The sequence below is a fragment of the Paenibacillus pasadenensis DSM 19293 genome (assembly GCF_000422485.1).
GTDB classification, from domain to species: domain Bacteria; phylum Bacillota; class Bacilli; order Paenibacillales; family Paenibacillaceae; genus Paenibacillus_O; species Paenibacillus_O pasadenensis.
Window position 1 is genome coordinate 343922 of the sequence record NZ_AULW01000001.1, and the last position, 57671, is coordinate 401592.

General features: G+C 64.3%; 51 protein-coding genes and 1 pseudogene (2 of these 52 running past the window's edge). 10 read left to right on the forward strand and 42 right to left on the reverse strand.

The genetic code is table 11. From position 1 onward, the window contains the following. The 8 genes from H582_RS25490 to H582_RS0101560 all read right to left on the reverse strand — a co-directional run. Positions 1-281 carry the 5' end (the start) of a type III PLP-dependent enzyme gene (locus H582_RS25490; RefSeq protein WP_084136460.1) on the reverse strand. 1027 nt of this gene lie to the left of the window's left edge, so the window shows 281 of its 1308 coding nt (coding positions 1-281); its start codon is at positions 279-281; the stop codon falls past the left edge of the window. Further along, positions 278-1057: an HpcH/HpaI aldolase family protein gene (locus H582_RS0101530; protein WP_028597079.1), complete on the reverse strand. Its 780-nt coding sequence runs from the start codon at positions 1055-1057 to the stop codon at positions 278-280. The genes H582_RS25490 and H582_RS0101530 overlap by 4 nt, the downstream gene beginning before the upstream one ends. Further along, positions 1054-2814: an IucA/IucC family protein gene (locus H582_RS0101535; protein ID WP_228551568.1), complete on the reverse strand. Its 1761-nt coding sequence runs from the start codon at positions 2812-2814 to the stop codon at positions 1054-1056. Before H582_RS0101535 ends, H582_RS0101530 begins: the two co-directional genes overlap by 4 nt. After that, positions 2807-4411, reverse strand: a complete 1605-nt coding sequence (locus H582_RS0101540; RefSeq protein WP_228551570.1) for an IucA/IucC family protein — start codon at positions 4409-4411, stop codon at positions 2807-2809. Before H582_RS0101540 ends, H582_RS0101535 begins: the two co-directional genes overlap by 8 nt. Before the next feature lie 122 nt (positions 4412-4533). After that, positions 4534-5889 carry a diaminobutyrate--2-oxoglutarate transaminase gene (locus H582_RS0101545; protein WP_028597082.1) on the reverse strand — a complete coding sequence of 452 codons (1356 nt, stop codon included), beginning with the start codon at positions 5887-5889 and terminating at the stop codon, positions 4534-4536. An 11-nt stretch (positions 5890-5900) separates the two neighbouring features. Then, entirely contained in the window at positions 5901-6836 is a 936-nt protein-coding gene (locus H582_RS0101550; RefSeq protein ID WP_164820145.1) for an ATP-grasp domain-containing protein, read from the reverse strand. Positions 6837-7070: 234 nt separating this feature from the next. After that, positions 7071-7853 carry an IucA/IucC family C-terminal-domain containing protein gene (locus H582_RS0101555; protein WP_028597084.1) on the reverse strand — a complete coding sequence of 261 codons (783 nt, stop codon included), beginning with the start codon at positions 7851-7853 and terminating at the stop codon, positions 7071-7073. A 21-nt stretch (positions 7854-7874) separates the two neighbouring features. Further along, the gene (locus tag H582_RS0101560; protein ID WP_028597085.1) at positions 7875-8672 is read right to left on the reverse strand and encodes an ABC transporter ATP-binding protein; all 798 of its coding nucleotides are present in this window, start codon (positions 8670-8672) and stop codon (positions 7875-7877) included. 165 nt (positions 8673-8837) lie between these two features. Here H582_RS0101560 and H582_RS29680 point away from each other — a divergent pair, with 165 nt between their 5' ends. The 4 genes from H582_RS29680 to H582_RS0101580 all read left to right on the forward strand — a co-directional run bounded on the left by H582_RS29680 (position 8838) and on the right by H582_RS0101580 (position 13126). Then, a complete protein-coding gene (locus tag H582_RS29680; protein ID WP_127464469.1) occupies positions 8838-9566 on the forward strand; it encodes a hypothetical protein in 729 nt (242 codons plus the stop codon). Between the two features lie 144 nt (positions 9567-9710). After that, positions 9711-10985 carry a stalk domain-containing protein gene (locus tag H582_RS25500; protein WP_052332859.1) on the forward strand — a complete coding sequence of 425 codons (1275 nt, stop codon included), beginning with the start codon at positions 9711-9713 and terminating at the stop codon, positions 10983-10985. A gap of 96 nt (positions 10986-11081) precedes the next feature. Beyond that, complete coding sequence (locus H582_RS0101575) at positions 11082-12089, forward strand: FecCD family ABC transporter permease (RefSeq protein ID WP_028597087.1); 1008 nt, start codon at positions 11082-11084, stop codon at positions 12087-12089. Beyond that, positions 12086-13126: a FecCD family ABC transporter permease gene (locus tag H582_RS0101580; protein ID WP_028597088.1), complete on the forward strand. Its 1041-nt coding sequence runs from the start codon at positions 12086-12088 to the stop codon at positions 13124-13126. The genes H582_RS0101575 and H582_RS0101580 overlap by 4 nt, the downstream gene beginning before the upstream one ends. A gap of 47 nt (positions 13127-13173) precedes the next feature. Here the strand turns inward: H582_RS0101580 and rbsK are convergent, their stop codons facing one another. The 15 genes from rbsK to H582_RS0101655 form a co-directional block, all read right to left on the reverse strand. Continuing rightward, complete coding sequence (rbsK, locus tag H582_RS0101585) at positions 13174-14121, reverse strand: ribokinase (protein ID WP_028597089.1); 948 nt, start codon at positions 14119-14121, stop codon at positions 13174-13176. After that, a complete protein-coding gene (locus H582_RS0101590; RefSeq protein ID WP_028597090.1) occupies positions 14118-16244 on the reverse strand; it encodes an ADP-ribosylglycohydrolase family protein in 2127 nt (708 codons plus the stop codon). Before H582_RS0101590 ends, rbsK begins: the two co-directional genes overlap by 4 nt. Next, on the reverse strand, positions 16241-17425 hold the full coding sequence (locus tag H582_RS25505) for an ADP-ribosylglycohydrolase family protein (protein WP_052332860.1): 1185 nt from the start codon (positions 17423-17425) through the stop codon (positions 16241-16243). Before H582_RS25505 ends, H582_RS0101590 begins: the two co-directional genes overlap by 4 nt. Before the next feature lie 12 nt (positions 17426-17437). Next, the gene (locus H582_RS0101600; protein ID WP_028597091.1) at positions 17438-18928 is read right to left on the reverse strand and encodes an extracellular solute-binding protein; all 1491 of its coding nucleotides are present in this window, start codon (positions 18926-18928) and stop codon (positions 17438-17440) included. 86 nt (positions 18929-19014) lie between these two features. Next, positions 19015-19887, reverse strand: coding sequence for a carbohydrate ABC transporter permease (locus H582_RS0101605; RefSeq protein ID WP_028597092.1), 873 nt, complete (start codon positions 19885-19887; stop codon positions 19015-19017). Between the two features lie 16 nt (positions 19888-19903). After that, complete coding sequence (locus H582_RS0101610) at positions 19904-20797, reverse strand: ABC transporter permease (RefSeq protein ID WP_028597093.1); 894 nt, start codon at positions 20795-20797, stop codon at positions 19904-19906. 4 nt (positions 20798-20801) lie between these two features. Further along, positions 20802-21128 (reverse strand): DUF4387 domain-containing protein, encoded by a 327-nt coding sequence (locus H582_RS0101615; RefSeq protein WP_028597094.1) that lies wholly within the window; start codon positions 21126-21128, stop codon positions 20802-20804. Then, positions 21125-22492 carry an acyclic terpene utilization AtuA family protein gene (locus tag H582_RS0101620; RefSeq protein ID WP_043110739.1) on the reverse strand — a complete coding sequence of 456 codons (1368 nt, stop codon included), beginning with the start codon at positions 22490-22492 and terminating at the stop codon, positions 21125-21127. Before H582_RS0101620 ends, H582_RS0101615 begins: the two co-directional genes overlap by 4 nt. 177 nt (positions 22493-22669) lie before the next feature. Then, positions 22670-23365 carry a FadR/GntR family transcriptional regulator gene (locus H582_RS0101625; RefSeq protein WP_028597096.1) on the reverse strand — a complete coding sequence of 232 codons (696 nt, stop codon included), beginning with the start codon at positions 23363-23365 and terminating at the stop codon, positions 22670-22672. Positions 23366-23537: 172 nt separating this feature from the next. Continuing rightward, complete coding sequence (gene dnaJ, locus H582_RS0101630; protein WP_028597097.1) at positions 23538-24674, reverse strand: molecular chaperone DnaJ; 1137 nt, start codon at positions 24672-24674, stop codon at positions 23538-23540. A gap of 139 nt (positions 24675-24813) precedes the next feature. Next, on the reverse strand, positions 24814-26658 hold the full coding sequence (gene dnaK, locus H582_RS0101635; protein WP_028597098.1) for a molecular chaperone DnaK: 1845 nt from the start codon (positions 26656-26658) through the stop codon (positions 24814-24816). Between the two features lie 92 nt (positions 26659-26750). Continuing rightward, the gene (grpE, locus tag H582_RS0101640) at positions 26751-27359 is read right to left on the reverse strand and encodes a nucleotide exchange factor GrpE (RefSeq protein WP_028597099.1); all 609 of its coding nucleotides are present in this window, start codon (positions 27357-27359) and stop codon (positions 26751-26753) included. A gap of 102 nt (positions 27360-27461) precedes the next feature. Next, positions 27462-28481 carry a heat-inducible transcriptional repressor HrcA gene (hrcA, locus tag H582_RS0101645; RefSeq protein ID WP_028597100.1) on the reverse strand — a complete coding sequence of 340 codons (1020 nt, stop codon included), beginning with the start codon at positions 28479-28481 and terminating at the stop codon, positions 27462-27464. 206 nt (positions 28482-28687) lie between these two features. Continuing rightward, positions 28688-29959, reverse strand: coding sequence for an RICIN domain-containing protein (locus tag H582_RS0101650; protein ID WP_028597101.1), 1272 nt, complete (start codon positions 29957-29959; stop codon positions 28688-28690). 218 nt (positions 29960-30177) lie between these two features. Then, positions 30178-30645 (reverse strand): N-acetyltransferase, encoded by a 468-nt coding sequence (locus H582_RS0101655; RefSeq protein WP_028597102.1) that lies wholly within the window; start codon positions 30643-30645, stop codon positions 30178-30180. A 126-nt stretch (positions 30646-30771) separates the two neighbouring features. On the opposite strand from H582_RS0101655, the gene H582_RS25510 reads away from it, so the two are divergent. Next, positions 30772-31347 (forward strand): DUF1572 family protein, encoded by a 576-nt coding sequence (locus H582_RS25510; RefSeq protein WP_052332861.1) that lies wholly within the window; start codon positions 30772-30774, stop codon positions 31345-31347. Further along, positions 31334-31633 carry a hypothetical protein gene (locus H582_RS0101665; RefSeq protein ID WP_127464470.1) on the forward strand — a complete coding sequence of 100 codons (300 nt, stop codon included), beginning with the start codon at positions 31334-31336 and terminating at the stop codon, positions 31631-31633. The genes H582_RS25510 and H582_RS0101665 overlap by 14 nt, the downstream gene beginning before the upstream one ends. A 92-nt stretch (positions 31634-31725) precedes the next feature. Here H582_RS0101665 and H582_RS0101670 read toward each other — a convergent pair whose 3' ends face one another. The 7 genes from H582_RS0101670 to H582_RS0101700 all read right to left on the reverse strand — a co-directional run bounded on the left by H582_RS0101670 (position 31726) and on the right by H582_RS0101700 (position 40068). Then, positions 31726-33300, reverse strand: a complete 1575-nt coding sequence (locus tag H582_RS0101670; RefSeq protein WP_052332897.1) for an alkaline phosphatase — start codon at positions 33298-33300, stop codon at positions 31726-31728. 327 nt (positions 33301-33627) lie between these two features. Further along, entirely contained in the window at positions 33628-34095 is a 468-nt protein-coding gene (locus H582_RS0101675; protein WP_240478899.1) for a HEAT repeat domain-containing protein, read from the reverse strand. Positions 34096-34116: 21 nt separating this feature from the next. Then, complete coding sequence (hemW, locus tag H582_RS0101680) at positions 34117-35334, reverse strand: radical SAM family heme chaperone HemW (protein WP_028597106.1); 1218 nt, start codon at positions 35332-35334, stop codon at positions 34117-34119. Between the two features lie 153 nt (positions 35335-35487). Then, complete coding sequence (gene lepA, locus H582_RS0101685; protein ID WP_028597107.1) at positions 35488-37305, reverse strand: translation elongation factor 4; 1818 nt, start codon at positions 37303-37305, stop codon at positions 35488-35490. Positions 37306-37399: 94 nt separating this feature from the next. After that, positions 37400-37891, reverse strand: a complete 492-nt coding sequence (locus tag H582_RS0101690) for a hypothetical protein (protein WP_028597108.1) — start codon at positions 37889-37891, stop codon at positions 37400-37402. A gap of 38 nt (positions 37892-37929) precedes the next feature. Continuing rightward, on the reverse strand, positions 37930-39129 hold the full coding sequence (locus H582_RS0101695) for a stage II sporulation protein P (RefSeq protein WP_052332862.1): 1200 nt from the start codon (positions 39127-39129) through the stop codon (positions 37930-37932). Positions 39130-39303: 174 nt separating this feature from the next. Continuing rightward, a complete protein-coding gene (locus tag H582_RS0101700) occupies positions 39304-40068 on the reverse strand; it encodes an SDR family NAD(P)-dependent oxidoreductase (RefSeq protein ID WP_028597110.1) in 765 nt (254 codons plus the stop codon). A gap of 277 nt (positions 40069-40345) precedes the next feature. Between H582_RS0101700 and H582_RS0101705 the strand changes: the two genes are divergently transcribed. Continuing rightward, positions 40346-40948 carry a TetR/AcrR family transcriptional regulator gene (locus H582_RS0101705; protein ID WP_028597111.1) on the forward strand — a complete coding sequence of 201 codons (603 nt, stop codon included), beginning with the start codon at positions 40346-40348 and terminating at the stop codon, positions 40946-40948. Between the two features lie 20 nt (positions 40949-40968). On the opposite strand, the gene gpr is transcribed toward H582_RS0101705, so the two are convergent. Beyond that, positions 40969-41973, reverse strand: coding sequence for a GPR endopeptidase (gpr, locus tag H582_RS0101710; protein ID WP_028597112.1), 1005 nt, complete (start codon positions 41971-41973; stop codon positions 40969-40971). A 174-nt stretch (positions 41974-42147) separates the two neighbouring features. Between gpr and rpsT the strand changes: the two genes are divergently transcribed. Beyond that, complete coding sequence (gene rpsT, locus H582_RS0101715) at positions 42148-42420, forward strand: 30S ribosomal protein S20 (RefSeq protein ID WP_028597113.1); 273 nt, start codon at positions 42148-42150, stop codon at positions 42418-42420. 90 nt (positions 42421-42510) lie between these two features. Here rpsT and holA read toward each other — a convergent pair whose 3' ends face one another. The 7 genes from holA to H582_RS0101750 all read right to left on the reverse strand — a co-directional run bounded on the left by holA (position 42511) and on the right by H582_RS0101750 (position 51942). Next, positions 42511-43557: a DNA polymerase III subunit delta gene (holA, locus tag H582_RS0101720; RefSeq protein WP_028597114.1), complete on the reverse strand. Its 1047-nt coding sequence runs from the start codon at positions 43555-43557 to the stop codon at positions 42511-42513. Between the two features lie 261 nt (positions 43558-43818). After that, positions 43819-44898: an anti-sigma factor family protein gene (locus tag H582_RS0101725; protein WP_084136465.1), complete on the reverse strand. Its 1080-nt coding sequence runs from the start codon at positions 44896-44898 to the stop codon at positions 43819-43821. Continuing rightward, positions 44895-45443, reverse strand: coding sequence for an RNA polymerase sigma factor (locus tag H582_RS0101730; protein WP_028597116.1), 549 nt, complete (start codon positions 45441-45443; stop codon positions 44895-44897). Before H582_RS0101730 ends, H582_RS0101725 begins: the two co-directional genes overlap by 4 nt. 309 nt (positions 45444-45752) lie before the next feature. Next, positions 45753-47351 (reverse strand): helix-turn-helix domain-containing protein, encoded by a 1599-nt coding sequence (locus H582_RS0101735; RefSeq protein ID WP_028597117.1) that lies wholly within the window; start codon positions 47349-47351, stop codon positions 45753-45755. Then, a complete protein-coding gene (locus H582_RS0101740) occupies positions 47348-49198 on the reverse strand; it encodes a sensor histidine kinase (RefSeq protein ID WP_028597118.1) in 1851 nt (616 codons plus the stop codon). Before H582_RS0101740 ends, H582_RS0101735 begins: the two co-directional genes overlap by 4 nt. Continuing rightward, entirely contained in the window at positions 49198-50781 is a 1584-nt protein-coding gene (locus tag H582_RS25515) for an ABC transporter substrate-binding protein (protein WP_052332863.1), read from the reverse strand. The genes H582_RS0101740 and H582_RS25515 overlap by 1 nt, the downstream gene beginning before the upstream one ends. A 324-nt stretch (positions 50782-51105) precedes the next feature. Continuing rightward, a complete protein-coding gene (locus H582_RS0101750; protein WP_028597119.1) occupies positions 51106-51942 on the reverse strand; it encodes an AraC family transcriptional regulator in 837 nt (278 codons plus the stop codon). Positions 51943-52058: 116 nt separating this feature from the next. Between H582_RS0101750 and H582_RS25520 the strand changes: the two genes are divergently transcribed. Continuing rightward, a complete protein-coding gene (locus tag H582_RS25520; protein WP_084136467.1) occupies positions 52059-53129 on the forward strand; it encodes a Gfo/Idh/MocA family protein in 1071 nt (356 codons plus the stop codon). A 2-nt stretch (positions 53130-53131) separates the two neighbouring features. Continuing rightward, entirely contained in the window at positions 53132-54070 is a 939-nt protein-coding gene (locus H582_RS0101760) for an aldo/keto reductase (RefSeq protein ID WP_028597120.1), read from the forward strand. A 456-nt stretch (positions 54071-54526) separates the two neighbouring features. Here the strand turns inward: H582_RS0101760 and H582_RS25525 are convergent, their stop codons facing one another. The 4 genes and pseudogenes from H582_RS25525 to H582_RS0101780 all read right to left on the reverse strand — a co-directional run. Further along, positions 54527-55111, reverse strand: coding sequence for a VanZ family protein (locus H582_RS25525; RefSeq protein ID WP_052332864.1), 585 nt, complete (start codon positions 55109-55111; stop codon positions 54527-54529). Positions 55112-55329: 218 nt separating this feature from the next. After that, positions 55330-56193: pseudogene (locus tag H582_RS25530) on the reverse strand (M15 family metallopeptidase); the annotation flags it as partial. 74 nt (positions 56194-56267) lie between these two features. Continuing rightward, positions 56268-57401, reverse strand: a complete 1134-nt coding sequence (locus H582_RS25535; protein WP_052332866.1) for a sensor histidine kinase — start codon at positions 57399-57401, stop codon at positions 56268-56270. Continuing rightward, positions 57394-57671 carry the final stretch of a response regulator transcription factor gene (locus H582_RS0101780; protein WP_043110741.1) on the reverse strand. Its footprint extends 415 nt past the window's final position, so the window shows 278 of its 693 coding nt (coding positions 416-693); its start codon lies off the right edge, out of view; its stop codon occupies positions 57394-57396. The genes H582_RS25535 and H582_RS0101780 overlap by 8 nt, the downstream gene beginning before the upstream one ends.

The following is a 57671-nucleotide window of genomic DNA, read 5'->3' on the forward strand; positions in this document are numbered from 1 at the left end:
CCGCCGAACAGGATGCGCGCCTCTGCGGACACCTCCCGCACTCGCCGCAGCTCCCCGATCGAAGCGACCTCGAAGCCGGCGACGACCGGCAGCAGCGCCTCGATCAGGCGCGGATCGGGATTCGCCTTGATCGCGTAGAACAGCTTGCCTTGACGCGGCAAGCCGGGCAGCAGGGACGAGGCATGCCGCCGGATGCCTTCGAGATCGTACACATAGGCGCAGACCGGATCGCTCTTCTGCCGCTGCCATTGCTGGATCAGCGCCTCCACTTGCCGCTTCATGAGCTCATCTCCGTTCCTGCCGCATAGTCCGCCTTCTTTTGCGCGTAGGCCCGAAACGCGGTGTTGCGGTCGTCGCCGAGCACGAAAATGCGCACGCCGCGCTCGCTCCACCGCCGATGGCCGTCCTTGCCACGCAGTACGGCCGCATAAGGGACGCCGCAAGCGACGGCGGCGGCATGCAGCTGGTCCAGCGCCGCCGCGACCGCCGGATGCTCGGTCTGCCACGGCACCCCGAGCGACTGCGAAAGGTCCGCCGCCCCCTCCAGCACAAAATCGACATGCGGAGCGCTCAAGATGTCCATGCTGCGGCGGACGCCCTCCGCGCTCTCGATCATCGGCACGATCATCAGCTCCTCGTTCGCCCGGACGATATAGTCGGTCAGCGGGTATTTGGCGAAATCGCCTGGACGGCCGCTGTTCAGGCTGCGCCTGCCGACCGGATGATAAAAGGCGTGCCGAACCGCCTCCTCCAGCTGCTCCGGCGCTTCCACGGCCGGGATGACGATTCCTTGGGCGCCGCAGTCGAGCGCCTTGAGGATCTCGATCCGATCCACCGCGGATATGCGGACGAGCGGCGTCAGATCGTGCAGCTCCGCCGCCCTCACCATATCCTCGACGGTCTCCCAATTCGTCGAGGCATGCTCCAGGTCGATGATGACGAAGTCGTAGTCCGCGCGACCGATCAGCTCCACGACGATCGGATGGGGAATCGAGACGAACAGTCCGCATGCCTGCTGCCCTTCCCGCAGCTTGGCCTTCAGCCGGTTCGGCCTCATGTCCCGAGCTCTTCTCTCGCCTGGCGAAGCGGGTTCGGAGCGGCGCGGAAGTACAGCTCGCCGTCGCCGTAAATGCGACGCTTCGTCATTTCCTCGATCCGCGCGTCATCTCCGAACAGGTCGAACATCCGGTATCGCTCCGCATGCTCCGGATGCCGGCGCTGATAGTCGGCGATCGCTTGCGCGACGCTTCTCCAAAACTCGCTCTCGCTCAGGCCGAATTCCTCCAGCGCCCAGCAGAGATCGGTCATGCAGATGAAAAAGAACGCATCATAGGCGTAATCGCGCACATCCTCCGCCGTCTGCGCCTGCAGGAACGAATAGCGGTTGAACTTGCGATGCGTCTCCGGCTCGGGATGCAGCGCCGGCTGCCAATCCGGCCGCAGCAGCTTGTCCGGGACGTAGCGCACCCCGTCATGCAGATCCTTTACGATGATCCGCTTGGGCAGCAGATCCTCCACGACGAGGATGATGTTCTGCGCATGGGATTCGAGAGCGATGCCATGGGCATACAGCAGATGCGCGATCGGCACGACGGCCGCCGCGATGAGCCGGCGGCTCCACCGCTCCACGCCGTGGCGCTCGATCGCTTCCCGGAGAAACGGCTCGCCGTTCTTCTGGCGCAGCAGCGCTGCGTTGAGCGGCCAGGCCTCCTCGCCCGGCTGCAGATGCTGTGACACATTTTGCCGAAAGATCGCTCCAAGCGTGCCGTAGGCGGTCCGATACTGCAGCGGCGGAAGCGCGTCGTAGCGGAACGATACGCCTCCCTCCTCCTTCAGCAGCCCGAACCCGGCGGCCTGCAGCACTTCGTCGCTGCTCGCGATGCGCTCCAGCCAGGCGCTGACGAGCGGAGCGTTCTGCGTCGTATGATGGGCCAGGATGCGGCTCGTCGACGTATTCGTCAGGCTCAGCGAAAGCTTGACATAGGAGGCATCCGTCCGCTCCCGGCTCGCCAGCGTGCGGATCGACTGCTGCGCCCGATAGCGGCCCTCCGCCGCGCCGAGCGGAACGATGTCGCCGCTTGCCAGCTGCTCGGCGAATACGTTCGGCAGCATGTTCTCGAGCTGCCAGGGATGGACGGGCACAAACGCGTAGCTCTTGTCCGAAGCGCCGCGCTCGCTCAGCGCGAGGGCGAACCGGCTCCTGTCGCCGGCCGTCAGATGCCGATCGTACAGCTCCTCCAGGGAGCGTCCCGGATAAAGCGCCGCATCGAGCAAGGCGGCGTTGACGGCGACCCATTGCAGCTGGATCGGCCGGTCGAATTCGGGTCCGTACTTCTCGTTGTCCTCCAGGCTGAAGCCAAGCCGCGACTTGTAGCTCGGATGATACGGATGCCCGTCCGCCATATGGCTCTCCAGCGCTTCATAGCGCCGCTCCGCGGCCGGAATTCGCTCGGCCTGCGCCGCTCTCGACTGGCTGTCCTTGACAAACGTCTCCGTCAGCTCGTGGAGGAAGCCGCTCAACCGGGATCCTTCCAGCCGATGCTGCAGCACCTCCTCCAGAAAGAGGTACAGGCTGAAGTCCGCCGCTCCTTCGCGGCGGATCGAGTTCGGGACGAGCCGGATCCGCCCGAAGCTCCGCTTCACATCCGCTTCGAACGAGTACCGGACCGCCGAGCCGTCCTCCTTGCGCCCGAGCAGCGTCCACTCTCTCCCGTCCCGCTGCGCCTGCAGCACTCCTTCGAACAAAAGAGCCTGCAGCGTCTGGCGCATCACTCTGTCCGCCACCTCGCCGGCGACGATCTCTGCTCTAGACAAGCTGCTTGTCTGCCGCATCCGCTACACTCCTTATCCGTCTCATTAAATTGTCTACCGGCACATAAGCCGGCGTCTCGCTCGTTCCGGCCAGGCAGCTCGCCATGTTCCGCTTGGCGAGGAACGTGTCCGCCGTCAGCAGATGCCGGACGAACGGCAGCTCGCCGCCCTTTCGCTCCAGCTCCCGCTCGAGAACGTCGCGGACGATTGCCCAGAACGATTTCTCGCTGCTGCACGTCGACGCGGACAGGGCGTGGATGAAGGAGCCGAGATGATTGACGATGAAATAATAGCTCGTGCGCGCCCAGGCGTCTTTTGTCTCATAAAAGAGCGGCCCTTGCGCGCCGGGGGCGGCGAGGCCGCGATCGACGCTCACGCCCTCCAGATCCCGGATCACGAACGAGCGGGGCATTCCGTCGCGGATGGAAAGCAGCGTATTTTGCAGATGGGCCTCGAAATGGATGCCCTTCTCCTCCGCGGCGCGCACGATCGGCAGCAGCGAGAGGTCCAAATACCGGCGGAACCACGCCTCCGCCTGCCCGCTGTCGATCAGCGAGGCCAGCAGCGGCTTGTCATCCCCGGCCTTCGTCTCGATCAGGCTGGACATGACGAACGTGCAGGAGGGATCGAACTCGATCGGGCGGTACGCGACCGCGAGCAGCGCGGTCAGCTCCTCCCGCGGCATCCGGCAGGCCGCGATTCCTTCCTCGTACGCCACCTGCGTATGAGGCTCTTGCTCGAAGCAGCCGCTTTGCAGCAAGTAGGACGCGGCATCCATCGTCCGTCGCATCTGCTCCCTCGTATTGACCCTCTTCATATTGGTGATCTGGACATCCAGCGCCAGCTTGATGTTGCAGCGCATCTCCGGCACATAGACAGTCCGCACCGACGAGGTCGGATGACAGAGCGGGCCGCACGGACCGAGAGGCACGATCTGGCGCTCCCGCACATACTCGCCCGTTTCCTCCAGCGACAGCACATGCTCGTACTGCCACGGATGGACCGGCAGCAGCCGGTAAAGCGAGGCCGATGCTCCAAGCTCCAGCGAAGCTTGCTCGACCGCTTGGAGCGGATCTGCGATGCGGGGCTTGCCCCCGATCCATTCCTCCTCGAACTTGTCGCTGCGCACCGCCATGTAGCACAGCCGGAACGAAGCCTTCAGCTCCGGACTGTAGCGCCGGACATCCGCCTCGCTAAAGCCGAGCACGCTTTTGGGAAACGGATGGAACGGATGTCCGTGCAGCAGCGACTGTTCGGAGGTGAGATAGCCGTCGGGCAGCGCCGACTCCGGCTGGCTCATGAACAGCGCCAGCGTCTGCCGGCTGCCCGCGACTTGCTGCAGGAACCGCTCCTGCAGGCGTCGATCGAGCGATGGAGCTTCCGCCGCCATCTCCTGCGCGATCCATCGCGCCAGCTCGGCGCTGTCGAGCGGCCGTCCGTCGTGCAGGAAGCTTTTGTACCGGTGCTCGCCGATGGCCGACCGGCGGACGAGCTTGCCGGCGAGCGTAATGCCGCTGGCCGGAAACGTTACCGAGTAGTCCAGCTCCGGCGTGACGAAAAACCGGGATGCTTGGCCGAACTCCCGGATATAACAGTTCAACAAGGTTCTGCATGTATGCCGGTTTGCCTCATTCTGGGCGTCATGCTGCCGATTCCCGAGCAATGACATCGACCTTCTTTCTTAGAATCGTCCGCAGCAGGGCGAATCGCCGGTTCGCGCCCCTAGACGGCCACTCGGCTCGCTTCAACGGCTTCGACGACCGACTTCTCGAAAATCTCCAGCACCGCGGCCGTCTCCTCCTCGGTAATCGTAAGCGGCGGCAGGAAGCGGAGCACGGCGGAACGCCTGCCGCCGGACTCGACGATCAAACCGTTCTGGAAGCATCGTTCCTGGATGCGCTCAGCGAGCTCCCCGCTCGGCGGATGATGGCCCAGCCCGTCCTTGGGCAGGCTCGGATCGACCATCTCCACGCCGATCATCAGCCCTCTCCCGCGGACGTCTCCGATCTCCTCGTACCGTGCCTTCAACCGTTCGAGCGCCTCAAAAAACTGCTTGCTGCGCTCGTTCACCTGATCCAGCACCCGGTGCTCCCGCATGTAGGCCAGCGTCGCCAGGCCCGCCGCCATGCCGAGCTGGTTGCCGCGGAACGTTCCGGTGTGGGCTCCCGCCTGCCAGCAGTCCAGCTCTTCCTTGTAGATGACGACCGACATCGGCAGGCTGCCGCCGATCGCTTTGGAACAGACGATCACATCGGGCACGATGCCGGCATGCTCGAATGAGAACATCTTGCCGGTCCGGCCGATGCCGGTCTGCACCTCGTCGATGATGAGCGGGATGCCCCGTTCGGCTGTCATGCGGCGCAGCTGCCGGAGCCACTCCAGATCGGCCGGGATCGATCCCCCTTCTCCCTGGACCGTTTCGACGATCACCCCGCACGGATCGGCGATGCCGCTCTCGCAGTCGTCCAGCAGATGCTCGATATAGTGGGCGCTGATGCGCGCCGTCATTCCGTTGCCGACGCCGAACGGGCAGCGGTACTCGTACGGGAAGGGAAGGAAGTGCACGTCGGGCAGCAGGCTGCGGAGCCTGCTTTTTTTGCTCAGGTTGCCGCTCATCGCCATCGTCCCTTGAGTCGATCCATGATAGCCCCCTTGAAAGGCCAGGATCGCTCCTCCGCCCGTCGCATGCTTGACCAGCTTGATGGCCGCTTCGACCGCATCCGCTCCCGTCGGCCCGCAAAACTGGATTTTGGCCGTATCCCGCATCTCCTCCGGCAGCAGCAGGAAAAGCTCGCTCATGAAGCGGACTTTGAGCGGAGTCGCCAGGTCCAGCGCATGCAGCGGAATCTGCTCGTCGAGCGCGCTGCGGATCGCTTCGACGACGACATCGGGATTATGGCCGAGAGCGAGCGTTCCTGCGCCCGCCAGGCAGTCGTAATAGGTTTTGCCTTCCAAGTCGGTGAGCAGGACGCCCTTTGCTTTCTGAATGACGAGCGGGAAGCGGCGAGGGTAGGATCTCGCCTGCGACTCCCGGTCGGCTTGCAGCCGCAAGTATTGTTGCTGCGTGCGGTCGGACATGAAGATCCCTCCTATTCTTCGAATAAATAGTCCAGGTAGATTCGGAATACGTCGATCGAATCGCCCGTCAGGAAAAGATGCGGATCAATCAGATCCGGCAGCGCGTTGACTTCTAGAATCCCTCCGTTTTCCGCCTCCAGCGGCGATGCAATGTCCTTGCAGCGAATATCGATGCCGGCGACGTCGAGCTCCAAAGCGCTCGCGGCCCGGGCGGCCGCCTCCGCTAGATGCGGATGGCAGTCGGCGGAGCGGTCCAGCACGATTTCGCGGATCGAATCCGCAGCGAGAGTCGAGTCCGGATAAAGCTCCAGCCTCTCCTCCTGGCCGAGCACGCTTGCCGGCCCGAGACCGCAGGCCCGCAGCCGCTCCATCACCGGCGCCGAGCCGAGATCGACCGGCTGGTAGGAGCCCTCTTGCCGATCGCCGGTCCGCGCCAGCTGAGCTTCATTCAGACGGCTCACGAGCTGCTCGATCGTCGCTTCTCCGTCGCCGATCAGGAAGGCCGGCACGTATTCCAGCACGCCGACGACGCGTCCTCCGATGACGACGATGCGGACGTCGGTGCCTTCCACATATTTCTGCAGCATCGCTTTGCCGCTATGCCGGAGCGCGCTCGCGACCGCTTCCTCGAGCTGAGCCCCGTCGGCGACGCGAAGCGTCACGCCGACGCTGTTGCTCGCATCCAGCGGCTTCACGACGATCGGACGATTTTCCGCCAGGAAGCGGGCGGCCTCTTCGCCATGGCCGGATACGACGACATAGTTCGGCACGGCAAGCCCATGGCGCCTGAGCAGCAGATTGGACGCCTCTTTGTTTTTCGCCAGCAGGCCCGCCATCAGCTTCATGCGATGCGATCGGGTCCGGTTCACGATCCGTTTTTTGCCCTGGCGCTCCAGCTCCAGAAATTCCTCGCTTCCTTCGAGAAGCGGCCGGCATGCTATGCCCATCTCCAATGCTTTCTGGTGAATGAAGCGATTTTGCGCGTTTTGATAACAGATATCCATCAAGCCCGCTCCTTCCCCATCGGCTGCATCTTATTGATAATGATTGATAATGATTTTCAATATCAAAAGACATAATCAGCATAAATCCGACCTCTGAAATTGTCAATATAGGAATAAAATACTAAAAAACGCCCTGCTGGTGAAAAAAGCAGGACGTTTTTCATAGTTGCCGGGTGCTTACATCACGCCGGAAGGCTGATGGTTGATTTTAGGACAGGTGGGGCAATAATCCTCGGGGTCATCGGAAGCCAGGTAATAGAAGCAGCATGTCTTGCGGATGCGGATCGGCTCCTCCGATGCGACCGTCGCCACCTTAGGACCATAATAGCGTCCGAGCGGGTTTTTTTTCTCTCCGAACAGATGCGGCGGGGCTTCGACCAGATAGGCCAGGTCGCTGCGGACGATCGCTTGCCGCTCCTCGTCGAGGCCTTCCAGGAAACGGTTTTCATAAAGCCAGAACACATAGATCGCGGCATTTTCCCAAAGCACCGCCTTGGATACCGGGACATAGGCGGAAATGGCGTTCCAGGCCCGGCTGATGTTATCCGCAAAAACAGAGGCGACGATCCGCTCTCGCCAAGCCTCTCTCTTCCCGGCCTCCGGCCGGTTCGCTTCCCATTTTTCGAGACGGATCCGAGGCAGCCAGGCGCTGCCTCTCCATACGGATTCGATATGGGCGTTCTCGATGGAATAGTCCAGTCCCTTGTCCATGGCGCTCATCGCGTACAAGCTGGAGGCGATCGTCAGGTAGCTGTATCGCTTGGCGAACAAGGAAGCGTTGGCCGCGATCGTCTGCCCTTCGAACACCTCCCCCGCCCGGCCGATATAGCCCAGGCACTTGTCGCGATCCAGCAGATCGAGCGCCGGCATGGAGAGACGCCTGTCCTCCGACGGCTCCAGCGCCAGACGGAATTCCTCCGTCAGCAGATCGATCTCATGCCGTTCATAATCGAAGCCCATCATCGCCCTCCTGACCAAATGTCATGCGCCGAGCCTCCGGCCCTTGCCATGGGGCACGCATAGCGGCGTGCCGTACAGCGGATCTTCGATCACATCCGCCTGCAGGTTGAATACCGCTTGAATCATGTCCGACGTCACGACGTCCTCCGGCTTGCCCTGCACATAGACGGCCTGATCGCGAAGCGCGACCAGATGATGGGCATAACGGCAAGCCAGATTCAGATCATGCAGCACCGCGACGATCGTGCGCCCCTCCTCGACGTTCAGCCGGTAGAGCAGATCGAGCACCTCGATCTGATGCGTGACGTCCAAATAAGTGGTCGGCTCGTCCAAAAGGACGATGTCGGTGCCTTGAGCCAGCACCATCGCGATCCAGGCGCGCTGCCGCTGTCCGCCCGACAAGGAATCGACCGCGCGGTTGGCCAAGCCCGCCAGGCCGGTCGTCTCCAGCGCCCGGCTGACCTCACGCTCGTCTTCCTTGGACCATTGCTGCAGCCAAGACTGATACGGATAGCGGCCTTGCTTGACCAGCTGCAGCACGGTCAGCCCCTCGGGCGCGGTCGGCCCTTGCGGCAGCAGCGCCATCCGCTGCGCGACGGCTTTGGTCGGCAGCCGGGCGATGCTGGCTCCTTCCAGCAAGACGGTCCCCTGATAAGGCTTCAGCAAGCGGGCCATCGTGCGCAGCAGAGTGGACTTGCCGCAGCCGTTGCTGCCGATGAGGGCGGTGAACTTGCCCTTGTCGATCGTCAGGTTCATATCGGCAAAAATGGAGGTGTCTCCGTAGCGGACGGACAGTCCTTGCGTTTCCAGAGCATGCATGCGGCTCAGCTCCCCGCCCTTTATTTACCATTCACTTTAAGCGAGCTCCCCCTCCTTGTCAATGAGAATGATTATCAAAAAAAACATTGCGAACCTGTTCCGTCTCGCCTAAAATGGATTCGGATGCCAGTTCGACCATTGATTTCATCTCAAGGAGGAACCCCATTGCTTTCCCGAATTCGATTGCTCATCCTAACCGCGGTCCTCGCGGCAGCATCGCTCCTGGCCAGCTGCAGCGCTTCGTCGGACCGCTATATCGACTCCCCCGCGTCTCCTGCTCCTGCGAGCTCGGAGCCGGCGGAGCCGCAGCCGAGCGAGCCGGCCGACGCGTCGGCAAGCGACAAGCCCGCGCCATCGGCGAGCCCTGCAGCGAGTCCCGCCGCGGATTCGACCGCATCCACGGAGCCGGCGCCCTCACCTTCCGCTTCTGCTTCTCCTTCCGCTTCTCCGTCGCCGGCTCCCGTCAAGAAGAAGGCCGAGCCTCCAAAAGCGGCGACGTCTAAAAAAGACAACGAGTCCGTCAACAAGGCCGCCGCCGGCTCCATCCTGAACAAAAGCGACAGCTCCGCCGCTGACGCCTCCGCCGGCTCCGCCGAGCTGAGCAAGTCTGTCGAGGAGGCGCGCGCTCAGGTCAAGCAGCTGAAGCAGGATGTCGAGGAGCAGGACGACGCCAAGATCCGTTCGACGGCCGCCAAGCTAAAAGCCGCCTGGACGAGCGTCGAGCCGGACGCGCGTGCAAGCTACGCCGAGGCCGCCGCCCTGATCCAGGAGAAGATGGACGGGCTGGATGAGCTGATCGGCGCCGACACGCTCGATTACGACTCCCTGCTGCGGCTGGACTACGAGCTGTACCAGACGTTCCGCCAGCTGGCCGATCAAGCCGCTCCGCGCTAGCCTGACGCGGAGCTTGCCGCCCCATATGGAAGCAGCTTAGTCATTTTTCCATTTTATCCTTGACAAGTTTATCCACTGGCTCGATAATGATAATCGTTATCAATATAGGTCCAGCAACCAACCGAAAGGCAGGTCTTGTTTTCCATGATAAAGCTTCGTTTTCGCTCCATCGCTTTAGCGCTTTCCCTCTTTGTCGCGGCCGTTTCCATTCCCGCGACCGGCACGGCCGCAGCCGCCCCGATCCAGGTCAAAGTGGACGGCTCCACGCTTCGCTTCGACGTCCCTCCCCAAATCATCAACGGAACGACGATGGTCCCTTACAGCGCGATCGTCTCCAAGATCGGCGCCAAGCTGAGCCTCGACTCGCAGACCAAAACGCTTAAAGTCAGCCGCGGCGCGAAGTCCGTCCAGCTGAAGCTCGGCAGCAGCCAGGCTGCGGTGGACGGAAAAACCGTGACGCTCGGCGCCAAGGTCGTCGAGAAGGACGGCCGCACGCTCGTCCCTCTCCGCTTCCTGGGCGAAGCCTTCGGCCTCTGGGTGAACTGGAACGGCAGCTCCAAGACGGCATCGATCGAGACGAAGCGGACGATCCAGCATGCCATGGGCGAAACGACGTTGACTTCCGTTCCGAAACGCGTCGTCGTGCTGTTCAACGGAATGGTCGACATCTCGCTCACCCTCGGCGTGAAGCCTGTCGGAGCGGTCGAATCGTGGGTCCAGCAGCCGTGGTACCACTATCTGAGATCCGACATGAGCGGGGTCAAAAGCCTCGGCACCGAGCTCCAGCCGAACCTGGAGGCGATCGTCGCCCTGAAGCCCGACCTGATCATCGGAGCCAAGACGCGGCATGAGAAGATCTACGGCCAGCTCAGCAAGATCGCCCCGACCGTATTCGCGGACCAGCTGTTCGAGTGGAAGTCCAACATGGAATTCGTGTCGAAAGCGCTGAACAAAGAAAGCGTCTATGACGCGTTCATGAGCGACTGGAACAAAAAGGTCGCCACCTTCAAAGCCAAAGTCGGCAGCGCCAGCAAGAACGAGGTGTCCATCGTCCGCTTCTACGACGACAACAGCGCCCGCATCTACAATACCGGCTTCGCCGGCGACATCCTGAAGGAGCTCGGCCTGAGCCGTCCGAAAGTCCAGACGGAAAGCGGAAAGGTGTTCCTGGACGTCGCTTCGCAGGAGCAGATTCCGCTCATGGACGGCGACATCATCTTCGACATCACCTCCAGCAATCACGGCGGAGAAGAATTCAAGACGCAGGAAGAATGGCAGAAAAACGCTCTGTGGACCAATCTGAGAGCAGTGAAAAACAACAAGTACTACAAGGTCAACGATATTACATGGAATATGTCCGGCGGCGCCACCGCCGCAAAAATGATGCTCGACGACTTGTACTTCTACTATGACATTTAACCGGATTCAACTCCTGCTCGAGAAAAAGCAGCGATACTCAAAAGAATGGGCGAATCCGCCCATTCTTTTGCATGTCGCGGAACTGGGGCCGCTGCCATGAACCTCTCCTCCAACCGGTCGAAAGCGGCCGGACTCGCGCTCGGAGCGCTCCTTCTCCTGGGCTGCCTGCTGCTGAGCCTGGCCTACGGATTCACGGCGATTCCCGTCAAGGACGTCGTGCGTTCGTTCCTTCACTTCGACGAAAGCTCGAACGCCCATATCATCGTGCAGACCTCGCGCGTCCCGCGGGCGCTGACGGCCGCCGCAGTCGGAGCATGCCTCGCGGTCAGCGGCACGCTCATCCAGGGCCTGACGAGGAATCCGCTCGCCGACGCGAGCATACTCGGCATCAATTATGGCGCGTCCTTCGCCATCGTGCTGGCCGTGACGCTGCTGTCGGTCTCTTCCTTGCCGCTGCTGACGCTGCTCTCCTTCTCCGGAGCGGCCATCGCCGCTGCCGCCGTCTACGCGCTCGGATCGCTCGGCAAGGACGGGCTGACGCCGCTCAAGATCATTCTCGCCGGCGCCGCGCTCGGCGCGTTGTTCTCGTCGTTTACCCAAGGCATGCTCGTGCTGGACGAGCAAGGACTGAACGAGGTCATCTTCTGGCTGACCGGCTCGGTCGCCGGGCGCTCCTTCGACATGCTGAAGGCGGTCCTGCCGGTCATGGGCTGCGGCTGGGCAGGCTCGCTGCTGCTCGCGCGCCATATGAACGTGCTGACGATGGGCGACGATGCCGCGCAAGGCCTCGGCCAGCGGACGGCGTTCGTGAAGCTCGGCACCGGCCTCGTCATCGTCGCGCTCGCCGGAAGCTCGGTCGCGGTCGCTGGGCCGATCGGCTTCATCGGACTCGTCATTCCCGTCATCGCCCGCTTCTTCTCCGGCAACGACTATCGCTGGATGGTGCCTTACAGCGCCGTGCTGGGAGCGATCCTCGTCGTCGCGGCGGATGTGGCCGGGCGCTTCATCATCCAGCCGGAAGAGCTCCCCGTCGGCGTCATGACCGCCATGATCGGCATCCCCGCCTTCATCGCCATTGCAAGGAAAGGGGGAATCGAACGATGAAGCCGCTCAAGCCCGTTCGCTTCGAACGGCTCCCGATCTCGTTTTTCCTCGACCCGAAAGCATTGGTCTTGACGGTCGGGCTCGCCGTCGCCTGCGTCGCCGCGATGCTGCTTTCCGCCGGACTCGGCGACATGCGCCTGCATCCGCTGGAGGTGATCCGGGCGCTGTTCGGATTCGGCACGGAGGAGCATCGGCTGGTCGTGCAGGAGCTCCGGCTGCCCCGCATCGCGGCGGCCTTTCTCGTCGGGGCGTCGCTGGCTGTCGCGGGCGCGATCCTGCAGGGCATCATCCGCAATCCGCTCGCCTCGCCCGACATCATCGGCATTACGAGCGGGGCGACGCTTGCGGCTGTCCTTTTCATCAGCGTCCTCAGCAGCACCGTCAGCATCGTCTGGCTGCCGCTTGCGGCTATGCTTGGAGCAGGCTGCACGTCCCTGCTCGTTTATTTTCTCGCCTGGAAGCAAGGCGTGACGCCGATCCGTCTCGTGCTCGTCGGGATCGGAATCAACTTTCTGCTCGGCTCGACGACCAAGGTCATCCTGCTCAAAAGTCCGATGTATACCTCTTCCCAGGCATTCGTCTGGATTACAGGCTCGGTGTACGGCTCCGATTGGGGCATCGTCCTGCTCATCCTGCCCTGGGCGGCGGCGTTCATCCCGCTGGCCTTCGTTTATTCGCGGCAGGTCAACATCCTCCAGCTCGGCGACGACATGGCGGCGGGAGCCGGCAGCCGGGTCGGCCGCCAGCGCTTCCTCCTGCTGATGCTGAGCGTGGCGCTTGCGGGAGCCGCCGTATCGGTCGGAGGCGCGATCTCCTTCATCGGCTTGATCGCTCCCCATATGGCGCGCAAGCTCGTCGGCTCCTCCTTCGGCAGCATGATGCCGATCTCCGCGTTGATCGGCGGCTTGATCGTCGTCGCCAGCGACACGATCGCCCGCACGCTGTTCCTTCCCTACGACATTCCGGTCGGCGTGTTCACTGCCGGCGTCGGAGCGCCTTTTTTCATTTATTTGCTGTATCGCAGCCGAAATGCCTGATCAGAAAAGGAGATGCCCCAAGCCGCGCTTGGGGCATCTCCTTTGATTTACAACGAAGCTCGCTCCCGCGCCAGGAACGCCTCGATCTCGTCCCTGGACGGGATCGAGCCTTGCGCTCCCGGCCGCGTGACGGCGATCGCCGCCGCAGCGGCGGCGAACCGCAGCGCCGCCTCCGTATCGGTCCCGGCGGCGGAAGCGGCGGCGAATGCGCCGATGAACGTATCCCCCGCCGCCGTCGTATCGACCGCCTCCACCGCATAGGCGGGCACGGACAGCCGCTCCCCGGCCGCATCCGCGCACAAGCAGCCCTGCTCGCCGAGCGTGACGACGACGCGGCGAGCGCCGCGTGCCAGCAGCGCGGCCGCGGCCGCCTCGGCCCCGGCCCGGTCCGGCACCGGCAGCCCGCTGACGGCGGCCGCCTCCGTCTCGTTGACGATGATCGTATCGAGCAGCGGCAGCAGCTCGGCCGAAACCTCCCGCGCCGGAGCCGGGTTCAGCCAGACGCGCACGCCGGCCTCGCCGGCCGACCGGATGAGCGCTTCGTTCGTCTCCCACGGAATCTCGTTCTGGAGCAGCACGGCGTAGACGCCGCGCCAGTCCGCCTCGGCGAGCGCATCCTCGGCCGTCAGCAGGCCGTTTGCTCCAGCCGACAGCACGATATGGTTCTCTCCGCCCTCGTTGACGGTGATGATCGCCAGTCCCGACGTCCCGTCCTTGGTCAGCACCGACTGCACGCCGACGCCGGCATCCTCCAGCGAGGCGACGAGCGCGTCGCCGAACGGATCGCCGCCGACCGCTCCGAGCATCGAGCAGGCCGCTCCCGCCTTGGCTGCCGCCGCGGCTTGGTTGGCGCCCTTGCCGCCCGCATGATACGACGTGCCGCGTCCGGAGATCGTCTCGCCCGGCTCGGGAAATCGAGCGACGCGGCTGACGATATCCATGTTGATGCTGCCGGCGACGAGGATCCGGCTCCCGCCGGACGCCTGCCGGCTCAAGGCCGCCCCTTGGCAGACCCCGTCCGCACCGACACGCGGCTGATCGCCCGCTCGCCGCCATCGAGGCAGGCGAAGCCGAACATGCCGTAGCCGAACGAGTCGTCGCGGCATTCCAGCACCGTTTTGCCGTCGATCTCGAGCTTGAACGCATCCTGCTCGGCGACCAGCCTCATCCGGTACTCGCGGCCGAGCTCCCAGTCGAACTTCGCCGTGATGAGCCGGCTCGTCCCGAAGTCCTGCTTGATGAACGACACGGTGTTCGGCCCGTCGAAGCCGGCCAAATAGTGGCGCTTGACGCCCTGGGCCCGGACAGCCAGCAGATGGCTCGTTCCTTCCAGCGGCTGCACCGTCGCCTCCACCGAGAGGTCGCGCTCGTAATAGTTGCCCGAGAACGAAGCCGCGTCGCTCTGTGCCCGGCCGATCATGCGCCCGCCCTCCAGCCTCCACTCGCCCCGATGATGCGCGAACGGCGTAATCGAGCCGAACTCCTTGGCCTGCTTGGCGAAGTCGATCTCATAGGCCGCCGCTCCGGCGACTCCGAAGCGCCCGATGAACAGGCTGCCGAGCGCCCGATCCGTGAGCGGCGACGGACTTTCCAGCACCCAGCCGATCTCGTCGATGAGCGCTCCGTCCGTATCGGGCAGGACGAACGACAGCTCGTTCCAGGCCCCGTTCTCCAGCGGGCGCGGCTCCAGCAGCAGCTCCTCTTTCGTGGCCGAATTCCGCACATAAGGCGTCAGGATGATCGGCTCTCCTTCCCACTGATCGACATAAACGGAGGCGGACGCCGTCTGCCCGCTGACCGCCAGCGGAGCGAACGTCGGCTTGTACTTCTCGTCGTTGAACTCCTCCCGGCGATAGAACGGCTTCCAATAAATATGGCTGCGGTCCCCGGCGACGAGACGGTCGAAGACGATTTCCAGCGAGCCTCCACCAGGCTGCAGCGCCTGGCGGACGGAGTGGCGGACGACCGGCGTCTTGAACGGATTGGAGGTGCGGAAGCCGTGCGTCGAGCCCGGCAAGCCGAAGTCGAACTGCACGTCGCCCGGCCTGAAGCTGTCGGCCAGCTGCTGCGGAGCCTCTTCTCCGTTCAGCCGATAGCCAAGCAGCGCCAGCTCCTTGGCGAACGTCGGGAAATCGACGACATTGAGGTAGCCCGACACGCTGGAGGCGACGATGAAATCGTTGATCGGGGCGCGGTAATGCGCCGGTATGCCGTCGAGGCCGGCGAATGCGCCGAGGATGGAGCCGACGTTGCCGGCGTTGCAATCCGTATCCCAGCCGCACATCGAGGCGATCTCCACGGTGCGAGCGAAGTCGCCGCAGCCGTAGAGCAGCGCGAGCGCGCATACGCCGGCGTTGGGGATGATATGGCAGACCCCGCCATACTTGTCGTAGCCCCAGCGGTCCTCGAGATGCTGGCGGCATGCCGCCCAGTCGTCCGGATGGTCGCGGTGGAAGTCCAGCACGGCATGGACGACGCGCGCATAGGTCGACTCCGCCGGTATTTGCCGCAATCCGGCGGCGACGATGTCCGCGATTGAAGCCGCTCCGAACGCCGCCGCGATCGCGGCCGCCATGAAGCGGGCTCCGTAAAGGCCGTTGCCGTCATGCGAGACGCTCGCGGCCTTCTCCGCGTAGTCCGCCGCCCGCTCCGGATCGCCGGGAAAAAGCAGTCCCCAAGAGTCGATGAAGATCTGGCCGCCGATCTGCTCGGCCATCTCCAGCCCGTTCGTCTCGATGGAGCCCGACGCCGGCGCGGCCATGCCTTTGCTCAGGTTGACATACGCCCGATGCTCGGTGCTGATGTCCTCGCCGCCCCACCAGAACATGCCGATGCCCTCGCGCGCATAATTGAGCCAGGCGCGGCCGACATCCTCGGCCGTCAGCTCTCTGCCCTTGGCGTCGTCGTACAGCGCCCGGATGAAAAACACCGGGCCGTTGGCGTCGTCGTCCGCCGCGAACGTCCGATATGGCTTGACGTAGCCGCGGATATCTCCGTATACGTCCCGGATGCGCTCGTACGTCCAGGCGACCGGCTCGATCGGGGCGCCGAGGCGGATGCCGACGTTCATGCCGATGAAGCTGGCGTACACCGTTTCCAGATAGCGGTTCGGAATCATCGCCGCGCCTCCTCTCCGAGGCAGCCGATGCCGGCCAGCAGCCGCCGCCGCGTCGCGGCCGCCTCCATGTCCTGCCGGATGATGGCCGCGGCCGTCTCGGCGAACCGGTCGGCGATATCCAGCAGGTCGAGCCGGTTGACCCGGTCGAGCTGCTCGATGTCTCCTGGCTCGATGACCTCCGCGCCGTGCATCGCGCCGAGGATGACGCCGGCCATGACGCCGATGGAGTCGGTATCCCGGCCCGAGTTGATGCCGTCGAGGATCGAGCGGTAATAGTCGCCCTCGTTCAGCACGATATAGGCGAGCGCGAGCGGCAGCTCCTCGATCGAGCGCAGCCGGCTCGGCGTGTAGTGGTCGCTCGGCACGCCGACCTTGTCGATATGCCGGCTGACGTCGTCGCCCATCGGCGAGTACTTGGCGATGATGCGGTGGAACACGGCGACGACGGCATCGCGGTCGTCCCGCTGGGCGCGCAGGCTGCGCGCCGCGGCCGCCAGCTCCTCGATCGCCGCTCTCGTCCCGTCCTTGGCCAAAGACAGCGCCGTGCCGACGATGTCGTCGACCGTCGCCCCCGGCTCGAACGCCTTGGCGACGCAGGCCGCCAGCACGCCGGCCGCCTCCAGGCCGTAGCTGCTCTGATGGCCCATGGCGAACAGGATCGCCTCGTCATAAGCGCCTTTGGGATTGCCGGCGTTGACGACGCCGATCGGGGCGATGTACATCGCCGCCCCGCAGTTCACCATGTTGCCGAGGCCGCCTTCGCGCGGCTCGGCGTTCGCCAGCACATGGCGCAGGAAGATTTGCTTTTCCGGGTAGAACAAGCGGTCCATGATGAACGCCTCGCGGTCCAGCTCCGGCACAAATGTCTTGCGGAAAGCGATCTCCTTGACGAACTCGCGGCCCATGTCATAGGCGTCCAGATGCCGTCCCTCGGCCTGATACGTCCGGATCAGCGCGTTCGTCATCAGCGTATCGTCGGTGACGATGCCGTCGCCGCGCACCCGGCCGAGCCGCATGTCCTCGGGCAGGTCCATCTTATGCCATCTCGTCATCAGCGACTCGACCCGGCCGTATCTCGACTTGATCTCCCCGTACGTCAGCTTCTCGACCGGAGCGCCCATGGCGTCTCCGAGAGCGGTCGAGACGACCACTCCTCTTACCCGACTGCGAAATGAAGTCATGGCTGCAGCTCCTTACTGGATGGTTTCGTTCGCGTAGGCGGTGATCTCGGCTCCTCCGGCGGCATTCCAGGCGTCGACAAATGCCCCGAACTGGCTCAGATCCTTCTTGCCGGTAATGAAGTCCGTCGAGTATTCCTTGTACAGATTGTTCATCGCATCCCAGTTCGCGACGAACTGCTCGGGGATGATGAAGGCGTTGTCCTCGGTGTAGAACGTCGACGCCAGCTCCAGCGACTTCGCTCCCGGCTCGCCGAGCAGCGGCGTCTGCAGCGGAATCTCCGACTTGATGTCGACCGGCTCCCAGAAGCGGGCGTACCAGTTGTTGTAGTAGTTCTCGTTCAGCTCGATCTTGATGTCGACGACGGCGTAGTTCTCGCCCTCGTAGCCGAGGCGGTCGAGCATCTGTCCTTTCGGGCTCGCCAGATAATCGAATACCTGGAACGCCGCATCCTTATGGCTGGACTGCGAGGAGATCGCCAGGCCGCGGGATTCCTTGGTCACGTCCGTAGCTCCGAAGCCTTGGCCGACGCCTTTGGCCGGCGGCAGCACGACGAGCTTGGCGCTCTCGCCGCCGAGATCCTGCATGCGGCCGTTGTACAGGTCGATGATCTTGCCCGCCGTGCCGGTGATGACGCCCGCTTCGCCCTTGTAGAAGGCGTCCTCCTTCGTATCCCACTGCTTGGTGATGAACTGCGGATCGAGCAGCCCTTCCTGGTACAGCTTGTGGTAGAAGGCCAGCTTCTCCTTCTCGCCCTCGGAAATCCGGGCGTATTCGAACGTGCCGTCGTCCTTCTTGATCCACGTCTGGTCGAGGCCGAACGCCGCGTTGAAGATCGTATTGATCTCCGCGATGTCGCCTGCCGCCGTCAGCGCGTAATTCGGCTTGCCAGAGGCCGGCTTCTTCTCGACCAGCTCCTTGAAGAAGGCGTAGTAGTTGTCGACGGTCGGATTGTCCGTCAGCGCCTTGGAGCTGTCCAGCGCCTCGAACCAGTCGGCCCGCACGACCGGCACCTTCGGCGCCAGCGGCTTGATCCAGAGCAGGTACGGATAGCTGTCCATGCGCGTCTTGTTGTGCGGCTCCATGATGGCTTTGACATGCTCCGACTTTTCGATGTACGGGGTCAGGTCCTCGAGCAGGCCTTGGTCGGCCATCTGCTGGTCGCCGCCCTGGAAGTAGATGATGTCCGGGATCGTGCCGCCGAGCAGCAGCAGGTTCAGGTTCTCCGCGTAGCTGCCTTGGGCGAGGTCGACGAGCTCGAACTTGACGTTCAGCCCCTCGTCCTTGGCCAGCGCCTTTTCCAGCTCTCCGAAAAACTTGACCGAGGCCGCGTTCGCCGTGCCTTCGTCCTTGTAGACGATCTTGAGCGTGACCGGCTGCCCGCTGCCGTCCGGCGCGGCGCCGGCATTCCCTTCGTTGGCAGCGGGGCTGCCGGAGTTGGATGAGCAAGCCGTTACGGCGACAGCCAGCGCGGCCGTCCATGCGATCGTAGTCCATTTTTTCATGTGCGTGATCTCCCCTTATGGATGATGGCGTACGTCTTGCGGCGGGCAGCCTCCCTGCCTCGCCTGGCGGCCGGAGCTCTCCGGCTTCAGTCCTTGACCCCCCCTTCCAGAGCTCCCTTGGCGTAGTACTTGAGGATGAACGGATAGAGCACCAGCAGCGGCACGATGGCGATGATGATGGTGCCTGCCTGCAGGGAGGCGAAGTCGAACGGAATCGAGCTGTCGAACAGATTCTGGCTGCCGATCAGCGACGTGTTGTCCTTGCGGACGACGAACTGCCTCAGCACGACCTGCAGCGGCCACTTGGACGGCTCCGAAATATAAAGCGTCGCGCGGAAGTACTCGTTCCAGTGGTAGACGCCGTAGAACAGGCCGAGCGTCGCCAGTCCCGGCTTGGACAGCGGCATCATGATCCGGGAGTACATGCGGAAATGCCCCGCGCCGTCGATCCGCGCCGCCTCCAGGATCTCTTCCGGGATGTCCTGGAAGAAGCGCATGAGGATGAACAGATAGTACACGTTGACGGCCTTGTACAGAATCAGGGAGGTCAGCGTATTCATCAGGCCGAGATCCTTGACCAGCAGGTATTCGGGAATCATGCCCGGCTCGAACACCATGATGACGATCAGGAAGAACAGCACGGCCTTCTTCCCGACGAACTCGTTGCGGGCGAGCACATAGGCGGCCATCGACGTCAGCGCCAGATTAAGCGCCGTGCCCGCTATTGTGATCCAGACCGAGTTGAGGATGCCGCCCGTGATGAGCGGGTTCGAGAAGAGCAGCTCGTAGTTGATCGTAGAGAACCCTTTCGGGATCAGGTCCAGCCCGCTCATCAGATGCGCCTTGCCCGGCGCCGTGAAGGAGAGGGCAAGCAGGTTGAGCAGCGGCACGAGCACCGTCAAGGTGAAGGCGAACAGCAGCAGATAGATGGCCAGCTTGGATGTTTCCAGTCGTCTCACGCAGTTTCCCCCTCCTTTACCAGACGCCTTTGCCCGAGACGCGCTTCGAGACGAAGTGCGTGCCCAGGATGAGCACGATGCCGATGACTCCCTTGAACAGGCTGGCCGCCGTCGCGTAGGCGAACTGGCCGTTTCCGATGCCGATCCGGTAGACGTACGTGTCCAGGATGTCCACGACGCTGATGACCGACGCGTTCATGAAGTTGAACACCTGGTCGAAGCCGGCGTTCATGAAGAAGCCGAGGTTGAGGATGAAGACGGTTACAACAGTGCTGTAGAGATGGGGCAGCGTGATGAACCGCATCTGCTGCAGCCTTGTCGCTCCGTCGATCTTGGCCGCCTCGTACAGCCCCGGGCTGATCTTCATGATCGCGGCCAGATAGATGATGGAGTCCCAGCCCGCGCTGCGCCAGATTTCCGAGAAGACGAGCACCCAGCGGATATGCTCCTTGCTCGTCATGTAGTCGATGGACGGCAGCTGGAAAAAGCTCGCGAGCTGGTTCACCCCGCCGGTCGCCGGATTCAGCAGGCTGATCCAGATGCCGGCGATGACGACCCAGGACAGGAAATGCGGCAAGTACAGGACGGACTGCACGTACTTGCGGTACCTGGAGCTGCGCACTTCATTGATGAAGAGCGACAGCACGATCGGGATCGGAAAGACGAAGACGATCTTCATCAAGCTGATGATGATGGTGTTCTGCAGCACGCTGGCGAACGCCGGCGAGCTGAACAGCGTCTCGAAATGCTTCCAGCCGACCCAGACATGGTCGCCGAGGATGCGGTAATCCTGGAAGGCGAGCTTCATGCCGTACAGCGGGATGAGATGGAAAATGAAAAAGTAGAGCAGCGGCAGGGCCAGCATCGCATAGAGCACCCAGTCCTGCCGCAGCCGCTTCATGGCCTTCATGGGCTTACACCTCCCGGTCGCAGTCGATCTCGAGCCGCATGAGCGGAGCATGCTGCTGGGCGCCGTAGACGTCCCGGTCTCCCGTGCTGCCGGAGGAGACCTCCCGGGACATCGTCACCTTGAAGCCGAGCGCCGGATCGAAAAAGACGAAATGACGGATCCGCTCCTCGGAAATTCCATACGCCTCGCTGACCGTTCGTGGAGTGACGGAGCCCGAGCCCTTCACCCGCTCGTAGCTCTCCCTGGAGTCGAAAAGGACATCCAGCGTGATCTCGAACGGACCCGAGTTTTTGCTGCGCAGCACTTTGGCCAGATCGCCCAGCTTGGTCATCGCTTCGCCCCTCCTCTGCGGTGCTCGATCGTGAATGCGTCCGGAGACGATTCCATCAGATGGTACACGGAAAACTCATAAACCGGTCCGAACTCGATATCGCTCGGCGCGAACGGAAACGCCAGGTTGCCGGCCGTCGACTTGCGCCCCTCGTAGCCGTAATGCAGAAACGTGGAGCGGACCGTCGCGCAGATGCTGCTGGCGAGCTCCTGCGTGCGGGCGACGACCTCGAACAGGACGCCGACCTCATGGCCCCGGAACGTCTCCGGCTCCTGGCTGCCGAGCACGCCGTTCATGCCGTAGTTGTAGAAGCGGATCGCATAGTCGGTTTCCGGCACGTCCCGGTAATACTCTCTCGCTTGCGCGCGTACGAGCTCCTCGACCTCCTCCAGCTTGCCGAGCAGGATCGGATCGCGGATGCCGGCGACGACGAACGTCCGGTAGGCGGTCTGCCGCGCTCCTTCCAGCTTGACCGTATACGTCTCGGCCGGCACGAGCCTGCTGCCGCTGACCTTCACGACGCCCGTCTCCGCCTCCTCGAACCGGCAGTGCTCCAGATCGAGCATGAAGCCGGGCCCATGCAGCAGATAAGGATGCTCCTTCTCGTAGAACGTGTGGGCGGCGACGCTCGTCTCGCTGCACTGCCGCTGCGGATTGAGCGACTCCACCGTGAAGCTGCCGTCGCCGATCGTCCCGAGGATGCTGTCCTTCGTCGTGCCCGGCTCGGCGCACAGCGCTCCGCACTCCAGAATTTTGCCCAAGTGGTAGCAGAGCGCCGGATCCTTGCCGTGCAGGATGCCGATCGCCGCGAACGGCGACGGGTCGTAGGCTCTCCCGCAGACGATGATGTCTGCGCCTGCGCGCAGCGCCTCGACGATCGGCTCATGTCCCATCTGGGCGACGATGCGGGGCGTGGCGGCGATCGCCTCCTCGGTCAGCGCAGGGATGTTCGGACTGAGCGGCGAGATCCGCCCCTCCGCGCTTGCCTGCCGCACGTCCTCTTGAGAAAAGTCTGCCCAAATGACGGCTATTTTTGCCTCCAGCTCCAATTCGGCCAGCAGCTCGTCGATGATCTCGAGCGTCCACTCCACATGCGTCCTCGCGCCGGAGCCTCCGGCAGAGCCGATCACGACCGGGATGCCGCGGCTCAGCCCGGCGGGAAGCATGAGGCCCAGGTCCTTCTTGACCGCCCGCTTGCTGACGATCGAGACGCCGGCGCCGAGCTTATGCGGGCCGCCGTCGGTGGAGCCGGCATCGACGACGATGCCGTGCGGATCCTTTTCCAATCCGTTCCTGAAGGACTTCTCCGGAAATCCATATCCCAGCATGCCGCAGGGCGACAGGATTCGAATGTCTGTGCTCATCTTAGGTCTCTCCTTCTTGTACAGCCAGGTTGGGTTGCGGCAGCGGCAGCCTTCCGCGCCGCCCGCCTGGAAGGGTGGGTAATTGGATGATCCAATTTGATGAAAGAAAAGGGGAGGCCCCCTTTCGTCCGGAGCGAGCCGGTCAGGCCGCATGTTCGATGGATCGTCCGTCGCCGCTCAGGGCTGGACGGCGTTTTTCTGGATGTTCTCCTTCACATGGCTCAAATGATGGAGCAGCGCCAGCCGCGCCTTGACCGGGTCGCGCTCCTTGATCGCCTGCAGGAGCAGCAGATGCTCCTCGTATACCTCGCTCTTGCGTCCGGGAATGGCGGCTGTCTTGCGGAGCGTCCGCTGCAGCAGGTCCATATGCAGCTCGATCATGTTGACCAGCACGACGTTGTGCGTCGCCTTGGCGATCGACAGGTGGAACGCCTGATCCGGCTTGGAGCGGTCGCCGTCCGCTCCGACCTCTCCCCATGTCTCGAAGGCCGCCTCGATCTCGGCGATATCCTCCGCCGTCGCCCGCTTCGCGGCAAGCTCCACGATGCCGGTCTCGAACAGCTCCCGCGCCTCGAGTAGCTCCATGATCGTCGCCCGCTCGATGTTGTCCAGGATGCGGGTCCGGTCCTCGGCGACGTCGAGCGCCTTGCTGAGGAAGCGTCCTCCGCCTGGACGGGCCTCGATCAGCCCCTCCCGCTCCAGGATGCGGAACGCTTCGCGCAGCGTGCCGCGGCTGATGCCGAACGATTGGGCCAGCTCGCGCTCGGTCGGCAGGAAGTCTCCGGGAGCGAGATTGCCCTCTAGAATCAGGTTTTTGAGCTGCTCGATGACATCTTCATACACCCGATGATATTTGATTTTCTTGATCGTCATAAGTCGGTTTCGGTCCTCTCTATCCTGCAGTCTTTAAATTGGATCATCCAATTGACCACATGTAAAGGATACCTTCTCGGCTTTTGGTCTGTCAAGCGCTTTCAGAAGGTTTTTCGAAACAAAAAGGAGAAGGGAATCGCTCCCCTTCTCCTTCTTTGCGATCGGCACGAGCTCAGTCGCCCCGGAACGCCTTTTTCATCCGGTCGAAGATGCTCTCGTGATGCTCCTCGGAGCCTGCGCCCGCGCCGCCGCCGAAGCCGCCGAGCTGGCGCAGCAGCTCCTTCTGCTCGTCGGTGAGCGACGTCGGCGTGACGACGGTCACCTTGACGTGCTGGTCGCCGTTGCCGTAGCCGCGCAGCTTGGGCACGCCCTTGCCCTTGAGGCGGAAGTACGTGCCGGTCTGCGTGCCCGCCGGAATTTTGAGCTTGACCTTCTCCGTCAGCGTCGGGATCTCGATCTCGTCGCCGAGCGCCGCCTGCGCGAACGACAGCGGCACCTCGCAGTAGATGTCGTCGTTCTCGCGGTCGAAGAACTCATGCGGCTTGACGCGCAGCACGATGTACAGGTCGCCGTTCGGACCTCCGCGCGTGCCGCCCTCGCCCTCGCCGTTCAGGCGGATCTGCGCGCCCTCGTCGACGCCCGCCGGGATGCGGACGGTGATCTTGCGCTGCTTCTTCACCTTGCCCGCGCCGTGGCAGGTCGAGCATTTGTCCTTGATGATCTTGCCCGTGCCGCTGCAGTTCGTGCAGGCGCGGCGGTTGACCATGCGTCCGAAAGGCGTGTTCTGCACGACTTCCTGCTGGCCGGTGCCGCGGCAGACGGAGCAGTTCTCCGGCTTGGTGCCCGGCTTGGCGCCGGAGCCGTGGCAGGTGTCGCAGTTCTCGGTGCGCGGAATCGTAATTTCCGTCTCCTTGCCGAATACCGCTTCCTTGAACTCGATCGTCATCGTATACTGCAGGTCGTTGCCGCGCTGCGGCGCGTTCGGATCGCGCCGTCCGCCGCCTCCGCCGAAGAACATGTCGAAGATATCGCCGAACCCGCCTCCGCCGAAGTCCTGGCCGAAGCCGCCTCCGCCGCCGAACTGGTTCGGATCGACATGCCCGTACTGGTCGTACACGGCGCGCTTCTGATCGTCGCTCAAGGTGTCGTAAGCTTCCTTGACCTCCTTGAACTTCGTCTCCGCGTCGGCGCTTTTGTTGACGTCCGGATGGTACTGGCGCGCCAGCTTGCGGTAGGCTTTTTTGATCTCCTCCGCCGAGGCGTCCTTGCCGAGCTCCAGCACCTCGTAATAATCGCGCTTATCCGCCAATCCCTCTCACCCCCATGTAATGCCCGCTTGACATGCAACAACCGCCCTCTCCCTCCTGACGCCCCGGCGCTCAAAGCCGGGGCGCTGCTCGGAAAAAGGCGGAGCCGCTTGGTGAAGCTATGAAGCTATCGTACCTTTTTTATTTCTTGTCGTCCACGACTTCGTAGTCGGCGTCGACGACGTTGTCGCGTCCGGCCGCGCCGCCTTGGGCCGCGCCGGCATCGGCGCCCGGAGCGCCCTGCTCCGCTTGCGCCGCCTGCTCATAGAGCTTGACGGACAGCTGCTGCACGATCTCGGTCAGCTCGTCGGTCGCTTTTTTGATCGCGTCCAGATCCTCGCCGCCGACGACCGCCTGCAGCGCTTCCTTGGCTTTGTTGGCCTTGTCGATCTCGCCGGCGTCGACCTTGTCGCCCAGATCCTTGATCGTCTTGTCGACGGAGTAGATCAGCTGGTCGGCATTGTTCTTCGCCTCGACGAGCTCCTTGCGCTTGCGGTCTTCCTCGGCGTTGAGCTCGGCGTCCTTCATCATGCGCTCGACTTCCTCGTCGCTGAGGCCGCTCGAGGACGTGATCGTGATCTTCTGGCTCTTGCCCGTGCCCTTGTCGAGCGCGCTGACGTTGACGATGCCGTTGGCGTCGATGTCGAACGTGACCTCGATCTGCGGCACGCCGCGCGGAGCCGGCGGGATGTCGCCGAGCATGAAGCGTCCGAGCGTCTTGTTGCCGGCGGCCATGGCGCGCTCGCCCTGCAGGACGTGGATCTCGACGCTCGTCTGGTTGTCGGCGTACGTGGAGTACACCTGGGACTTGCTCGTCGGGATCGTCGTGTTGCGCTCGATCATCTTGGTGAATACGCCGCCCGCCGTCTCGATGCCGAGCGACAGCGGAGTGACGTCGAGCAGGACGACGTCCTTCACGTCGCCGGTCAGGACGCCCGCCTGGACCGCCGCGCCGAGGGCGACGACTTCGTCCGGGTTCACGCCTTTATGCGGCTCTTTGCCGATCAGCTTCTTGATCGCTTCCTGGACGGCCGGGATGCGGGTGGAGCCGCCGACGAGGACGACCTTGTCGATCTCGCTGGCCGACAGGCCGGAATCGCTCAGCGCCTGGCGCGTCGGAGCGAGCGTGCGCTCCACGAGCGGCGCGGCCAGCTCCTCGAATTTGGCGCGGGTCAGGTTCAGCTCCAAGTGCTGCGGCACGCCGTCGACCATCGTGATGAACGGCAGGCTGATCGTCGTCGTCAGGACGCCGGACAGCTCTTTCTTCGCCTTTTCGGCCGCGTCCTTCAGACGCTGCACGGCCGCCTTGTCCTTGGACAGGTCGGAGCCATGCTCCTTTTTGAACTCGGCTACGATGTGGTCGATGATGACCTGGTCGAAGTCGTCGCCGCCGAGACGGTTGTCGCCGCTCGTCGCCTTGACCTCGAAGAAGCCGTCGCCAAGCTCGAGGATGGACACGTCGAACGTGCCGCCGCCGAGGTCATAGACGAGGATCGTCTGGTCCTCGGACTTTTCGAGGCCGTAGGCCAGCGCCGCGGCCGTCGGCTCGTTGACGATGCGCAGCACCTCGAGGCCGGCGATCTTGCCGGCGTCCTTGGTCGCCTGGCGCTGGGAGTCGTTGAAGTAGGCCGGCACGGTGATGACCGCTTGCGTCACCGGTTGGCCGAGGTACGCTTCCGCATCGGATTTGAGCTTTTGCAGGATGATGGCGGAAATTTCTTGCGGCGTGAAGTCCTTGCCGTCGATCGTTTCTTTGTGGCTCGTGCCCATATGGCGCTTGATCGAGATGATCGTGCGGTCCGGGTTCGTGATCGCCTGGCGCTTCGCCGTCTCGCCGACGATGCGCTCGCCGTCCTTCTTGAAGCCGACGACGGACGGCGTCGTGCGGTTGCCTTCCGGATTCGGAATGACGACCGCCTCGCCGCCCTCCATGACCGCTACGCAGGAGTTGGTCGTTCCAAGGTCGATGCCGATTACTTTGCTCATCGTAAATATCCTCCCTTATCCATTGCGGATCGAATTCGTTACGGGTCGATCCAAGTATACCCGCTTTATCTTAAAGGCAGATTAAGGCCGTTCTAGCCGCTTACCTTGACCATGGCCGGTCGAAGCACCTTGTCCTTGAGCACGAAGCCCTTTTGGAGCTCCTCCACGACGATGCCTTCCTCATGCTCGTCGGACTCCACGGTCATGACCGCTTGATGGAACTCCGGATTGAATGGCTGCCCGACCGCTTCCATCGGCTTCAGCCCTTCCTGCTCGAGCACGCCCTGCAGCTGCCGGAAGATCATGTCCACGCCCTTGGCGAGCGATTCCGCATCGCCTCCGCCGGCCGCGGCGGCGATCGCCCGGTCGAAGTTGTCGACGATCGGCAGCAGCTGCGTCAGCAGCTTCGCCGAGGCGTACTGGCCCAGCTCTTCCTTTTCCTTGGCCGTGCGGCGACGGAAATTGTCATAGTCGGCCTGGACGCGCAGCAGTCGCTGCTGATGCTCCTCCGCCTGGCGAGCCAGCTCCGCATAGCGGGCATCCTCTTCCGGCGCCTGCCCGGCCTCCTCCGCCGCCTGCGGCTCGGCCTCGATCGGCTCGCCGCCAGCGGCCGCGGCCGCCTGCTCCGCCGTCTCTTGATCGGCGTCCAGAATGTCCTCTGCGCTTGTCTGTTCATCTATCGTATTCTTCTTGGAATCCAAGCATGCTCACCTCCCGTAAATGGTTCCTTAACGCGGCTGAATCTATGTAGGGGCCGCGAAGCCCCTCGCCTGCGCGCCGCGTTCAAGCCTGGACGGCCTGCTCTAGCGCTCCGTCCGCAGGCTGCTCAGGCTGCGCCCGAACTCGCCGAGCAGGCTGACGACGCGCCCGTAATCCATCCTCGTCGGGCCGAGGATGCCGATCGTGCCCATCTGCTCGCCATCGATCGTGAACGAAGCCGTAATGAGGCTGCAGCTCGCGATCGCGGCGTGGTCGTTCTCCGTGCCGATCCGCACCGACAGCCCCTGCGGCAGCGAGGAGAACAGGCGCAGCAGCGTCGGCGTCTCCTCCAGCAGCCCGAAGATCGTCTTGACCTTGTCGACATCCTTGAACTCCGGCTGAGCGAGGATGCGGGCCGTGCCGGACAGGTACAGCCGGCTGTCGTCCTCCGAGCGGACGGCCTGCTCGATCAGCTTGAGCAGCCCTTCGCATTGATCCGCATAGCGGCCCATTTCCTCGCCCGCCGCCGAGAAGAGCCGGGACTTCAGGCGGGTGAGCGGCGTCCCGCTCAGCCGCTCGTTGAGGAAGCGCACCGCCTGCTCGATGTCATCCATGTCCAGATCCGGCGGGATCGTCACCGTGCGGTTCTCGACGTGGCCGGTATTGGTCACGACGATCGCCACCGCCTTGTCGCCCCCGAGCGGCACGAGCTGGAACTGCTTGAGCGCCTGATTGACCGAGTCCGGACCGAGCACGATCGACGTGTAGTTCGTCAGGTTGGAGATGATCATCGCCGCCTGCTGGATCGCCTGCTCCGCCTCCATCATGCGGCTGGCGACGAACGAGCGGATCGCCTGCAGCTCGCTCTTGGTGACCGCCTCGCGCCTCATCAGATGATCGACATAATACCGGTAGCCTTGAATGGAAGGAATGCGTCCAGCCGACGTATGCGGCTGCTCCAGGAATCCCAGCTCCTCTAGATCCGCCATCTCGTTGCGGATCGTCGCCGGGCTGAAGGCCACGTCGCCCCGCTTCGAAATGCTCCGGGAGCCTACAGGCTCGGCGGAACGGATATAATCGTCGATGATCACGCCTAAGATCAGCTGCTGCCTTTCAGTCAACATCCGTACCATCCTCCCTCTGCATGCCTCCGGATTCCCAAAATCCGAGGCGGACGAGTGATTAGCACTCCACTCTATCGAGTGCTAACATTCATAACCAAAATACCAAACCTGGCGGAGCGTTGTCAAGTGAGGCGGAGGCCGAAAAAAAGGGAAAGGCGGCTCTCGGAAGAGCCGCCTTTCCCGGGGCTTTCGCCTCGCAAACCGCCTTAAAGCTTGACCAGCCTCCACTTCTGGGCGCCGGTGCCGTTGTCCGTCCACAGCTGCACGTTCGTGCCGTCGGCGGTGCCCGAGCTGGAGACGTCCAGCGCCTTGCCGCTGTTCACGTTGATCAGCTTGAAGCTGCCGTCCGCATTGGCGGTGATCCGCCATTTCTGGGCAGCCGAGCCGTTCTGGTTCGCGATCTGCACATTCGTCCCGTCCGCCGTGCCCGCTCCCGCCGCGTCCAGCGCCTTGTTGCTCGCGGGATTGATCAGCGTAAAGCTGCCGTCGGCCTGGGCATAAGCCTGCCAGCGCTGGGCGCCGGTGCCGTTGTCCGTGTAGATCTGCACGTTCGCGCCGTCGGCCGTGCTCGCCGCGTAGACGTCGAGCGCTTTGTTGCTGTTCACGTTAATCAGCTTGTAGACGGCGCCGCTTTCGACCGGAGCCGACGGCGACGAGCCCTGCGAGTAGACCCGCACGTAGTCGACCGTCATCGTCTGCGGGAACACGGTCGAGGCGTTCGGATAGCCGGGCCAGTTGCCGCCGACGGCCAAGTTCAGGATCATGAAGAACGAATGGTCGAATACCCACGTCTGTCCCGCCCCGAGCTGGCTTTTATTGAACGTGTGGAACAGGTTGCCGTCGACGTACCAGCGGATCTGGGTCGGCTCCCACTCGACGGAGAAGGTATGGAAGGAATCCGAGAAGCTGCCGCTCGGGAGCGTGTACGACTTGCTGATGCCGCCCGCGCCGGAGTAGCCCGGTCCGTGCACCGTGCCGTATACCGTCCGCGTATCATGGCCGAGGTATTCCATGATGTCCAGCTCGCCGGCGCCGGGCCAGCCCGCCTGATCGAGGTTGCTGCCGAGCATCCAGAACGCCGGCCAGATGCCTTGGCCGTAAGGCAGCTTGATGCGCGCCTCGAACTTGCCGTACGCCTGGTTGAACTTGCCCTTGGTCAGCAGGCGCGCGGACGTATAGGCGCTGCCGTTGTAATTTTCCTTGATCGCCTTGATGACGAGATTGCCGCTGCCGTCCAGATAGGAATTGTCCCTCCGGTTCGTATAGTTCTGCAGCTCGTTGTTGCCCCAGCCGCCTGCGCCGAGGTCATAGCCCCACTTGCCGCCGTCCGGCGCGGAGCCGGAGGCGCCGTTGAACTCATCGCTCCACGTAAGGTTCCACACGGGCGCGGCCTCGGCTTTGGGCATTCCGGCCGGCCGGCCGCCCGCCAGCAGCAGCAGGGCGGCCAGAGAGAATAGGACGAGCGTTCTCCACTTCACGCAATCATTCCTCCTTCGTTTTTAAAGCGCTTCCATAATCATCGAACCGTCGTCTCCAGCTCCTCCTCTCGTCCCGGCATGCTTGGCTGGTGAAGCTCCCTTAGTATGCTCCTGCCCCAATATGAAGTAAATTCCCCTTTTTTTGGGTGTGGTTGCGAAATTTCGGGTCGCAAAAAAAGCCCGTCCTCGATCGGCCGGGCGGGCTCCGTTTCAACGCTTCATATATATCGGATGACCGCGATCTCGTCGCAGGCATGCTGCTTCGGGCAGTTCACGCAGTCCGTCCATACCTTCTCGGGGAAGATCTCCTTGTTCACGACGGAAAATCCGTTGCGCTCGAAGAAGCGGACCTCGTAGGTGAGCGCCATGATTTTGGGAATGCCCTGGGCCTGAGCCTGCTCGATCAGCTTGGCGACCAGCTTGCTGCCGATGCCTGCGCCCTTATGGCCTTCGCTGATGCCGAGCGAGCGGATCTCGACGAGATCCTGGCCGAGCCGGGTCAGCGATCCGCAGCCGACGACCGCGCCGGCGATCTCGGCGATGACGAACGTGCCGATCTGGCGGAGAAGCACGTCCTTGGACCGCGGCAGCATGATCCCCTTTTCCGCATAGCCTTGGATGAGCTCAAAAAGCGTATCGACATCCTCCGGCTTGGCGGCGCGGCATACGGCTTCCTGTACGAGCATCCTCTTCTCCTCCTTTCGTCGTCATCTCCACAATATGAATAAATATACAGCAAAGCGAATGAATGCTCAAGAGAAAAAAACACGCCGCCGTTGTATACTGGAAAAAAAGAGGAGGTGCCTGTTCCCATGACCGAACCGTACGCTGCGGACGCCCGCGAGCTGGGCGCCCGCATGCTTGAAGATGCCCGCAGCGTGTTCCGCAGCCAGAAGAAGCTCGGCGAGCGGGCTCTCGCGCAGGCGGGCGAAGAGGCGTTGTTCGCCGTCCCGGCGCCGGAGTCGAACTCGATCGCCGTCATCGTCCGGCATCTGTCCGGCAATATGAAGTCCCGCTGGACGGACTTCCTCACGACCGACGGCGAAAAGCCGTGGCGCGACCGCGACGGAGAGTTCGAGCTGCCGCCCGAAAAGACCGCCGCCGAGGTGATCCGCTGGTGGGAGGACGGCTGGCGCATCGTATTCGAGACGTTGGACGGGCTGCGGCCGGAGGATCTCCTGCGCACGGTCACGATCCGCAGCGAGCCGCATCTCGTGCTGCAGACGATCCAGCGCCAGCTATCCCATTACGGCTACCATGTCGGGCAGATCGTGCAGCTGGCCAAAGCCTCGCGCGCGGCAAGCTGGCAGTCGCTGAGCATACCGCGAAACGAGTCTCGGGCGTTCAACCAGAGGCTTGGACATGAGGCCGGCGATGCGGAAAAATAAGCGCTTCTGGGCCGCCGCCCTCCTGATCGCCAGCAGCTGTCTGCTGTTTTTCCAACTCCTTGTCTTCATTGACATGTGGATCGACTACAATGTGCCGAAGACCGGCGCGATCGGGAACGGCCCCCCGAAAATGACCGCGATGGATGGGATGCTCCTCGGCACCAGGGCCCTCGTCATCCTCGCAGGCTTCGTCCTTTCGCTGCGCAATTTCACCAAGACGCTTCGCGAAGACTCGGCGGAGCCGAATGCCTCCGACGCCGCGAACGGCGATCGCGGCTCGTCCTAAGCCGCCTTCCCGGAACGCGAAGCGCCCAGTCCTTTGTCGAGACAAAGGGCTGGGCGCTTTCTGGATTCTGGACGATGAAGCGTCGGCGGCCTCTACGAGATCAGGTCCACCGCTTTTTGCGACACGTATACTTTCGAGCCGTTGTACACGACGACGCCGTCAAGCGTGATCTTGCCGCCGTTCAGCAGCGCCTGGTTTTTGTAGAAAGGCAGCTCCAGCTTCTGGCCGTTTTTCGTGACGACGAGGCTCGCAGCCTTGATTTCGGTTTTGGCTCCTTTGGCCGCGAAGGCCGCCTGGGCTTCGACGAACAGCTGCTTCGTCGTCTGGCCGAGGTCAAGGCCGAGCACGCGGGCGATGTACTTGGCGACGTCGGTATTGTCGATGACGCCGCTCGGACGGTCGCCGTTCGGCGCGTAGGCGTACAGCACGACGTCGCCGCCCGTATGGCCGCCCGTCGTCCAGCCGATGCCGGAACGGCTGCTGATGATCGGGCCGACGGCATAGTTCATCGAGCCCGGCTTCGCCTCGCGGATCGACTTCACTTCCTCGCTCGTCAGATCCGTGATGCCGAGGTAAGTCCGTGCTGCCTCCTTGATGTTGGAGCGGGAGGCGTTCAGCTTGGACTCGAACCCTTCGCCGGTCACCTTCGCTTTTTTGAGCGGACCGATGAACGCGGACAGCGGCTCCTCGTCGTACGAGCCGGTCGTCGCCGCGTTGCCGATCGTCAGGCCGCCGTTGCCGTGGTCGGTCACCGCTACGACCGCGGTCTGCCCGTCCCGCTTGGCGAAGTCGAGCGCGGTCTCTACCGCCTTGTCGAAGGCGAGCACGTCGCTGACGACGCCGACCGGATCGTTCGCATGCGCGGCCCAGTCGACCTTGCTGCCCTCGACCATCAGGAAGAAGCCGTCCTTGTCCTTCGACAGCACCTCGATCGCCTTGCTCGTCATCTCGGCGAGGCTCGGCTGCTTGGACGGATCGCGGTCCAGGTCATAATCGAGCGCCTTGCTGCCGAACATGCCCCACAGCTTGTCCGACTTGGACGCCTTCAGCGCGGCCGGGGTCGTCACATAGTCGTAGCCGAGCGCCTTGATCGACGCGAGCAGGTTGTTGCCGTCCTTGCGTCCGGCCGGCGTCAGGAAGCTGCTGCCGCTGCCGAGCACGACGTCGATGCCGTTGTACACCTGCTGCATGCTGAGCGCGTCATAGCTTTTCCGGTCCGGATAGTGCGCGGAAAAATCGGCAGGAGTCGCATGCATGAACTCCGAGGTCGCGATGATGCCGGTCGCTTTGCCGGCCCGCTTGGACGCCTCCAGCACGGATGCGACCGGACGGCGCTCCTCGCCCTTCGCGATCGCAGCCTGTCCCGGCATCGTCGCCTTGTCCGGCAGCACGCCGACGAATCCGGTATGCGATTTGAAGCCGGTCGCAAACGCCGTTCCGGCCGGCGCCGAGTCGGCGATCGGAGCGTCGGCCGAATGCGTCCGCACCATGCCGGTCGCAAGCGCATCCAGCGCCAGCGAGGAGCCCTTGTAGTACCTTGCGAGCGCCGTCGCCTCGTTCGCCATGCCGTCCGGGATAAGCAGGATGACGTTTTTAATGTCCGCCCCCGCCGTTTCCGCCGCCGTTCCTGGCGCGACGGAGGCGCCGTCTGCCGCAAACGCCGCCATGCTGCCCGTGCCGACCAGCGCCGCCGCGACGGCCGTGCCCATCATTCGTTTCGTCCAAAGCCTGCTCGTTTTCAAATCGTTAACCCCTCTCCATCGTTCGTTTCTTTGTCATCCTAAAGGAGAACCGTTAGCGTTTTGTAAACTTCGGCCTCGAATCCGATCAAATGAACTTAAATAAATCGTAAGTAATACTATCTCACTCACGAACCATATACCGCTAAAAGAATGCAAAAGGAGCGCTTCCGCAGCCGATGCTGCCTGAAGCGCTCCTTTTTCGGGACGGACGAGGCACGCCGCCAGAGGACGACGCGACTCTCCTTCGCCCTTTTACTTCCGCTCGAACGAGGCCTTCCATTGCTCCTCGAGCCAGCCGTCGAACTCGGCTCCCTTGTCGCCTTCGAGCACGTCGTACACGTCCAGCCTCATCTTCTTCAGCTTTTCCTTGAAGTCGGCGAAGCTGTGTCCGTCGGTCAGGCTCTTGCGCACGCGCACGACGATCTTGTCCAGTCCCTTGACCGGGACGGAGCCTTTGCGGACCGGCGCCTGCGCCGGCTCGCCGAGCGAGACGAGGCCGCGGTAGGCCGCCTCGCGCACCGGATGCACCGGATCGTCCGCCAGCAGGCGGCGCAGGATGGCGGCGGACTGCGGCGCCTTGAGGGCGGCCAGCTCGGACGCCGCCTGCTGGCGCGCCCTCCAGTCGGAGGTGCGGCTGGCGGCGCGCTTGAGCTCGACGACCGGATCGACGGCTTCCGGCTCTGCCGGATCGGCTTTGATTTGGTTCGGTTTCGTTTTCAAGGAATTCAATCCCCTTCGCTTCTAAGAATGAATCGCATCGTCCAGGACGCCGATGAACGCCCCGAACACTTCGTTGCCGAGCAGCACGCCTTGCGGCGACAGCCGGTAGCCCCGGCCCGGACGCAGCGGCGTGCCTCCCGGCAGGCTGCCGTGCTCTCCGTCCTCCAGACGGAGCAGCAGCCCGCCCTCCACCAGCGGCCGCAGCTGCGCTCCGAACACGCCCTCGATCGTCCGTCCCGGGAACTGCCGCTCGAAGTCGGCTCCGCGCACGCCGTCCAGCAGGCGCAGGCCGACCATCATGAAGTCCTCCATCGCCTCGGCCTCGGACACCGTCTCCCCCGACAGGCGGGGCAGGCGCTCCAGCGCGGCGTCGATGTACGGCTGCACGCCCTTGATGTTGACGTGGCGATGGCGCTCCAGATAACCGTGCGCCCCCGCGCCGAGCCCGTAATAAGGCTCGTTGCGCCAGTAGGTCGAGTTGTGCCGGCTCTCGAAGCCGGGCTTCGCGAAGTTGCTGATCTCGTAATGCTCGTAGCCGGCTCCCTGAAGGCGGCCGATGAGATGCAGGTACATCTCCAGATCCTCGTCCTCGGTCGGCAGCGGCAGCTGGTTTTTCTCGTAGAGATGATGGAACAGCGTGTTCTCCTCGACCTTGAGGCTGTACAGCGAGTAGTGCGGCAGGTCGAGCGCGAGCGCCTTGTCCACGCTGTCGGACAGAAGCTCGACCGTCTGGCCCGGCAGGCCGAACATCAGGTCGATGGAAAGGTTGCCGAAGCCCGCCGCCCGCGCGTTGTCCAGGCTGCGGTACACGTCGTCGACGTCATGGATGCGGCCGATCCGCTGCAGCAGGCCGTTGTCGAACGACTGCACGCCGAAGCTCAGCCGGTTGACGCCGCCGGCGAACATGACCGCCAGCTTGTCGGGATCGGTCGTGCCGGGATTGGCCTCCATCGTGAATTCCGTGCCCTCGTGCAGCGGCCAGAGCCGGCGCACCGAGGCGAGGAAGCGCTCCATCTGGGGCGGCGTCAGCACCGTCGGCGTGCCGCCGCCGACGAATACCGTGTCGATGCGCTCCGCCGGCGTCGCCGACAGCGTCCGCTCCATCTCGCGCTCCAGCGCGGTCAGATAATCGTCGACCGGCTGGCCCTTGAGGATGTAGGAGTTGAAGTCGCAGTAATGGCACTTGTTCGTGCAGAACGGGATATGGATGTAAAGCGCTCTGGGCGCGTGATGCAGCATAGGTGTTCCCTCCTCGGCGGAGCCGCGCGGGCCAGGGCGTGCTTGCAGACATGCCCTAGCCGCGGATGCCCCGTAAAACGGCGCAAGAGGAGAGCGGCCGCTCTCCTCCGTCCGGTTCGGAACCGCGCGGCCGCGAGGGCCGCCGGCTCCGACTCAATCCTCGTCGATCTTGAGCACGGCCATGAACGCCTCTTGCGGAACCTCGACGTTGCCGACCTGCTTCATCCGCTTCTTGCCTTCCTTTTGCTTCTCGAGCAGCTTGCGCTTGCGGCTGATGTCGCCTCCGTAGCACTTGGCGAGGACGTTTTTGCGCATCGCCTTGACCGTCTCGCGGGCGATGACCTTCTGGCCGATCGACGCCTGCACCGGCACCTCGAACATCTGGCGCGGGATGAGCTCCTTGAGCTTCTCGCAGATGATCCGTCCGCGCTGGTAGGCGCGGTCGCGGTGCACGATGACCGACAGCGCGTCGACCGTCTCGCCGTTCAGCATGATGTCCATCTTGACCAGCTTGGACTGGCGGTAGCCGCTCAGCTCGTAGTCGAACGAGGCGTAGCCCTTGGTGCTCGACTTGAGCTGATCGAAGAAGTCGTAGACGATCTCCGACAGCGGGATCTGGTACGTGATCGTGACGCGGTTCGTGTCCAGATACTCCATGTTGACGAACTCGCCGCGCTTGTTCTGGCACAGCTCCATCACCGTGCCGACATAATCGTTGGGCACGATGACGGCCGCCTTGACGTACGGCTCCTCGACATGCTCGATCTTGCCGACCTCCGGGTAGTTGGACGGGTTGTCGATGTGGAGCACCTCGCCGCTCGTCAGAGTCACCGTGTAGATGACGCTCGGAGCGGTCGTGATGAGGTCGATGTTGAACTCGCGCTCGATCCGCTCCTGGATGACGTCCATGTGCAGCAGGCCGAGGAAGCCGCAGCGGAAGCCGAAGCCGAGCGCCGTCGACGACTCCGGCTCGAACGTCAGCGAAGCGTCGTTGAGCTGCAGCTTCTCGAGCGCCTCGCGCAGGTCGTTGTACTCCGTGTTGTCGATCGGGTACAGGCCGCAGTAGACCATCGGGTTGATCTTGCGGTAGCCCGGCAGCGGCTCCGGCGCCTGGCGCTTGGCCTCGGTGACGGTATCGCCGACGCGGGTGTCCTTGACGTTCTTGATGCCCGCGACGACGAAGCCGACGTCGCCGACGGCGAGCTCGTCCACGATCGTCATGCGCGGCTTGAACGCGCCGACCTCGATGACCTCGAACTCGGCGCCCGTCGCCATGAAGCGGATCTTCTTGCCGGCCTTGATGCTGCCGTCGACGACCCGCACGTAGACGATGACGCCCTTGTACGGATCGTAGTGGGAGTCGAAAATGAGCGCCTTGAGCGGCTCGTCCGGATCGCCGGTCGGGGCCGGCACCTTGAGCACGACCTGCTCGAGGATCTCCTTGATGCCGATGCCGGCCTTGGCCGACGCCAGCACGGCGTCGCTCGCGTCGAGGCCGATCACGTCCTCGACCTCCTGCTTGACGCGCTCCGGCTCCGCGCTCGGCAGGTCGATCTTGTTGATGACCGGCAAAATCTCGAGGTTGTTGTCCAGCGCCAGATAGACGTTGGCCAGCGTCTGCGCCTCGATGCCCTGGGCGGCGTCGACGACGAGCAGCGCGCCCTCGCAGGCGGCGAGGCTGCGCGACACCTCGTAGGTGAAGTCGACGTGTCCCGGCGTATCGATCAGGTTGAGGATGTACTCCTCGCCGTCGTCGGCCTTGTAGCTCAGGCGGACTGCCTGCAGCTTGATCGTGATGCCGCGCTCCCGCTCCAGCTCCATCTGATCGAGCACCTGGGACTGCATTTCACGGGAAGTGAGCGCGCCGGTATACTCCAGGATCCGGTCGGCCAGCGTGGACTTTCCGTGGTCGATATGCGCGATAATGGAAAAGTTCCGTATCTTCTTTTGGCGGTCGCGTACGTCTGCCATGCTTTGTGATCCACACCCCTCAATAGGTCTAACCTTTATTATACCTTTTCAGAGAATGGGGGGCAATGAAAACGGCGGGGGCGGCCGCACGCCCCTACTGCGTCATCGAGTCGAACAGCGTCACGAGGAAGCGGATGCCCGAGCTCGACACGCTCTGCAGCACGCCGGCCGTGCCGTCGGCCAGCCGGTTGACGCCTGTCTCGCCCTGCGGATCCGCGATGCCCGGCAGGCGCGAGCCGTCCTCGCTCTGCCGCCGATCCCGCTGCGTCTGCGCCAGCGCCGGCGCGGCCGCCGATTCCTCGTCGCCGAGAAAAGCTCCCGCCTCCGGCACGGCGGCCGCGGCCTCGATGCCGTATTTTTTCTGCAGCCGCTTCAGCTCGGCCTCGTACTCCAGCTGCTTGAGCTTGGCCTGCTGCAGCTCCAGCTCGCGGACCGCCTGCGCGTAGCGCCCGATCTCGGCCGGCTCGCTGCCCTCGACGGGGCCGTAGACGCGGCCGATGCCGGCCGACGTCATCTCCATCCCGAACATCAGCACCGCCGCGAGCGCGGCGCCGACGATCGTCCATTTCAGCGGTCCTTTTTTCATGCCGGACGCCCTCCTTCATCGATTTGCTCTTATTTCGCTCAAGCCTTCTGGTCGTTGAAATACAGGTCGGCGATGACCTCCGCGAGCGCGTCCGCCGTCCGGTAGCATTCCTCCAGCGTATTGTCGACGCCGCCGATCTCGATCAGGATGCTCTGGCCCGACAGCGACTGGTTGTACTCGCCGTTGCCCGATTTGCTCGTCTTGCCGAGGATGCCCCGCGACAGGCCGGGATACTCCTTGTCGAGCCGCTCGTGGATCGACTCGGCGAACGCCATGTTGCGCTCCCAGTCCGGATTGCCTTTGCCGATGACGAAAAACACCTTGGCGTAATCCTGACCGCCGATCGACTTCGTCGTGATCTTGCGCTTCTGCGAGTCGCGATGGATGTCGAAGAACAGCTTCAGCTGCCCGTTCTCGCTCATCGCCTGCTGCACCGTCTTCTTGGAGTACTTGTAGCTCAGCTCCCAGCGGTAGCCGGCGACGGCCGTCGGGTAGTCCGTCGTGTCGTGCAGCGTGCCGATGCCGCGCTTCTCCAGCTGCTCCGCCAGCCGCGAGCCGACCTGGCCGACGTTGATCTTGGCCGACTGCGGGTCGCTCACGCCGCCGCCGAGCTCCGGCGCGTACGATTCGCGGGCATGCGTATGGTAAATGAACACCAGGTTCTTGCTCGACGCCGTCTCGCCGGCGGACGGCTGCTGCTCTCCTCCGCCCTGCGGAGCCGGCTCGACTGCTCCCCCGGGCATCTCCCTGACCGGACCGACGCCCGGCTCGTCCTCTCCGTCCAGCACGCCCGGGTCGTGGGCGTCCATATCGTCGGCCTCTTCGCCGGCCGACCCGTCCGCCGGCGCTCCGCCGTCCGGCGAAGGGACCGGGCTCGCCGGCGGCTCCATGCCCGGCATGCCGGCGGCCAGCAGGCTGCGCGGATCGGCCGGGTTGACCTCCGTCAGCGTCTCGGCCGCCGCTTGCGCCAGCTCGCGGTCGGAGAAGCTGCCCTGCGCCGGACTATGGTAGACGGGAATCTCCATTCCCAGCATGTCCGCAAAAAAGGCGGTTGAAACCGTCGACGCCAGCCCTTGCAGCGAGGCCGCCCCCCGCTGCTCCCGCACCATCGCGAGCGCTCCGATCAGCATGAACGCGACCATCGAGCAAAGGCTGATCGCCACGAACGTCCTCCCTGCGGTGAGCAGCCGCCTCAGCCGCAGGCTTGCGTCTTCCTTGCCTGTTCCCATCCGAATCATGCTTGTCCCCTCCTGATGCCGATATGGCCTTTCCCTCTTGCGCTCCGCCGAATCTAGCAACTGCTATCTACTCTATGAACAGGGGGAGGAAGGTAGAACCGCGGACCGGGATCGGACCCGAAAGCGCAAAAAAGCCCGCCTCTTAAAGAGGCGGGCGAAGGCGGGAACGATGTCTTACTGGGCGACCATGCCGCCGTCGACCGTATAGAGCGAGGCGGTCACGAACGACGCTTCGTCCGACAGCAGGAAGTTCATGACGGCCGCCACTTCCTGCGGCTCGCCGTAACGGCCGAGCGGCGTGAGCGACTCGTTGGCCGTCTTGAACGCGTCCGGCGTCCCGGAGTTGGCTTCGATCTTGCGCATCATGGCCGTGTTGATCGTGCCCGGCAGCACCGCGTTCACGCGGACGCCGCTCGGGGCGGCCTCGTTGGCGGCGACGCGGGTCAGGCCGATGACGGCATGCTTGGACATGATGTAAGGAGACATGCCCGGCGCGCCCATCAGGCCGGCGAGCGAGGAGGTGTTCAGGATCGCTCCGGACTGCTGGCGCTTCATGACCGGAAGCACATGCTGCAGGCCGAGGAAGACGCCGCGCACGTTCACCCGGTAGACCAGGTCGAGCGCGTCGACGCTCTGCTCCTCGATCAGCCCCATCGGGCCCTCTATGCCGGCGTTGTTGGCGAAATAGTCGATCCGTCCGAACTTGTCCAGGGCGGCTTGGACGTAGCCCTTCACCTCGTCCTCGACGGAGACGTCCGCCGCGACGGCAAGCGAGTTCGTCTCGTTCAGGCCGAGCTCCTCGGCGACGGCGAGCACCGCTTCGCGCTTCAGATCGACGAGCACCAGATTCACGCCCCGCTCGGCCATCCGGCGGGCCAGCTCCTTGCCGATGCCTCCGGCTGCTCCGGTAATGATGGCGGTTTTGGCTTCGGTTGTCATTGTCGATGCACTCCTTTATTCTGTATGCTGTCGCTCCCGGACGGCGGCCGCAGCGTTCGGAAGCGCTTCATGATGCTGCTGCCCCTTCAGTGTACGCCCCTCTTCCGAGGGCCGCAATGAGCAGCGGACCGCTCGCTGTCCGGTAGGCGACAGCGGCGGCCGAGCTGTCGGCCGGAGCGGCGAAATTGGACATTCCAGGCGATAATGTCGCATCCGCCGCGAGTGAAAAGAGCGGAAACCCTGCAAACTAACGGAGCAGAAAGGAGCCCGGATGCGAATGGAAGACAGGCTGGACCGAAGATCAAGGAGGACGCGGGAAGCGCTGCAGCAAGCCTATGTGCGGCTTCTGCGCGAGAAGAAGGCGTCGGCGGTGACGATCCAGGACATCGCGGAAGCCGCCGACTACAACCGCGGCACGTTTTACAACCACTACGCCGGCAAGGAGGAGCTGCTGGCGGAGATCCGCAGCGAGTTCCTGCGCCGGTTCTCCGAGCTGCTGCTCGCGCCCTATCCGGACCGCAGCGGCGTGGAGGCGGCGGAAATCTACCCGTCGAGCCTGATGCTGTTCGAGCATGTCGAGCGCAGCCGGGAAACCTTCCTCGCGCTGCTCGGCACGGATGCCGGCCTGCCCGAGGCGATGACCCGCGTGCTGAGAGAGTCGATGCGGCGCGACCTGCGGCTCACGCTCGAAGGCGATCCCGCCGAGGTCGATCAGGACTTTATGCTGCACTACCGGGCTTCCGCCACGATCGGGACGCTGCTGTACTGGGCCGAGACCGGGTTCAAGTTCTCGGCCTCCTACATGGCGCGCCAGCTCATGCTGCAGCTCAACCACCGGCTCGATTATATCGCGTTCAATGAAAAGGCGAGGCCCGAATAAGCCTCGCCTGACGCCGTGGGTCAATGCGTATAGGCCGCCACGTTGGAGCTGTCGACCGCCTCGTGCAGGGCAGCGTTCAGGCCGCTCGCGATGACGTTGGCGATATCCTCGATGAACTGGTCGATCTCCTTGGGCGTCACGAGCAGGTCATGCTTGAGCGGGGAGAGCACCTCCTTGACGAGCGCGAGCCGCTCCTGCTCGGCGAGCTGGTCGACGAGGCCCATGATCTGGCTCGTATCGCCCTGCTCCTTGCGAAAATGCTCCTTCATCATGTCGATGGCGCTGTTGACGAGCGTGGACGCGTACACGACCGTCGGAACGCCGATCGCCACGACGGGCACGCCGAGAATGTCCTTCGTTAGTCCCTTGCGCTTGTTGCCGATGCCGGAGCCGGGGTGGATGCCCGTGTCGGCGATCTGGATCGTCGTGTTCACCCGCTCGAGCGAGCGCGAGGCGAGCGCGTCGATGGCGATGATGACGTCCGGCTTCGTCTTTTCAATGATGCCCTGCACGATCTCGCTCGACTCGATGCCGGTGATGCCGAGCACTCCCGGCGCTACCGCGCTGACGGCGCGGTAGCCCGGCGCGACCTGATCGGGCATCAGCTCGAAAAACTGCCGCGTCACCATCGTGTTCTCGACGACGAGCGGGCCGAGCGCATCCGGCGTCACATTCCAGTTGCCGAGCCCGACGATGAGCACGCTGGCGTTCGCCGGCACCGCGAGCTGCTGCAGGAAGCGCTCGAACTCCTGCGCGAAGCGCGTCGCCACCTTGTCGCCGAGCTCCGAGTCATGCGTGCGCAGCTCCGGCACCTCGAACGTGACGTATTTGCCGATCACTTTGCCGATCGCCTGCGAGCCCGCCTCGTTCTGCACCTCCAGGCGCGTGACCTTGATGCCGTCCGCTTCCGCCGTCTCCATCAGCACGCCGGGAACCGGGCTTCCCGCTTCCTCGGCCATTTCCTTCGCTTCCAGTGCCAGATCCGTATGGACGGCATATTGGCTCAAATCGACATCATGGGTCATGCGAACAGCTCCTCTGCCCGTTTTGTCCCTAGTGTGCGAAGCGGCCTCCGATCTTATGCGGAAGCGGTTCCCTCATCCTTCCTATATGGTTGCAATTTGGGCAGGCCCATGATAAGATACTTTAAGTTGTGTTGCAGTACGGGGCCTGTACCCCTTGTAGGAGGTGAATCACAAGTGCCAAACATTAAATCCGCCATCAAACGCGTGAAAACGAGCGAGAAACGCCGCGCTCTGAACGCTTCCCAAAAATCCGCGCTTCGCACGGCTGTCAAGTCGGCTGATGTCGCTATCGCCGGTACCGATGCAGAAGCAGCGAAGGCTGCCCTGATCGTGGCTTCCAAGAAGCTGGACAAAGCCGTTACCAAAGGCCTGATCCATAAAAATGCCGCAGCCCGTAAAAAATCCCGCCTGGCCAAGAAGCTGAACGCCCTTACGGCTCAAGCTTAATTCTCGCCAATGCGGAAAGCCCCGCTCCTCCCGGAGCGGGGCTTTTTTTGATGCCTTCCCAGGCAAGCCGCCGGCGGCCGGCTTGCGCGCTCAAGGCTGCGGCATGGCGGCCGGCTGCGCTCCCATCGACAGGAAAAACAGCTGCAGGCCGAGCTCTTTGTCCACCTGGCCGGTCTTCATCCGATAGTCCAGCTCCGCAAGCGCGGCCAGATGCCGGCCGAGCACGGCCGTGTCGTAGCGGCGCGCCTTTTCGGCCGCAAGCTTGACGGCATACGGATGCAGCCCGAGCTGCCCGGCCATCTGCTGCGGCGAGTAGCGGTGGCGCTCCAGCTCCTTGATCTGCAGCATGATGCGCAGTTGGCGGGCGACGAGCGCCGCGATGCGGATCGGCTCCTCCTTGCGCAGCAGCAGCTCGCGGTATAGCGCGAGCGTGCGGTCCATGCGCCGCTCCAGCGCCGCGTCGACGAGCGCGAACGCATCCTCCTCGACCGTCGCCGCCGTCAAGCGGGCGACGTCGTCCTTGGTCACGGCGCCGCCCTCGCCCGCGTACAGGCAGAGCTTGTCGACCTCCTGCGCGAGCGCCTGCATGCCGGTGCCGAGCCGCGCGACGAGCAGCTGCGCCGCTTCCTCGTCGAGCGAGCGCTTCTGATCGGCCGCGCGCCGGACCGCCCAGGACGCCAGCTCTCCCTCGCTCAGCTCGGGAAAAGCGACGATCAGGTTGCGCTCCTTGAGCAGCTTCACGATCTTGCGGCGCTCGTCGAGCTTGTCCGCCTGCACGAGGAACAGGATGACGCTCGTCTCGGACGGTTGCTCCATATAGCTCAGGAACCGCTCGGCCTTATGCTCGAGCTTGCCGTTTTCCTTGGCGGCCGCGCACAGCACCGCTCCGTCGCGCACGACGATCAGCTTGCGCGGCACGAAAAAGGGCGGCGTCTGCGCCTCCGCCACGATTTCCTCCAGCGACGTCTCCGCCGTATCGAAGCGGACCATGCCGAGCTCCCTTTCGTCCGGCGCCAGCAGCTTGTCCGCGAGCATGGAGGCGAACTGCCCCATGCGGTACCGGTCCTTGCCGAACGCCGCGTAGACCGGCGCGATCCGGCCCGCTTTGATGTCTTTCCCTATGTCCTTCGCATGCATGCCGTCCCCTCCTAGCCTGTCGTCCCATCATAGGACAGATCGCGTCGACCGGCAAGCTGCCGCATGACAAAAGGCGCTGCCTGCATGTCGCAGGGCAGCGCCTTTTGGAGCACGATCGGACCATCTATATAAACATCGATCCAAAGGCTCCCAGGCGCCTCGGCCGATGGTCATACGATGTCAGGGGCTGCGTCCTCCCCGCTGACGGGCTGATGAAGCATCATACGCGGATGCCCCCGATTCGGTGCTTGGCCCGCCCGCCTATTCTACGAGCGCGCCGTTTTCGGCGTCGATCCGGTACGGCTTGGCGGTGCCGTCCGTCGCAGTGACGGTGACGCTCAGGTAGCGGCTGTCGTCGCTCCAGACCGGATGGGACACGACGCCCTCGAACGTATGGTCGAACACCTTGCCTCCGGCGGCATTCTGGATGACGATCCAGCCCTGGCTGATCGAATAGCTGTACGCCCGATCCGGAGAATACGTCACCTCCGGCACGGCCGCGAAGCCCATGTCGGCGCTGCCCATGATGTCCGAGACGACGCCCGGCGAAGGACCGGCGAAGTTCATGATGCCTTGCGGCGTCTTGGCGAACTCGCGCGCGGCGCCGCCGCCAGGCGACGGATAGACCGTCGAGCCCTGGCCTCCGCCTGCGGAGACGGACGGCGATTCCGGTCCTTGCGTCCGCTGGTTCTGTTCCATGCGGGGCGCCACCGACCGTGTTTCGCTGTCGGGAGGCGTCGTCGAGGTCGGCACCGTCTGGCCGTCCACGATCTGCTGCTTGGGCTCGGCCCCCGCCTCGCTCCCTCCCGAGGCCGCCCCCTCCGTCCGGTCGGCGCTGGCCGGAGCGGATTCCTCGCTGGCACTCATCATGCTCGCCGCTTCCCCGCCCGTATCGGCCACGGTGTTCGAATGGCCGAGCGGAGAGTCCGGTCCGGAGCCCCACGGAGCGAGGATGAGAATGATCGCCGCGGCGGCTGCGGCCGCCGCGGAGCCCGTCCAGATGCGGGCGCGCCGGGAGAAGCGGCCTGCTGCCGGCCGACGGGCAGGCTGTCCGCCGCTTGCGCCCGTCTCCGCCGTCTCCGCTGCTTGGAGCGCGAACGCCTTGGCTTCGCGATGCGCGTCGATTTCGTCGAGCTGCGGCAGGATCGAGTCGACCAGGCTGAAAGGCGGGGTTACTTTGGGAAGCTCCCCGAGCTCTCCCGACAGCCGTTGCAGCCGCTCGAACAGCTCCTGGTCGTCCGGGCAACGCCGGAGATGCTCCATCAGCTCCTGGCGTTCCAGCTCGTCAAGATCTCCGTCCAGATATCGGTTCATGTATTCTACCACCTCTTGACAAGTCATCCTCGGACACCACCTTTCTGATAGTCATGGAGCAGAGTCTGCAGCTGCTGGCGGGCCCGGAACAAGTAAGACTTCACCGTGTTGAGCGGAAGGTCGAGCGAGTCCGCGATCTCGTTGTAGGAAAAGTCCTGCAGGTACCGAAGCACGACAACCGCCCTGTGGTGATCCGGCAGCTTGTCGATCGCCTCTCGAATATCTTTGGCCGCGTAAGCGGACAGCACTTCCTCCTCCACGTCCTGCTTCTCCCGGAACACCATGTCATGTTCCTCGATGGAGACGACGGGCTTCGTGCGGCGGAATTTATCGATGCATATATTCGTGACGATCCGCTGGATCCAGGTTTTGAACTGCGCTTTCTCTTCGTAGGAGTTGATCTTGGTGTAGATGCGAATCAACGCCTCCTGCGAAGCGTCCAGCGCGTCCTGCTCGTTGCCCAGAATGTAATAGGCGGTCCGGTAAACGTGGTTCTCTATGTCGCGCAATAGGGACACGAGAGCGTCGCGATCGCCCTGTTGAGCGGCTCGTATGAGGCCAGGCTCTACCACGAAGGTTCCCCCTCTCTTGCACCGTCAATGACGCAGCCGGGCTGCTCAAGGTTGCGGCGCATTCAAAATAAATATAAAAAAGTGAGTAATGGAAAAAATTTTCACAAGGAAGCGGGACGAGAGAATATTTCCCCGCCCCGAGAGCACTCCCCTACCTTAGCAAAAAAAGCTCCCGGCGTATAGACGCCGGGAGCGGGAGAAACTGGAGACCGTGCCGAACGGGCCGCCGGACGGGCCCGCCGGACGACGCTGGCTTGACTGCGGCAAGAGGCGGCAAGCGATGCCCCGGAGCGGGGCTGCGAACGCGCCCTAGCCTCCCTGCTTGCGGTATTCCTGCGGGTTCAAGCCGTATACTTTGCGGAACAGCCGCGCGAAGTAGGAGAAGTTGCCGTAGCCGAGCCCCGCCGCGATCTCGCTGACGCTCTCGTCCGTGCCGAGCAGCCGGGCGGCGGCCGCGCGCATCTTCTCCTGCAGGATGTAGTCGGTCAGCACCTTTCCCGTCTCCTTGCGGAACAGCCTCGACAGATAGGCCGGATTGAGATACACCTGCTCGGCCAGCTCCTCGCGCGACAGGTCGCGGTCGAGATGCTCGGCGATGTACGCCTTGACCTGGCGCAGCACCGGGCTTTCCGCGCGGCGCGACTGCGCGAGCGAGCCGATCTGCTCGAGCAGGGCGTCCGCCCAGGCGAGGAAGCGCTCCGCCGAGCGCGACGCCGCATGCACGCCTTGCTCCCGCCAGCGATGAAGCAGATGGGCGGGAAAGCCTTTGCGATGCAGCGCGAGATAGGCCGCCTGCAGCAGCGCGTAGGCGTAGATCTCCAGCGTGCGCGGCGCGAGCTCGCCCTGACGGGCCGCCACCAGCCCGGCCAAGCGCGCTTTCATGCCGGACGTTCCTTCCCGCTCGAGCAGATCCGCCCATTCCAGCAGCTCGGCCTCCGGCGGCGAGCCTTCGCGCTCCTCTCCCGCATGCCGCAGCTCCGGCGAGGTCCGCACGCTCGCATCGCCGCCGCCGACGCTGCGGTATTCGTCCAGCAGCACGCCGAGGCATTCGCCGCGCAGCTCCGCGACCGGCACGGAGCTGCCGATGTAGACGGACATCTTGCAATAGAAATAGTCGCGGCACGCCTGGCGGTAACGGTCGCACAGCCCGATCAGCTCCTCCTCCCCGAGCGCGCCGCGTCCTTCGAACAGCAGGATCCAGCCGTTGCCGCGGTCGTCCTCGGCGACCGCGCCGGGATGCTCGGCGAGCAGCAGCTCCTCGGCGGCCTTGCGCAGGGCGAACTCCATCACGCGCTCGTCGCGCTCGCTGATCGGCTTGTCCCAGTTCTCGACGCTGATGAGCAGCGGCCGCACTCGAGAAAGCGCGGCCGGGTCGGCATCGGCCGCTCCGGCGGTCAGCTCCAGCCAGCGCCCGTCGGCGCTGTCGCGCCCTTCGAGCAGGTCGTTCCAGCGCCGCTCGGCGACGAGCGGCTTTTGCATCTGCCACTGCTCCGCCATCTGCTGGTAGCGCTCCGACTCCTCGTCGCCCCGCCGCCGCTCGGCGATGCGCGCGCCGAGGCCGCGCAGCACCTCCTCCAGCTCGGCATAGATGACCGGCTTGAGAATGTAGTCGCTGCTGCCGAGCTGCAGCGCCTTTTGCGCATAGCGGAACTCGGAGTGGCAGGTGAGGAACACCGTCTCGAGCCGCAGCCCTTCCGCGCGCACCCATTCCACCAGCTCCAGGCCCGACTGCTCCGGCATCTCGATGTCGCAGATGAGGATGTCCACCTCGCGCTCGAGCAGCAGCCGGCGCGCCTCCTCCGCCCCGTGCGCCTCGTACACCTCGGCGATGCCCGCCCGCTCCCAGCGGACGCCGGCGCGGAGGCCCTTGACGGCATAGATCTCGTCGTCCACGATCAGCGCGTTCACGCCATCCTCTCCTTTCCTGCCGCCCTCTGGCCCGAGGGCGGCGCGTGCAGCGGCAGCCGGAGGACCGCGCTCAGCCCGCCCTCCGCTCCGTTGTCCAGCTCAAGCCGCACCGCCGTTCCATAATAAAGGCGGCTGCGGCGAATGACGTTCCAGAGGCCGACATGGCGCTCGCCCGGCTCCGCCGCATGGATCCGCTCCAGCAGCGGTCCGAGCGAGCCGGCCGCGATGCCCTTGCCGTTGTCTCTCACCTCGATGAGGACCGCCGCTTCGCCGCCGGCCGCGTCCTCCTCCGCCTCCGGGCTCCGCCTTACCGTCACCTCGATGCGGAACGGCCCGCCCCCGCTCGCCTTGAAGCCGTGGACCATCGCGTTCTCGACGAGCGGCTGCACCGACAGCGGCGGCAGCGGGAAGCTTTCGAGGCCGGGCTCGACCTCGAAGCCGAAGGCCAGCGATTCCGGGAAGCGGTGCTTCTGGATCGTCAGGTAGTCGCGGATATGCTCCAGCTCGTCGGACACCGTCACCGAAGCCGCCCCCGTGTTGATCGTGAAGCGGAAGTACCGCACGAGATGGAGGGCGATGCTCTGGATGATGTCGTAGCTGCGGATCTGCGCGAGCTGGTAGACGATGTTGAGCGAATTCATGAAGAAATGAGGCTGGATCTGCGCCTGCAGATGCTTGAGCTCGGCTTTCTGCGTGCGGATCTTCTCCTCGTAGATGTCGATCTTCAGATGCTCGATCTGCTCCGCCATGCCGTTGAACGTCTCGTTGATCGTATCGAACTCGGGCAGGCGGCTGTCCGGCAGCCGCGCGCTCAGATCGCCGGCGCGGATTTTACGCATGCCGCGGATGAGCCGGTACATCGGCATGACGACCGCTCGCTGCAGGACGTACAGGTAGACGCCGAGCAGCACCGCCGCCAGCACCGGCACCGCATAGGTCAGATAGCGGAAATACGGCAGTCCCTCCAGCAGCGACTTTTCGGGCATGAGCAGCAGCAGCCGCATGTCCGCCATGCGGGAATCCTTGGCGACGAGCAGATGCGGCTGCGGCACGTCGGCGATCGCATAGCCGGCGAGCGCCTCGGCCAGCGCGCCCGGCATGCCCGCGGCGAGGCCGCCTCGCAGCCCGGCGGCGAGCTCCGTCAGCGGCTCGCCGGAGCCGCTCGTCAGCACGGCGAAGCCTTTGCCGCCCGTGCCGAGCTCATGCAGCGGCGCCATCAGCCGGCCGATATCGACCCAGGCGCCGATCGCCGAGCCGTAGCCGTTGTCGACGACGCGCAGCAGCGCGAACGAGCCGTCCAGCCGCTGCAGCGTCCAGCCGGTGTACGGCGTGTCCGCTCCGGGCCCGGCCCGCAGCACGTCCCGCAGCCGCGCGACGATGCGCTCCTTGCGCTCGAACGAGACGTTCTGCTGCTGGGCGAGGAACAGGTCCTCGTAGCGGGAGCTGTAGGCGAACAGCACGTCGGCCGCCTCGTAGTAGTTCGTATTGGCTCCGAGATCGGCCGCCGCCTGCGTTTTCGCCCGGTAGTAGTCCCAGCCGCCCCGCTCGTTCTGCGAGAGCGTCATCAGGTCGCGGTTCTGCTCGGCCGTCTTGAACAGATAGTTCTGGACCTCCTCGAGCACCTTGTCCATGTCGTTCAGATACATCGTCAGCAGGCTGCGGTTGGACTGGGCGACCTGGGAACGGACGACCGACGTCGAATAAAGGTTGTTCCACAGCAGAAGCAGCACGAGCGGCGCCGTCACGCCGACGAAGCCGATGATGAGGCGGGTCCGCAGCGTCTTCGCCTGCTTCGGCCGTGCCGAGCCGGATCCGTTGCGGCGCGCAGGCAGCCAGGCAGCCGGCATCAGGATTCCCCCTCTCCGGCGGAGGCTCCGCCTGCGGCGAGCCAGGCGTCGAGCTGGCGCTGCTTCTCCGCGATGACCTTGTCCGCGCCGGCGGCCTTCAGCTGCTCCAGGTACATCGGGATGACGGCGTCGGGATCGAGCTCGCCGGTGATGAGCGCGGGCGAGAACTCCTCGTCGACGCGGCTGCAGGCGGCGATCTCGTTGCTGACGGGCGACGGATCGAAGACGAAGCCGAGCGCCTTGGACGGCTCCGCTTCCTCGTTGAAGCGGCGATAATTGTCCCATTGCTGCGGATCCTCGTTGTCCCACAGATAGGAATTCAGCTGGTTGCCGAACATCCAGGGCAGGTTGAAGTTGTAGCGGACCGTGCGCGCGTCCACGCCCGGCGAGAAGGCGATGCGCCCGTCCGGCCGCACGACGTAGTGGCGGCCTTCGATGCCCCAGTCGAGCAGATTGAGCAGATAGCGGTCCGTATACAGCAGCTCCAGCAGCCGCATCGCCTTCTCGGGATGGCGGGACGTCCGCGGGATGGCGAACATCGCGCTCGTCACGTCCGCCGTCGTCGTGTACGGCTTGGTCAGCTCGACGGCGACCATCGGCATGCCGGTGTTGCGCGAAGCCTGGATCTCGAAGCCCGGCTTCATCGACTCCGCGAAGGCGAAGGCGGCGCCGGCCTTCACCGCCTCGTACTCGCTGTCGCGGGAGGTGACCGCGTCGGCGTTGAGGTAGCCGCTGCGGCGCCATTCGTACATCAGCTTGGCGTAGTCGCGGTACGTCCGGGCGGCGGCGAGATTGACGACCTTGAGGCTGCCGCCCGCGCGCTGCAGCACGCCCGGACCGTCGCCGAGCATGTCGAACAGGCCGTATTGGAGCAGGAATGTCAGCGGGCTCCGGTCGGCGCGCACCTGCAGCGGCGTCACGCCCGGCTCGCGGCGCTTGATCGTCTCCAGCACCGGTCCGAGATCGGCGAGCGTGCGGATCGCCTCGAGGCGGATGCCGTGCTTCTCGACGAGATCGGCGCGCATCACGATGCCCTTGCTGGCGGCGAACTCCTTGTTCGTCGGAATGCCGTACAGCTTGCCGCCGATGCGGCTCGCCCGCAAAATTTCCGGATCGAGCACGCTGGCGATGCCGGCGCCTTCGCGCTGCAGCAGCTCGTCGAGCGGCAGGAAACGGCCGCGCGACACCTCGTCGCCGAAGCGCATCCAGCCGGCGGTGAACATGAGGTCGACCTGGCTGCCGGAAGCGTAGACGAGCCCCGTGCGGTCCCACCAGCTGCTCATGTCGACCGGCTTGATCTCGACGGAAGCGTCCAGCTTGTCCCGCAGGTAGCGGTTCATCTCCGCCTGCACGAGCGGCAGGTCCGGCGGCGCGACGCTGGCCGGGAACATGAGCACGAGGCGGTCGGACGCCTCGGCGCCGGACGCGGCGGAGCCGGGCGACGGCTCTCCGCCGGAGGAGCGCTCGGATCGGACGGCCGGCCACGCCGCCAGAGCGGCGAGCAGCAGCAGCGCGCCGGCGGCGGCCAGCAGGCGGACGCGGCGGGCGCGGAGCCCGCTGCGGTCGAGATCGTGGTCGGTCATGATGCGGCAGTCCCCTCTTCGTTCGATGATCCGGACCGTTCCGGTCCGGAAGCGATTTCAATTATACGCCGGCCCCGGCCGCGCTTCTACTAGGAATCGGACCTCGAATGCCACGATTGTGACCTTGCGGGCCGCGGCGGCTCGGGATCGCCGGGGCGGGCGAGACGGAGCGGAGGCGTCGGCGGGCGAGTGCGCCAGCGGGCGGATGCGTCGGCGGGCGAGTGCGTCGGCGGGCGAGTGCGTCAGCGGGCGGATGCGTCGGCGAGCGAGTGCGTCGGCGGGCGAGTGTGCGACGGCTAGCAGGCGAGTGCGCCAGCGGGCTGGTCAGCCGCGGAACAGCTTGCGGTATTCCGTCGGCGTCATGCCTTCATGCTCCTGGAACCGTTTATTGAAATAGCTCGCGCTCGGATAGCCGGCCTCGAGCGCGATCTCGCCGATATTGGCCTCGCGCCGCTCCAGCAGCCGCTGCTTGGCGCGCTGCAGGCGGGCCCGCGTGACGAACTCGCTCGGCGTCATGTCCAGCGCCCCCTTGAACAGCCGGCAGAAATAGTGGGTGCTGACGCCGGCGCGCTCCGCCCACTCCTGCAGCACGAACGGCTTCGCCGCCTCCTCCTCGAGCCGCGGCAGCAAGGACAGGATGCGCTCCTCCGCGGGACTGGCGGACGGCGAGCCGAGCGGCACCGCCTGCTGCACGAATTCCGCCAGCACGCCGTAGGCGAGCGTCGAGAGCAGCGCGGGCCGCGTCATGCTGCTCGCCTCCGCCTCCTCGAGCAGCGCCTGATGCGCCTCGATCCAGCCGGCCGGCTGGCGGAGCTTCCAGAGCAGGTTCTGGTGGAAGCCGCGCTCGACCATGAAGTCCCGCAGCCGGCCGCCGTAGAAGTGGATCCAGCGCACCTCCCACGGATCGTCCTTGCTGCTGCCGTACTGCTGGGCCGCGTGCGGAAAGTACAGCACCGCCTGCCCCTGCGTCAGCTCCTGCTGGCCGGATTCCGTCCGCACGTACCCTTTGCCGGAGACGACGATGTGGATGCTGAAATTGTTCAACGCTCCGGCGTCCCGCATCACCTCATGCTCCGGGTAGTCGCAGTAGACTCCGACCGATTCCGGCAGGATGAAATAGGGCTGCTCCGGTAGCGTGAGCAGATGCGTCTGTCGCTGCATGTTCGACCTCCATCGCAATATCGTGTTAACTCGTATCATATATTTTCATTTTTAAAAAGTAAATCATCAGGTACAATCACAATATCGTATTAGCTACCTTAAAGGAGGCGTTGTTCATGACCCAATCAGCCAAGCTGCGCTGGGGCGTGCTCGGAGCCGCAGGCATCGCGCGAGGCTCTGTCATCCCCGGCCTGCTCCGTTCGCAGCTCAACGAAGTGAAAGCCCTTGCAAGCCGCGACCGGGACAAAGCCCGGCGGACGGCCGACGAATTCGGCATCGAAGCGGCGTACGGCAGCTATGAGGAGCTGCTGTCCGACGATTCGATCGAGGCGGTATACATCCCGCTGCCCAATCATCTGCACCGCGAATGGACGATCCGCGCCCTCGAGGCCGGCAAGCATGTGCTTTGCGAAAAGCCGCTCGCGCTGACCGCCGCCGAGGCGGAGGAAATGGCGCTCGCGGCGCAGAAGGCCGGCCGCCAGCTGGCCGAGGCGTTCATGTACCGGCATCATCCGCGCTACGCGATGATCCGCGAGGTCATCGCCTCCGGCGAGATCGGCGATCTTCGCAGCCTGCATGGGACGTTCACGTTCAACAGCTCCGGCAGCTCCGGCAACGTGCGCTTTGTCAAGGAATGGGGAGGCGGCGGGCTCTACGATGTCGGCTGCTATCCGATCTCCGTCGCGCGGATGCTGATCGGCGCCGAGCCGGAGGCGGTCACGGCGCGCGCGCTGTTCTCGCCCGAGCACGGCGGCGTCGACATGATGGCGAGCGGGCTGCTGGAGTTCCCCGGCGGCCTCGGCGTCACGTTCGACTGCGGCATGTGGGGCGCATTCCGCAACAAGCTCGAGGTGCTGGGCACGGACGGCATCCTGGAGGTGCCGTCCGCGTTCATGGCCGGCTTGGAAGGCGAGACCGGCTTTTATGTGACGACGGGCAGCGGCCGGCGCTATGTCGACGTGCCGCAGGTCGACCACTTCTCGCTCGAAGCCGACGACTTCGCCCGCACGGTGCTGCACGGCGAGCCGCAGCGCTTCCCGCCGCAGGATGCGGTCGCGGGCATGCGCGTGCTGGAGGCATGCCTCCGCTCCGCGGAGCAGCGCGTCCGCATCGAGCTGCCGTCCTGCGGAGCCGGCTCGGCCGAGGCTGCCGCGGCTGGCGCTCTCGAATCGAAAGGAGTCGAATGATCATGAAGACGATCTCGGTCAAAGGTGTCGCCAAGCCGATCAGCGTGCTGATGAAGGGCTCGGATTATTTTACGAACGATAGCTACGAGCGCGCGGCGGCCAATCTCGACGCCTTCCTCGCCGCCGGCGGCAACGCCATCGATACGGCGCATATCTATTGCGGCGGGCAGAGCGAGACGGTCATCGGCCGCTATATGGAGGAGCGCGGCAACCGCTCCGACATCGTGATCCTGACCAAAGGCTCCCATCATGACGAGTCCGGCCCGCGCGTGAACGCCGAGGCGATCCGCAGCGATCTGCTGACGAGCCTCGAGCGGCTGCGCACCGACCATATCGAGCTGTACGCGCTGCATCGCGACGATCACTCCGTGCCGGTCGGCGCCATCGTCGAAGCGCTCAACGAGCATATCGAGGCCGGCCGCATCGGCGCGATCGGCGGCTCCAACTGGACGTGGCAGCGGCTGCAGGAGGCCAACGACTACGCCGCCGCCCACGGCTTGACGGGCTTCGCCTTCAGCAGCCCGAACCTGAGCCTGGCCAAGGCAAAAGAGCCGTTCTGGGCCGGCTGCGTCTCCGCCGACGAGGAAACGCTGCGCTGGCATGAGCGCGAGCAGCTGCCGCTGTTCTCGTGGTCGTCGCAGGCGCGCGGCTTCTTCACCGGCCGCTTCGGACCGGAGGACACCAGCAACGCCGACCTCGTGCGCGTGTTCTACAGCGACGCCAACTGGGAGCGGCTGCGCCGCGCAGGCGAGCTCGCCGCGGAGAAGGGCGTCAGCACGATCCAGATCGCGCTCGCCTACGTGCTGAACCAGCCGTTCCCGACCTGCGCCCTGATCGGCGCGCAGAACCCGGGCGAGCTGAGCTCCTGCCGCGACGGAGTCGAGATCGCGCTCTCTCCGGCCGAGCTCGCTTGGCTCGACCTGCAGGCGGAGACGCGCTAAGCAAAAACGACCCGCCTGGCGCGAAAACGCCGGGCGGGTCGTTTTTTTCGGACTCCATCATAGGCCGCCGTGCTGCAGGCTTGGATGCAGCTTTCGGCACCTCGCGCGGCTGCCCGCGCGAGGTGTGACGATGCGTGATGGCTGTCAACCTAATGCCCTGTCCGATTCCGGGAGCTGCGCTGACCCTCCAGCCTCTCCCGTTCCTCCAGCCTCTCCACCAGCCCCTCCACCATCTCTAACGATACGGACAGACTCTATTTGCTCCAAAAGAGGCTCGCAAAAAATGTAACGATACTCAGCGAGCTTATGGCTTCAAAAATGAGCTTCTGCCATGCCAGAAAGGCCGAATAGCGCTCGTCCGTATCGTTGGGTTGCAAAAACGAGTCCGATTCGACAAAATAAGGCTCCTCCGTTTCGTTGGGTCGCCGTCCGTTCGCAAAGCAGAACACGCCTTGCCTAAGGCCGCACCGATTTCCGGCCTGGCCCAAACAGCCGCAGCGCCGCTCCGGCGGCCATCGCGCCGAGCACGCCGCCCGCCGTATTGAGGATCAGGTCGTCCACGTCGAACGTGCCGATGCCGAGCAGCGCCTGGGCGCATTCCAGCGCAAGGCTGGCCGCGAAGCTGATCGCCGCCGCGCCGAGCAGCCGGAGCGGCGAGCGGCGCAGCGCGAGCGTCAGCAGCATGCCGAACGGAATGAAAATCAGGATATTGCCGAACAGATTCAGCCGTCCGATCGAGCTCCCTCCGTCCCAGTCGCTGCGAATCTGCCCGAACGGCTCCAGATTTCCGCGGCGGATCCGCCCCAGGATAAGTCCCGGGTCGCTCAAGGACTGCCTCAGCTGCTCGGCGAGAAAGCCGATGTCGCCGGTGCCGAGCTTGAACAGGATGACCTTGACGAGCACCCAGCCATACCCGAGCAGCAGGACGGAGACAGCCAGCGTAAGCAGGCGCCCGACAATCGGAGCCTGTCTTTTCGTCGCCGCCGCACGCCTGGCCGTTCCGCTCGTCCGCCGCAGCGATTCGTTCGTCCGACTCGCCATCTCGCTTGTCCTCCTTGCCGTCTCGTTTGTCATCCCGCTCCGCCTTTGTTCCGCCAAGTCGTGACGATGATGCCGCCGGCATTGTCCCCGGACAGCTCCGCCAAGCTTCCAGCCGCGACGGCAACCGCTCCGCCGGGACTCGCTTTCTGCCAGGAGATGGCGTACGTCTTGCCGAGCGACTTGAAGCGGAGCTTCTTTTCCTCCCGAAGCAGCGCGATGTATTCCTCCAGCACGAGGCCCCGCTCCTGCATGATTCCGCTATGCGGCAAGCCGACGTAGCGGAAATGCCACGGCTCGTACTGGATGCCCGTCACCTCGGTCTTGTCCTCGGGATACCGCAGGACGAAGCCGTAGCGCCAAGCATGCTCCCGCATCCAGCTGCCCTCCTCCGTCGACTCCATCCGGCCGAACACCGAGCCGACGTCGAGCGCCAGGCCGGTGTTGTGCTCGCTGTGCCCTGCCGGCAAGGCATAGTCCGGCCCTTGCTCGCGGTACAGCCGCTCCTGCTCCTTGGCAGAGCGGTAGGCGCTGTTGACGACGAGCCCGTCCACGCCGTCCTTGCGAGCCGCCGCGACCAGCTCCGCGAACCGACCGGCCGCCTCGCGCGACAGCTGGGCGTCCTGTTCTCCTTCCGCCAGGCGAAGCTCGCCCGGCTGCTTGGACAGGGTGACGAGATCAAGCCGGGCGCCGTCCGGCTGCAGGCCGTGATCGCGGTTGACGAGCATCAGATTGCCGGAAAAAGCCTGCTCCAGTCCCGCCTCCAGCCGTTCTCCGGCCGCATTGGCTGCATTGGCCGCATCGCTCGCCCCGGCCGCTTTGCCGCCGTCCGCATCGCTCGCGCTGTCCGCCTTGCTCGCGCCGCTTGCGCCGCTCGCCCCGTCCCCTGTATCACCTCCGGGCGTCCTCCCGGCCGCATCCCCGCCAGCCGTCTGCGCCTGCCCCGCGCTCCCGCCTCCATGCTCTTCCCCTGCGCCGATGGCTGCGGCCATCCGCTCCGCCATGCCGCAGCCGGGCAGTCCGCCCGCCAGCACGGCCGCGAGTCCCGCCGCGATTCCGATCGTCCGCCATCGTCTGTTGTCCATGCCGCTCTCCGCCTTCCTCTTGTCCGATAGGCTCTATGCTAGAGCAAGAACCTAAAGACAACCGGCGGGCAAACCTAAATTTTTTCTAAAATCGGCTTCGCAGATGCAGATGCCCCGTCCCGCGGCAGCCGCACCTCGAAAACCGTCCGCACGATGTCGCTGCGCGCCGCAATCGTCCCGCCGTGGCGCTCGACGATGTTCTGCGCGATGAACAGGCCGATGCCGGTGCCGCCGATGCCGCTCTGCCGCGACTTGTCGCCGGTGTAGAACATGTCGAACAAATGCGGCAGCTCCTCCGGCTCGATGCGGCTGCCGTAGTTGACGATCTGCGCGACCGCCTCGTCCCCCTCCGCGAAGCAGCGGAAGTCCACATAACGTCCGTCCCCGCCGTAGCGGGCGGCGTTGACGGCGAGGTTCTCGAATACGCGGGCGAGCAGGTCGCCGTCCGCCTGGACAAGCAGCGGCGGCTCCAGCTCCAGCCGGGCTTCGAGTCCGTTTTTTTCAAACAGCGGCTGCATCTCCTCGCTCAGCTGCGACAGCAGCTCCGCCAGATCCAGCTCCGCGCGCTCCAGCGGGAGCTGGCCATGCTGCAGGCGCGTCACCTCGAACAGCTCGTCGATGAGCCGCTCGAGCCGCTGCGCCTTGCTCGCCGCGATGCCGAGATAATGGCGCGTCTGCTCCGGCGTCAAGCCGTCGTCCTTGAGCACATAGTCGAGGTAGCCGACGACCGAGGTGAGCGGCGTCCGCAAGTCATGGGCCAGGTTGAGCACGAGCTGGTCCTTGCTGCTCTCGGCGAAGTCGCCTCTGCGCACCGCTTGCCGGAGCTTGTCTCCCGCTTGCCCCAGATCCTCGGCGATCGACTGGAACTCGTCGCCCGAGCGGATCTCGACGCGGCGCTCGAAGTCGCCCTCCGCGAGCGCACGGATGCCGCCCGAGATCTGCTGGAAGTAGCGCGCGTAAGGCGAGGACAGCGCATAGAAGAACAGCACGGCGAGCGGGATGAAGAACAGCAGGAAAAAGTTGAAATCGCCGACGTGCCGGATGAGCTGGCGCAGGCGGACGACCGACTCGTCCTCGAACCGCACGCTCGAGGTGTAGTAGGCTTGAAGCAGCTTGTACGCGATGTACGTCGCCAGCCCGGCAAGGCCCATGCTGAGCGCGAGCAGCACGATCATGCGCGAGCGGAAGCTGCGGAAGGACCTAGGCATGGAACTTGTACCCCACTCCCCATACCGTCTTGATCCATTTGTCCTTGTCGGCCCCGAGCTTGCGCCGCAGCGAGCGGATATGGACCATCACCGTGTTCGTGCCTTCGTAGTAGTCTTCCTTCCACACCTGCCGGAAAAGCTGCTCGCCGCTGAACACCTGCCCCGGATGGCGCGCCAGCGCGTAGAGCAGGTCGAACTCCTTGGGCGTCAGCTCCAGCTCGCGCCCGTACAGCCGCACGCTGCGGCTCGCCGGGTCGAGGATGAGGCCCG

Coding starts and splice junctions, on each gene's coding strand:
- H582_RS25505 (WP_052332860.1), bottom strand. CDS start 17,425: ATGACTTCATTTCGCAGTCGGGTAAGAGGAGTGGTCGTCTCGACCGCT.
- H582_RS0101695 (WP_052332862.1), bottom strand. CDS start 39,129: ATGATTCGGATGGGAACAGGCAAGGAAGACGCAAGCCTGCGGCTGAGG.
- H582_RS25520 (WP_084136467.1), top strand. CDS start 52,059: ATGACCCAATCAGCCAAGCTGCGCTGGGGCGTGCTCGGAGCCGCAGGC.
- H582_RS0101665 (WP_127464470.1), top strand. CDS start 31,334: ATGCGGAAAAATAAGCGCTTCTGGGCCGCCGCCCTCCTGATCGCCAGC.
- H582_RS0101610 (WP_028597093.1), bottom strand. CDS start 20,797: ATGAAGGCCATGAAGCGGCTGCGGCAGGACTGGGTGCTCTATGCGATG.
- H582_RS25535 (WP_052332866.1), bottom strand. CDS start 57,401: ATGCCTAGGTCCTTCCGCAGCTTCCGCTCGCGCATGATCGTGCTGCTC.
- H582_RS25500 (WP_052332859.1), top strand. CDS start 9,711: ATGATAAAGCTTCGTTTTCGCTCCATCGCTTTAGCGCTTTCCCTCTTT.
- H582_RS0101670 (WP_052332897.1), bottom strand. CDS start 33,300: ATGGCGGCGTTTGCGGCAGACGGCGCCTCCGTCGCGCCAGGAACGGCG.
- H582_RS0101550 (WP_164820145.1), bottom strand. CDS start 6,836: ATGGGCATAGCATGCCGGCCGCTTCTCGAAGGAAGCGAGGAATTTCTG.
- H582_RS0101620 (WP_043110739.1), bottom strand. CDS start 22,492: ATGAGCACAGACATTCGAATCCTGTCGCCCTGCGGCATGCTGGGATAT.
- H582_RS0101545 (WP_028597082.1), bottom strand. CDS start 5,889: ATGTCCGACCGCACGCAGCAACAATACTTGCGGCTGCAAGCCGACCGG.
- holA (WP_028597114.1), bottom strand. CDS start 43,557: ATGCATGCGAAGGACATAGGGAAAGACATCAAAGCGGGCCGGATCGCG.
- hrcA (WP_028597100.1), bottom strand. CDS start 28,481: ATGTTGACTGAAAGGCAGCAGCTGATCTTAGGCGTGATCATCGACGAT.
- dnaK (WP_028597098.1), bottom strand. CDS start 26,658: ATGAGCAAAGTAATCGGCATCGACCTTGGAACGACCAACTCCTGCGTA.
- H582_RS0101590 (WP_028597090.1), bottom strand. CDS start 16,244: ATGATTCCGAACCGCTATCTGGAAACGGTGTACGCCAGCTTCATCGGC.
- H582_RS0101690 (WP_028597108.1), bottom strand. CDS start 37,891: ATGAAAAAAGGACCGCTGAAATGGACGATCGTCGGCGCCGCGCTCGCG.
- H582_RS0101725 (WP_084136465.1), bottom strand. CDS start 44,898: ATGACTTGTCAAGAGGTGGTAGAATACATGAACCGATATCTGGACGGA.
- H582_RS25515 (WP_052332863.1), bottom strand. CDS start 50,781: ATGACCGACCACGATCTCGACCGCAGCGGGCTCCGCGCCCGCCGCGTC.
- H582_RS25525 (WP_052332864.1), bottom strand. CDS start 55,111: ATGGCGAGTCGGACGAACGAATCGCTGCGGCGGACGAGCGGAACGGCC.
- hemW (WP_028597106.1), bottom strand. CDS start 35,334: ATGCTGCATCACGCGCCCAGAGCGCTTTACATCCATATCCCGTTCTGC.
- H582_RS0101700 (WP_028597110.1), bottom strand. CDS start 40,068: ATGACAACCGAAGCCAAAACCGCCATCATTACCGGAGCAGCCGGAGGC.
- H582_RS0101740 (WP_028597118.1), bottom strand. CDS start 49,198: ATGCCGGCTGCCTGGCTGCCTGCGCGCCGCAACGGATCCGGCTCGGCA.
- H582_RS0101600 (WP_028597091.1), bottom strand. CDS start 18,928: ATGAAAAAATGGACTACGATCGCATGGACGGCCGCGCTGGCTGTCGCC.
- H582_RS0101625 (WP_028597096.1), bottom strand. CDS start 23,365: ATGACGATCAAGAAAATCAAATATCATCGGGTGTATGAAGATGTCATC.
- H582_RS0101530 (WP_028597079.1), bottom strand. CDS start 1,057: ATGAGGCCGAACCGGCTGAAGGCCAAGCTGCGGGAAGGGCAGCAGGCA.
- H582_RS0101555 (WP_028597084.1), bottom strand. CDS start 7,853: ATGGGCTTCGATTATGAACGGCATGAGATCGATCTGCTGACGGAGGAA.
- H582_RS0101580 (WP_028597088.1), top strand. CDS start 12,086: ATGAAGCCGCTCAAGCCCGTTCGCTTCGAACGGCTCCCGATCTCGTTT.
- H582_RS0101615 (WP_028597094.1), bottom strand. CDS start 21,128: ATGACCAAGCTGGGCGATCTGGCCAAAGTGCTGCGCAGCAAAAACTCG.
- lepA (WP_028597107.1), bottom strand. CDS start 37,305: ATGGCAGACGTACGCGACCGCCAAAAGAAGATACGGAACTTTTCCATT.
- H582_RS0101750 (WP_028597119.1), bottom strand. CDS start 51,942: ATGCAGCGACAGACGCATCTGCTCACGCTACCGGAGCAGCCCTATTTC.
- H582_RS25510 (WP_052332861.1), top strand. CDS start 30,772: ATGACCGAACCGTACGCTGCGGACGCCCGCGAGCTGGGCGCCCGCATG.
- H582_RS0101705 (WP_028597111.1), top strand. CDS start 40,346: ATGGAAGACAGGCTGGACCGAAGATCAAGGAGGACGCGGGAAGCGCTG.
- H582_RS0101575 (WP_028597087.1), top strand. CDS start 11,082: ATGAACCTCTCCTCCAACCGGTCGAAAGCGGCCGGACTCGCGCTCGGA.
- gpr (WP_028597112.1), bottom strand. CDS start 41,973: ATGACCCATGATGTCGATTTGAGCCAATATGCCGTCCATACGGATCTG.
- H582_RS0101655 (WP_028597102.1), bottom strand. CDS start 30,645: ATGCTCGTACAGGAAGCCGTATGCCGCGCCGCCAAGCCGGAGGATGTC.
- H582_RS0101760 (WP_028597120.1), top strand. CDS start 53,132: ATGAAGACGATCTCGGTCAAAGGTGTCGCCAAGCCGATCAGCGTGCTG.
- H582_RS0101560 (WP_028597085.1), bottom strand. CDS start 8,672: ATGCATGCTCTGGAAACGCAAGGACTGTCCGTCCGCTACGGAGACACC.